The sequence below is a fragment of the Streptococcus halitosis genome (genome assembly GCF_003143695.2).
In the GTDB taxonomy this organism is placed as follows: Bacteria; Bacillota; Bacilli; order Lactobacillales; family Streptococcaceae; genus Streptococcus; species Streptococcus halitosis.
The window spans coordinates 1-54976 of sequence record NZ_QEMY02000005.1 but is presented as its reverse complement, the minus strand read 5'-3'; the positions used below and the strand labels follow the sequence as shown (position 1 = coordinate 54976).

Annotated in this window: 57 protein-coding genes, 6 tRNA genes and 1 pseudogene; 53 read left to right on the top strand and 11 right to left on the bottom strand. The window is 39.2% G+C overall.

Annotated features, from left to right (window positions below):
- Positions 1 to 23 precede the first annotated feature (23 nt).
- The 6 genes from DB729_RS08935 (at position 24) to DB729_RS08910 (ending at position 541) form a co-directional block, all read left to right on the top strand.
- Positions 24 to 96 (top strand) — tRNA-Phe (locus tag DB729_RS08935).
- Positions 97 to 113: 17 nt separating this feature from the next.
- A tRNA-Tyr gene (locus DB729_RS08930) sits at positions 114 to 194 on the top strand.
- An 11-nt stretch (positions 195 to 205) separates the two neighbouring features.
- A tRNA-Trp gene (locus DB729_RS08925) sits at positions 206 to 276 on the top strand.
- Between the two features lie 14 nt (positions 277 to 290).
- A tRNA-His gene (locus tag DB729_RS08920) sits at positions 291 to 363 on the top strand.
- Between the two features lie 13 nt (positions 364 to 376).
- Positions 377 to 448: transfer RNA gene (locus tag DB729_RS08915), tRNA-Gln, on the top strand.
- Between the two features lie 9 nt (positions 449 to 457).
- A tRNA-Leu gene (locus tag DB729_RS08910) sits at positions 458 to 541 on the top strand.
- 74 nt (positions 542 to 615) lie between these two features.
- Here DB729_RS08910 and DB729_RS08905 read toward each other — a convergent pair.
- The 7 genes from DB729_RS08905 to DB729_RS08875 form a co-directional block, all read right to left on the bottom strand.
- A complete protein-coding gene (locus tag DB729_RS08905) occupies positions 616 to 1755 on the bottom strand; it encodes a tyrosine-type recombinase/integrase (protein WP_109289449.1) in 1140 nt (379 codons plus the stop codon).
- A 51-nt stretch (positions 1756 to 1806) separates the two neighbouring features.
- On the bottom strand, positions 1807 to 2148 hold the full coding sequence (locus DB729_RS08900; RefSeq protein WP_425275806.1) for a DUF771 domain-containing protein: 342 nt from the start codon (positions 2146 to 2148) through the stop codon (positions 1807 to 1809).
- Positions 2142 to 2408: a hypothetical protein gene (locus DB729_RS08895; protein ID WP_033583886.1), complete on the bottom strand. Its 267-nt coding sequence runs from the start codon at positions 2406 to 2408 to the stop codon at positions 2142 to 2144. The genes DB729_RS08900 and DB729_RS08895 overlap by 7 nt, the downstream gene beginning before the upstream one ends.
- A 58-nt stretch (positions 2409 to 2466) precedes the next feature.
- Positions 2467 to 3825 carry a Rep family protein gene (locus DB729_RS08890; RefSeq protein WP_033583888.1) on the bottom strand — a complete coding sequence of 453 codons (1359 nt, stop codon included), beginning with the start codon at positions 3823 to 3825 and terminating at the stop codon, positions 2467 to 2469.
- A gap of 171 nt (positions 3826 to 3996) precedes the next feature.
- The gene (locus tag DB729_RS08885) at positions 3997 to 5436 is read right to left on the bottom strand and encodes an FtsK/SpoIIIE domain-containing protein (RefSeq protein ID WP_109289447.1); all 1440 of its coding nucleotides are present in this window, start codon (positions 5434 to 5436) and stop codon (positions 3997 to 3999) included.
- Positions 5433 to 5672, bottom strand: coding sequence for a hypothetical protein (locus tag DB729_RS08880; protein WP_033583892.1), 240 nt, complete (start codon positions 5670 to 5672; stop codon positions 5433 to 5435). Before DB729_RS08880 ends, DB729_RS08885 begins: the two co-directional genes overlap by 4 nt.
- Complete coding sequence (locus tag DB729_RS08875) at positions 5665 to 6075, bottom strand: hypothetical protein (RefSeq protein WP_033583894.1); 411 nt, start codon at positions 6073 to 6075, stop codon at positions 5665 to 5667. Before DB729_RS08875 ends, DB729_RS08880 begins: the two co-directional genes overlap by 8 nt.
- Positions 6076 to 6273: 198 nt before the next feature.
- On the opposite strand from DB729_RS08875, the gene DB729_RS08870 reads away from it, so the two are divergent.
- Positions 6274 to 7407: a hypothetical protein gene (locus tag DB729_RS08870; RefSeq protein ID WP_033583896.1), complete on the top strand. Its 1134-nt coding sequence runs from the start codon at positions 6274 to 6276 to the stop codon at positions 7405 to 7407.
- 62 nt (positions 7408 to 7469) lie between these two features.
- On the opposite strand, the gene DB729_RS08865 is transcribed toward DB729_RS08870, so the two are convergent.
- Complete coding sequence (locus DB729_RS08865; protein ID WP_033583898.1) at positions 7470 to 8375, bottom strand: helix-turn-helix domain-containing protein; 906 nt, start codon at positions 8373 to 8375, stop codon at positions 7470 to 7472.
- 284 nt (positions 8376 to 8659) lie between these two features.
- Here DB729_RS08865 and DB729_RS08860 point away from each other — a divergent pair, with 284 nt between their 5' ends.
- From DB729_RS08860 to DB729_RS08850, 3 genes are read left to right on the top strand one after another with little or no spacing between them, the layout of a single operon-like run.
- Entirely contained in the window at positions 8660 to 11176 is a 2517-nt protein-coding gene (locus DB729_RS08860; protein ID WP_050589081.1) for an SEC10/PgrA surface exclusion domain-containing protein, read from the top strand.
- 58 nt (positions 11177 to 11234) lie between these two features.
- On the top strand, positions 11235 to 11630 hold the full coding sequence (locus tag DB729_RS08855) for a hypothetical protein (protein WP_109289446.1): 396 nt from the start codon (positions 11235 to 11237) through the stop codon (positions 11628 to 11630).
- Between the two features lie 34 nt (positions 11631 to 11664).
- Positions 11665 to 12105: a hypothetical protein gene (locus DB729_RS08850; RefSeq protein ID WP_033583901.1), complete on the top strand. Its 441-nt coding sequence runs from the start codon at positions 11665 to 11667 to the stop codon at positions 12103 to 12105.
- Between the two features lie 393 nt (positions 12106 to 12498).
- Here DB729_RS08850 and DB729_RS08845 read toward each other — a convergent pair.
- A pseudogene (locus DB729_RS08845) lies at positions 12499 to 12893 on the bottom strand (transposase); the annotation flags it as partial.
- A gap of 224 nt (positions 12894 to 13117) precedes the next feature.
- On the opposite strand from DB729_RS08845, the gene DB729_RS08840 reads away from it, so the two are divergent.
- The 8 genes from DB729_RS08840 (at position 13118) to DB729_RS08805 (ending at position 21267) form a co-directional block, all read left to right on the top strand.
- The gene (locus DB729_RS08840; RefSeq protein WP_109289445.1) at positions 13118 to 14395 is read left to right on the top strand and encodes a glutamate-cysteine ligase family protein; all 1278 of its coding nucleotides are present in this window, start codon (positions 13118 to 13120) and stop codon (positions 14393 to 14395) included.
- Positions 14396 to 14470: 75 nt separating this feature from the next.
- Positions 14471 to 15955, top strand: coding sequence for a threonine synthase (thrC, locus tag DB729_RS08835; protein ID WP_033606371.1), 1485 nt, complete (start codon positions 14471 to 14473; stop codon positions 15953 to 15955).
- A 60-nt stretch (positions 15956 to 16015) separates the two neighbouring features.
- Positions 16016 to 17296 carry an MATE family efflux transporter gene (locus DB729_RS08830; protein WP_109289444.1) on the top strand — a complete coding sequence of 427 codons (1281 nt, stop codon included), beginning with the start codon at positions 16016 to 16018 and terminating at the stop codon, positions 17294 to 17296.
- A gap of 3 nt (positions 17297 to 17299) precedes the next feature.
- The gene (locus DB729_RS08825) at positions 17300 to 17920 is read left to right on the top strand and encodes an HAD family hydrolase (RefSeq protein WP_001172845.1); all 621 of its coding nucleotides are present in this window, start codon (positions 17300 to 17302) and stop codon (positions 17918 to 17920) included.
- Between the two features lie 165 nt (positions 17921 to 18085).
- A complete protein-coding gene (locus DB729_RS08820) occupies positions 18086 to 19297 on the top strand; it encodes a LysM peptidoglycan-binding domain-containing protein (RefSeq protein WP_109289443.1) in 1212 nt (403 codons plus the stop codon).
- A 149-nt stretch (positions 19298 to 19446) separates the two neighbouring features.
- The gene (locus tag DB729_RS08815; protein ID WP_000184915.1) at positions 19447 to 20310 is read left to right on the top strand and encodes a DUF2262 domain-containing protein; all 864 of its coding nucleotides are present in this window, start codon (positions 19447 to 19449) and stop codon (positions 20308 to 20310) included.
- A 158-nt stretch (positions 20311 to 20468) separates the two neighbouring features.
- Positions 20469 to 20894, top strand: coding sequence for a MarR family winged helix-turn-helix transcriptional regulator (locus DB729_RS08810; protein WP_000723483.1), 426 nt, complete (start codon positions 20469 to 20471; stop codon positions 20892 to 20894).
- Positions 20895 to 20904: 10 nt separating this feature from the next.
- A complete protein-coding gene (locus DB729_RS08805; RefSeq protein WP_033583911.1) occupies positions 20905 to 21267 on the top strand; it encodes a DUF1304 domain-containing protein in 363 nt (120 codons plus the stop codon).
- Between the two features lie 40 nt (positions 21268 to 21307).
- Here the strand turns inward: DB729_RS08805 and DB729_RS08800 are convergent, their stop codons facing one another.
- A complete protein-coding gene (locus DB729_RS08800; protein ID WP_109289442.1) occupies positions 21308 to 22165 on the bottom strand; it encodes a DUF975 family protein in 858 nt (285 codons plus the stop codon).
- Positions 22166 to 22281: 116 nt separating this feature from the next.
- Between DB729_RS08800 and tgt the strand changes: the two genes are divergently transcribed.
- The 30 genes from tgt (at position 22282) to gap (ending at position 50103) form a co-directional block, all read left to right on the top strand.
- Positions 22282 to 23424 carry a tRNA guanosine(34) transglycosylase Tgt gene (tgt, locus tag DB729_RS08795; RefSeq protein ID WP_007522855.1) on the top strand — a complete coding sequence of 381 codons (1143 nt, stop codon included), beginning with the start codon at positions 22282 to 22284 and terminating at the stop codon, positions 23422 to 23424.
- A 130-nt stretch (positions 23425 to 23554) separates the two neighbouring features.
- Positions 23555 to 25372: an acyltransferase family protein gene (locus DB729_RS08790; protein WP_109289441.1), complete on the top strand. Its 1818-nt coding sequence runs from the start codon at positions 23555 to 23557 to the stop codon at positions 25370 to 25372.
- A gap of 140 nt (positions 25373 to 25512) precedes the next feature.
- Entirely contained in the window at positions 25513 to 26664 is a 1152-nt protein-coding gene (gene nagA / locus DB729_RS08785; protein WP_001134442.1) for an N-acetylglucosamine-6-phosphate deacetylase, read from the top strand.
- A 156-nt stretch (positions 26665 to 26820) separates the two neighbouring features.
- Complete coding sequence (locus tag DB729_RS08780) at positions 26821 to 27186, top strand: DUF1033 family protein (RefSeq protein ID WP_000286396.1); 366 nt, start codon at positions 26821 to 26823, stop codon at positions 27184 to 27186.
- A 61-nt stretch (positions 27187 to 27247) separates the two neighbouring features.
- Positions 27248 to 28189, top strand: a complete 942-nt coding sequence (comGA, locus tag DB729_RS08775) for a competence type IV pilus ATPase ComGA (RefSeq protein ID WP_109289440.1) — start codon at positions 27248 to 27250, stop codon at positions 28187 to 28189.
- Positions 28137 to 29153, top strand: coding sequence for a competence type IV pilus assembly protein ComGB (comGB, locus tag DB729_RS08770; RefSeq protein ID WP_162138308.1), 1017 nt, complete (start codon positions 28137 to 28139; stop codon positions 29151 to 29153). The genes comGA and comGB overlap by 53 nt, the downstream gene beginning before the upstream one ends.
- Before the next feature lies 1 nt (position 29154).
- Complete coding sequence (gene comGC / locus DB729_RS08765) at positions 29155 to 29478, top strand: competence type IV pilus major pilin ComGC (RefSeq protein ID WP_084938498.1); 324 nt, start codon at positions 29155 to 29157, stop codon at positions 29476 to 29478.
- Complete coding sequence (gene comGD / locus DB729_RS08760; protein ID WP_084938497.1) at positions 29441 to 29875, top strand: competence type IV pilus minor pilin ComGD; 435 nt, start codon at positions 29441 to 29443, stop codon at positions 29873 to 29875. The genes comGC and comGD overlap by 38 nt, the downstream gene beginning before the upstream one ends.
- On the top strand, positions 29838 to 30140 hold the full coding sequence (comGE, locus tag DB729_RS08755; protein WP_162278900.1) for a competence type IV pilus minor pilin ComGE: 303 nt from the start codon (positions 29838 to 29840) through the stop codon (positions 30138 to 30140). Before comGD ends, comGE begins: the two co-directional genes overlap by 38 nt.
- Positions 30103 to 30564: a competence type IV pilus minor pilin ComGF gene (gene comGF / locus DB729_RS08750; protein ID WP_084938496.1), complete on the top strand. Its 462-nt coding sequence runs from the start codon at positions 30103 to 30105 to the stop codon at positions 30562 to 30564. Before comGE ends, comGF begins: the two co-directional genes overlap by 38 nt.
- Positions 30542 to 30955 (top strand): competence type IV pilus minor pilin ComGG, encoded by a 414-nt coding sequence (gene comGG / locus DB729_RS08745; RefSeq protein ID WP_084938495.1) that lies wholly within the window; start codon positions 30542 to 30544, stop codon positions 30953 to 30955. Before comGF ends, comGG begins: the two co-directional genes overlap by 23 nt.
- Positions 30956 to 30987: 32 nt before the next feature.
- A complete protein-coding gene (locus tag DB729_RS08740; RefSeq protein ID WP_109289438.1) occupies positions 30988 to 31578 on the top strand; it encodes a class I SAM-dependent methyltransferase in 591 nt (196 codons plus the stop codon).
- Positions 31579 to 31636: 58 nt separating this feature from the next.
- Complete coding sequence (locus DB729_RS08735) at positions 31637 to 32590, top strand: class I SAM-dependent methyltransferase (protein WP_049519113.1); 954 nt, start codon at positions 31637 to 31639, stop codon at positions 32588 to 32590.
- Between the two features lie 51 nt (positions 32591 to 32641).
- The gene (locus DB729_RS08730; RefSeq protein WP_000167797.1) at positions 32642 to 33832 is read left to right on the top strand and encodes an acetate kinase; all 1191 of its coding nucleotides are present in this window, start codon (positions 32642 to 32644) and stop codon (positions 33830 to 33832) included.
- A gap of 149 nt (positions 33833 to 33981) precedes the next feature.
- Positions 33982 to 34353: a ribonuclease P protein component gene (rnpA, locus tag DB729_RS08725; RefSeq protein WP_000748120.1), complete on the top strand. Its 372-nt coding sequence runs from the start codon at positions 33982 to 33984 to the stop codon at positions 34351 to 34353.
- Positions 34328 to 35155 carry a membrane protein insertase YidC gene (locus DB729_RS08720; RefSeq protein ID WP_162838150.1) on the top strand — a complete coding sequence of 276 codons (828 nt, stop codon included), beginning with the start codon at positions 34328 to 34330 and terminating at the stop codon, positions 35153 to 35155. The genes rnpA and DB729_RS08720 overlap by 26 nt, the downstream gene beginning before the upstream one ends.
- A 14-nt stretch (positions 35156 to 35169) precedes the next feature.
- Positions 35170 to 36156 carry an RNA-binding cell elongation regulator Jag/EloR gene (gene jag, locus DB729_RS08715; protein WP_057488754.1) on the top strand — a complete coding sequence of 329 codons (987 nt, stop codon included), beginning with the start codon at positions 35170 to 35172 and terminating at the stop codon, positions 36154 to 36156.
- A 55-nt stretch (positions 36157 to 36211) separates the two neighbouring features.
- Positions 36212 to 36835, top strand: coding sequence for a hypothetical protein (locus tag DB729_RS08710; RefSeq protein ID WP_057488753.1), 624 nt, complete (start codon positions 36212 to 36214; stop codon positions 36833 to 36835).
- A 117-nt stretch (positions 36836 to 36952) separates the two neighbouring features.
- Complete coding sequence (gene tkt / locus DB729_RS08705) at positions 36953 to 38929, top strand: transketolase (RefSeq protein WP_109289437.1); 1977 nt, start codon at positions 36953 to 36955, stop codon at positions 38927 to 38929.
- 117 nt (positions 38930 to 39046) lie between these two features.
- Positions 39047 to 39367: a preprotein translocase subunit YajC gene (gene yajC, locus DB729_RS08700; RefSeq protein WP_001069056.1), complete on the top strand. Its 321-nt coding sequence runs from the start codon at positions 39047 to 39049 to the stop codon at positions 39365 to 39367.
- 47 nt (positions 39368 to 39414) lie between these two features.
- Positions 39415 to 39858, top strand: a complete 444-nt coding sequence (locus tag DB729_RS08695) for a low molecular weight protein-tyrosine-phosphatase (RefSeq protein ID WP_109289436.1) — start codon at positions 39415 to 39417, stop codon at positions 39856 to 39858.
- The gene (locus DB729_RS08690) at positions 39845 to 40255 is read left to right on the top strand and encodes an MORN repeat-containing protein (protein WP_109289435.1); all 411 of its coding nucleotides are present in this window, start codon (positions 39845 to 39847) and stop codon (positions 40253 to 40255) included. Before DB729_RS08695 ends, DB729_RS08690 begins: the two co-directional genes overlap by 14 nt.
- A 297-nt stretch (positions 40256 to 40552) precedes the next feature.
- The gene (gene adhE, locus DB729_RS08685) at positions 40553 to 43204 is read left to right on the top strand and encodes a bifunctional acetaldehyde-CoA/alcohol dehydrogenase (RefSeq protein WP_109289434.1); all 2652 of its coding nucleotides are present in this window, start codon (positions 40553 to 40555) and stop codon (positions 43202 to 43204) included.
- A gap of 124 nt (positions 43205 to 43328) precedes the next feature.
- Positions 43329 to 44249: a helix-turn-helix domain-containing protein gene (locus DB729_RS08680; protein ID WP_033585159.1), complete on the top strand. Its 921-nt coding sequence runs from the start codon at positions 43329 to 43331 to the stop codon at positions 44247 to 44249.
- Positions 44250 to 44402: 153 nt separating this feature from the next.
- The gene (locus DB729_RS08675; protein WP_033585161.1) at positions 44403 to 44693 is read left to right on the top strand and encodes a hypothetical protein; all 291 of its coding nucleotides are present in this window, start codon (positions 44403 to 44405) and stop codon (positions 44691 to 44693) included.
- A 495-nt stretch (positions 44694 to 45188) separates the two neighbouring features.
- Positions 45189 to 45773, top strand: a complete 585-nt coding sequence (locus DB729_RS08670) for an ABC transporter ATP-binding protein (protein ID WP_142357862.1) — start codon at positions 45189 to 45191, stop codon at positions 45771 to 45773.
- A gap of 11 nt (positions 45774 to 45784) precedes the next feature.
- The gene (locus tag DB729_RS08665; protein WP_033585163.1) at positions 45785 to 46993 is read left to right on the top strand and encodes a hypothetical protein; all 1209 of its coding nucleotides are present in this window, start codon (positions 45785 to 45787) and stop codon (positions 46991 to 46993) included.
- Entirely contained in the window at positions 46974 to 47657 is a 684-nt protein-coding gene (locus DB729_RS08660) for an ABC transporter ATP-binding protein (RefSeq protein ID WP_109289433.1), read from the top strand. Before DB729_RS08665 ends, DB729_RS08660 begins: the two co-directional genes overlap by 20 nt.
- Complete coding sequence (locus tag DB729_RS08655; protein ID WP_162281873.1) at positions 47626 to 48927, top strand: ABC transporter permease; 1302 nt, start codon at positions 47626 to 47628, stop codon at positions 48925 to 48927. The genes DB729_RS08660 and DB729_RS08655 overlap by 32 nt, the downstream gene beginning before the upstream one ends.
- 165 nt (positions 48928 to 49092) lie before the next feature.
- A complete protein-coding gene (gene gap, locus DB729_RS08650) occupies positions 49093 to 50103 on the top strand; it encodes a type I glyceraldehyde-3-phosphate dehydrogenase (RefSeq protein ID WP_000260673.1) in 1011 nt (336 codons plus the stop codon).
- 72 nt (positions 50104 to 50175) lie between these two features.
- Here the strand turns inward: gap and DB729_RS08645 are convergent, their stop codons facing one another.
- Complete coding sequence (locus DB729_RS08645; RefSeq protein WP_109289432.1) at positions 50176 to 51051, bottom strand: RluA family pseudouridine synthase; 876 nt, start codon at positions 51049 to 51051, stop codon at positions 50176 to 50178.
- Positions 51052 to 51137: 86 nt separating this feature from the next.
- On the opposite strand from DB729_RS08645, the gene pbp2a reads away from it, so the two are divergent.
- The 5 genes from pbp2a to DB729_RS08620 all read left to right on the top strand — a co-directional run bounded on the left by pbp2a (position 51138) and on the right by DB729_RS08620 (position 54906).
- Positions 51138 to 53333: a penicillin-binding protein PBP2A gene (pbp2a, locus tag DB729_RS08640; RefSeq protein ID WP_109289431.1), complete on the top strand. Its 2196-nt coding sequence runs from the start codon at positions 51138 to 51140 to the stop codon at positions 53331 to 53333.
- A gap of 52 nt (positions 53334 to 53385) precedes the next feature.
- Positions 53386 to 53538, top strand: coding sequence for a 50S ribosomal protein L33 (rpmG, locus tag DB729_RS08635; protein WP_001809375.1), 153 nt, complete (start codon positions 53386 to 53388; stop codon positions 53536 to 53538).
- 9 nt (positions 53539 to 53547) lie between these two features.
- Complete coding sequence (secE, locus tag DB729_RS08630; RefSeq protein WP_000505776.1) at positions 53548 to 53724, top strand: preprotein translocase subunit SecE; 177 nt, start codon at positions 53548 to 53550, stop codon at positions 53722 to 53724.
- Positions 53725 to 53775: 51 nt separating this feature from the next.
- Positions 53776 to 54312, top strand: a complete 537-nt coding sequence (gene nusG, locus DB729_RS08625) for a transcription termination/antitermination protein NusG (protein WP_000376732.1) — start codon at positions 53776 to 53778, stop codon at positions 54310 to 54312.
- 120 nt (positions 54313 to 54432) lie between these two features.
- On the top strand, positions 54433 to 54906 hold the full coding sequence (locus tag DB729_RS08620) for a transcriptional regulator (RefSeq protein WP_001049387.1): 474 nt from the start codon (positions 54433 to 54435) through the stop codon (positions 54904 to 54906).
- The last annotated feature ends 70 nt before the right edge of the window (positions 54907 to 54976 follow it).

The following is a 54976-nucleotide window of genomic DNA, read 5'->3' as shown; positions in this document are numbered from 1 at the left end:
TCAAATCCTGCTCCCGCAATATTGGCTCGGTAGCTCAGTTGGTAGAGCAATGGATTGAAGCTCCATGTGTCGGCGGTTCGATTCCGTCTCGCGCCATATTTTATTTATAACTTGGAAGGGTAGCGAAGAGGCTAAACGCGGCGGACTGTAAATCCGCTCCTTCGGGTTCGGGGGTTCGAATCCCTCCCCTTCCATTGCTTTAGTTACGGGCATAGTTTAAAGGTAGAACTAAGGTCTCCAAAACCTTCAGTGTGGGTTCAATTCCTACTGCCCGTGTTAATATGATTATGGCGGGTGTGGTGAAGTGGTTAACACACCAGATTGTGGCTCTGGCATGCGTGGGTTCGATCCCCATCACTCGCCTATTTTATATTATTGGGGTATAGCCAAGCGGTAAGGCAAGGGACTTTGACTCCCTCATGCGTTGGTTCGAATCCAGCTACCCCAGTTACTATTTGCCGGCGTGGCGGAATTGGCAGACGCGCTGGACTCAAAATCCAGTGTCCGCAAGGACGTGCCGGTTCGACCCCGGCCGCCGGTATAGTTTAAGTTTGAGAAACGTTTATTTAACAGCGTTTCTTTTGCTTTTTGGTCAACTTTTGGTCACCCGAAGTCCTACTTAGATAAACTCTTTAAAACATTGCGTACTTTATTATTCTCTATTTCAGCTTTTTCCTTGATTAGATGACCATATGTTTCAGTGATTTCTGTAATATCTTTATGTCCCATTAGCTTCGATACAGCCCAAATGTCAACGCCCATTGCTAACATGGTTGAACAGTAGGTATGGCGTAACCCTGTACTTGTCATATTATTAGGGAAGATACGTAACATTTTTAAAATTTGTTTTAAGTGCTTATTAATGCCTGCATTGGTTACCATATTATGTTTTATATCAATGAAGATCATATTCTCATCATTTGCAATGGCACCATTCTCAATGAAGACTTCTTGTTCTTGTTTTAATTTCTGAAGAACTGCTAATGTAACCTCATCAATGGGGATGGTTCGGATAGAGTCGTCTGTTTTTGCTTTTGACCAGCGATGACGAACGGTATCATATCGACGATATGTTTTAATTTCTGAAGTATTCCATAAAATACAGTCCCAAGTCAATCCTGCAACTTCTCCTGCACGGAGTCCAGTTTTTAGTTGGATCAATAGTAAGTGTGGGATGATTGATGTAGATAAATCTAAGTTTTCTTCTAAGTAACTGACCAGTTTTTGATAATCCTTAAAACTATGAATATATTTATCTTCTTTACGTTTCTTAGGAGGACGACCAGATAAAATAACACCTTCTGTAAAATCTTCCATATTAAGCTTATCACGTTTAGCAAAGATAATGACATTTCGGATTTCCGCATTCATTCTACTTACGTTATCACGACAATTTGTTTCAGCGTATTTATTGATAAAAGCTTGATATTCACTAGCTTTTATCTGAATCGCTGGCTTATCTTCAAATTGTGCTTTGATGAATTTTCCACGTATCATATGCTTATTTATGGTTGTATCAGCTTTGCCAAGTGGTTTTACAGTCAGTTCTAACCATTTTTCCCATAGACCATAAAAAGTAATATTTTTGTCTATGATCGCCCCTTGCATTAATTTTATTTCAATGCTAAGTGCTTCAATCTCAGCTTCACGCTTGGTTTTAAATCCAGAATTAGATGCGACTACCTTTTTATTCTTATCAAAGATTCGATAATCCCAAGTTTTATTTTTACCTCTTTTTCTATATGAAATTGCCATTGATTACCTCTTTCTAAAAGCGATAACCAAGATATTATCTTGGTTATCATATCACAAATCAAAAATTTCTGCAAAATGTTCTTCAAAATATTTTTTGGCTTTACTTGCTAAAAAATAGTAACGTCCGCCTTGGTTTTGAGGATATTTCACAAATCCATCTTTGTTCTTGTCAATATCAATTTTTGAGCGAATGGTTGGCTTGTATAGAACGTTTTCTAATAACCATGGACGAGACACAGAAAGCATCTCTAAAACCTCATTTAAGGTCAAATAACGTCCTTGTGTGGCTTCCTTTGTTAAATGATCATAATCATCTTTAGAAATGATAATATGGCTTTTAGGCAGCTGTATTGTAATAGGATTGAGTTTTAATTCAAATTGTGTAATCATAATGTATTCCTTTCGTTTGTAGGCTCATACTGATATTGGATGTTGAAATACTCACTGACAAAATCCATTAAGCGGTTCATCAACCACCTTGGATTGTCCTTTTGAGAATTCAAACATTCTAAAACTTGTTCAGAGCTCATCATAAGAATGTCAGTTAAAAAGTAGTCATAGCAGTTGAATCCTGTTTCATATTCAAGTGCTGCTTCGATTTGTTCAATTTCAAATAATAGGTAAATTAGTTCAGTTGTTGTTATTTTTATCATTTTGCTTTACCTCATTGTCATGATATGAGATAATCAAGTAAGAAGTTAGCTTACTTGACTAATCTTCTAGATTTTTTGGGTTGTCGTTTGAATCACTTTGGTCGGTAGATTTTACGGCAACTTTTTTGGTTTGTTTAGAATTAATGTGATTGTTTTGGATTTCTGCTAATAATTCTTGAGCTATCAGAGTCAATTCATCTTCAGAATCTTTTGTGATAGGTTCTAACTTCCAAACCTTAATTTTCTGAAATTGCAACTTTGCTTTTTCTTTTAAATCACGGATTGAATTGTAGTACCATAATTCAATATTGAGCTTGTTGTAGTCGTCATGATACATTTTTAAGATATAGCGAATACGCCGCATCAACTGATGATATTCTCTCTTTTTAGGAAACCAAGCATCAACCCAATCAAAATATGATTCTGAGTTGGTCATAATCGTTAAATCATTGATGATATAGGCATCTTTAAAACGTGAACTGAGCTGATTGGCTGAATTCGGTTCTAAAATTTGAAAGAGCTCACGATATGACATGCCGCATGATGCATCAAATTCATTGATGATCATTGTTTTTTGACCTTTGTAGCCCGAACCTAAATCAAAGCGTTTTTTATTTATTGAAGGTATATGAGCACCTAATCTGTCATGTTGTTCCGCAATAAGTCGTGCTAGAAATGATTTTCCGCTATTACCTGATCCTTGTATATAGATTCCGTTATGGTTACGTTCCCCACGACTCATACGTTCAAACTCTTTCTGAATGTACTCTAAGCGGTTTTCTTCAAATTGCCGTTTATTTTGATTCCATGCCTTTTGTGCGGTTCGTTGAGTGAATTGTTCAAACAAATCTTTTTTTGCTTCTAGTGGTAGTAATCCATCTGATGAAATTTGATAGCTAAGATCTAAGCAATACTCATCAACTTCCGAGCCATCATCAGATTGTTCTTTGTTATGGTTTTTGATTTCCCCCGTAATTGAGTTGATATAATTGCCATTCGGTGATTGAATAACTTCGTCAACATTGTAGGGATATTTCCCCTCAGCCATATTTCGCTCATTTCTATGTGTCAAGTATCTACAAGCTTTGATTACGCTCCGTACAAATTCAAGATTTTCCTCACGTGAAATCTGGAGCGATTTATAAACGGATTGATAGCTGTGAGCATGCTTGAAAATGATAACGAAATGAACGTGCAGGCATTTAGGTGTTCCGTCTTCTTTTTTATCTTTATCATGATAGATATAGTAGTAAACATCTTCATCATGTTTACAGAGTGCTTTGATACGCTTATCAATCGATTTTTTGAAATCACATTCTTTGAGCTTAGGATCAGCGTTTTTCTCATATTCATAAGAAATTTGACCAAAGAATTTACGTTTGCGAGTGTTTGGATCAATCGCTTTCTTTTTAACCATGTTGAGGTCTCCTTTGTATTTTTTTGACACAAAATGATTGTGATGTGTCATTTTGTTAAGATAGATTTGATTGTTTTTTGGACGCCACAGACGGAGAAAAATGTGGCGTCCAAAAATATCAAATAGGGTTCAAAATTTGGCACAACACAGATTCAAATGTTGTTCCAAAAGTTAAGGATTAGACGTGGATTGTCCCTGTGCTTTTCGTTTCTTAATGCCGTACAGATATGCTTTTTCAAATGTGCTAATCTTTTCAAGTCCATGTTTGTGCATATTAATATTCCAAAAGCGTCTCGGCTTAAAGAATTTAATGTCTGATGTCATGATATAAGCACTGAATCGTGGAGCATGATTGTCAATATTATCTGTTTCTCCGAAGACCATGCGAGCTAGTTCATCTGTAATAGCACCATTTGAAAGACAGATGCGAACCCCTAAATTGTCCCTGATAGCAGTAGAAAGCAATTCAGATCTAGGCTGCTGCATGCAGATACAGATATATACTCCACTACTACGTGAACGAGATACGATAGATAAAACTAAATCTTGTACTCTTTTTCGCTTTTTGGTATCAGTGATGCTTGAAAGCATTGCACTGTACTCTTCGATAATGCAGAGCTTCATTCGCATCTCTTTGCCAAAATTGACAAAAGTTGCACCAGTAATATCTTCCCTCGCGGATAATTGAGCAATTTGTTGTTCACGCTTGATGACTAAGTCAAGTAAAGTTTCAAAATAAGCTAGGATTTCTTCACTATTGGATATAATTGTACCTTTAGGTAAAAAGCTCCACGAACTGAACTCTGACTTTACATCAAAGATTGTCAGATCAACATCTTCATTGAACATGAATACCTGTGCAAGCATAGATTTTAAAAACGTTGTTTTGGAGCTATTTGTATTTCCGACCAATAATAAATGAGGAGATTGCAGCAATGAAAAGGTCAAGTCTTTTTCAACTGTAATTTCAAAATCATTAGCTGGTTTTAATTCTGTGATTCGTCTTGGCGTCAGCTGTCTTGCTTTAGCTTCTACGATATCATCAAGCAAATAGACAAATTCTGTATTATCCTCAGATAACCAGTAATCAAGGACGATCAAAGACCGATTTTTACCTATTAAACACGCTGAAAGCATGTCCGCAAATTTTTCTAAATCATCAGTAGTTTGGTCAGCTAATTTATTGATAGTAACTGTAATGCGCCTGCTTTGCTTCGAGAAGCACGCAGTCGCTTTTGAAACATCTATGAATTTGCTGCCGACTTTGCGATTAGCAGTTGCCGAATCTTTCAATGCTTTGTGAGCCTGACGCTCTATCAATCTTAATTGACGATATTGAGAAAATGAATCCGCTGCTTTAACACGATAAAGGAAACGCAAGAGTAATGAACCATTAACGAGAAGCAAGACAGCTGAGCCAAATATCATGAGATAGAATGCCCATCTACTGTGAGCCATAATCAGCTCTAGTTCAACTGCTTTCCTCATCAACCATTCGCCAACAAATCCTGTGATAAGTAAGCCTGCTCCAAAGAATTGAAGCAGGGTTACTAAACTAGGATAAGCTCGCATCATGTAACCCAAGTGAGAGTTTAAACGATATCTAATCATAACTTCTTACAGAGTTCTTCCATTTCAGCCCACATTTTCTGACGCAATAGTTCAAAATACATGTATGTCCGAATGAAATCTGTATAGCGACCGTTTGAATAAGCTAGGCTTAGATTGATAAAATCATTAATGATTTCTTTGTCTTCTGTGCGTAAATAGCTTGCGAACAGGTTTCGAACTTCACGAGGAAGATCATCAGCTGACAAGTCTGCTAGTTCTTCATGAATATTATCCATTTGTTTGACCTCCTGTTGGCCGTGTCACGTTGACTTCTTTGAGTTGTAATAGTGGCTTAGCACTTACCAATTCAGTCAACCAGTATCCGCTATTCTTAAATGAGTATCCATATGCGGTAATTTCATAAACCACTAATGGTTCAATAGAAAGAGGCTGATCAATTGGAGATAACAAAGTTACAGTCTTGCATTCTTGACCAACTGTTGCAAATTGGTATTTAAGCTTTGAAGCTGTATCTTCTTTTTTATCGTAACCACGATTATCTTTAACCTTTTGTCCGTTCTTATCACGAAGGTACTCTTTGTAAGGTGTTGCAACTGAACCTAGATTCACTGCTGTGACATTGATAGTCTCTTCAGAAGACTTATTAGCATTTGATACGATTTGATTAAATGTAGACATGATAATTCTCCGCTTCCAATATAGGAAGGTTTCTAATAAAATTATTTTGTAAATAGTTGAACGTTCTTTATTTACAATACTAGTTTACCACAAAAAAGTTATACGACAATAGTATAAAAAACAGAAAGTTAAACACTTCACATGTATAACTTTTTGTGTTATAATAATCTTGTACTTATAATAAAGGAGTAGCGTATAATGCATAACATAAAAGAAATGATTTATAGATTCACATTAGATTCTATCCCACAAAGAGTATTGGACTATCAGGAAAAGTATCGGAAAGAGCATCCTAAAGAAAAAAAATATTTCCTATATCAATTTTTATATGATAAAACTATAGCCAACAATAATCAGAAGATTATTAAAGAAAATAAAGGAGACTATCAAGATGAACCGTACTATGGTTTATCTAAAGAGTCTGCGAAGCAACGAATGACTTGTATCAAAAAAGGAGAGCGTAAAAAGATGAGCCCCACCCCTATTAGGCTTATAGCTGAGAATATGAAGATTTCGGTATCTGAATTGTTGTGGGGAAAAGAAAAAGACTGGAAGACACTTCTCCCAGCTCTGTTTTATCTTGTAATTTTTGATGCATTGAATCATATTAATAAGGGTACAAAAGAAAAGTTCTCTCTTCAAGAGAGAGCTATTGAAGTCTTAAAGCCATCCGTCGTTTTTGCATCTGAATTGGCTAAAAAAGAAATTGAATCTGATTTCTCATTTGAAAGTATTTCTTTTGATATTCATGATAAAAAGTTAGCTCAAGTAATTTTTCGACTATATCAGCCCGAGATTGAGCAACAATTTTATCAATTATTTAAACAAGTGTTTATTGACAGTGATTATGAGTTAGGCTATTTAGATGCTAAACTTAAAGTATTTGCTCATCAAGTGATTGATGAGATTGAGCAATGGAATGAGAAACAGACTGCAATCATTTCAGATTCCCTTGGTTATCAAATTTATCAAACCTATAATTTATACTATTCACATGAAATGCGAGAATATAGGAGTACTTTTGCAATAAAAAGTGATAGTCGATATTCAAAGTTAAAGCTTTCACACTATTTAGATAAAGAACAACAGATGATTGTACAATCCATTGAACGTTTTGTATCAGATTTAGAGAAGGTTCAGTCGTTGCAAGATAGTCGATTAGGATATCGTAAAACTGATAAAAAATTGTTCAAAATAGGATTTGATTTAACAGGATTTGATAAAGAATATTTTCAGGTAACAGAAGTTCAAATTGAACCGAAGCAGCTTACTCTCGATGAAATAAATGAAGATATTGAAAAGGCATATAAAGACAAAGCTTTACCTATGTAAATAGAATAAAAGAAAACCGCTAGGATTTAGTCTTAGCGGTTTAGTTTATCTTATAATAAATGTTAGAAGAGTTCTTTGCCTGTTTTATTTAATTTATGACAATGATAAGTAAAAGCTTTGATAAAATTGGAGTAGTAGTTTATATCAATAAATTTTGCACTTTCAAGATAGTTGAAAAGGTTTTTTGCTAAAGCGATTGCTTCAGGCTTGTTCCAACGAAATTGATTGTATACATGTTCTACTTCAAGGAACATGAGTGGTGTGGATAAATAACCTCTTTCAAATGTTTGCAATGATTTTATTTTTTTAATAATATCATCCGCCTTAGCGTAGTAACCAAGTTCTGAAAAATGTTTAGCTGTAAAGGTTAGACCGTTCAAAATACGAATATGAGTGTCAGTGTTGGCACTTTGTGCATACATGAGGAGGAGTTGTTTAGACATGTGTTCAACAAGTTCAAGTGGGCAATGATTGATGATACGACAGTAAATCTCCAGTTCAGCACTATTAAATGTTTCAATTTTCATTAAATGATTGATAATATGCTGAATTTTCGCTACAGTTTCATCTGTTTTAGAAATAGTGGGGTAATGTCCTAGTTTAATTGATTTTAATAGTATATCAGCTTGTAGAGGGTTGTCATTTAAATAAGTATCAAATAATTTTTCATATACAGTGGCATAAGTTAAAATATCTTCTTCATTCTTAACATGCTTCGCAAATTCAATAGAAGGAAATTCCATACAGTCGCCACCTTGGTTGGCATAAGCTGTTGCAAAATCATTCCATTCTAATCCTAAAACAATGAGTAATCTACTAAAGTTTTCAAGAGAAATACCTTTTTCCCCTTTTTCAAAGCGACTTAGAAATTGAGGGGATACAATATTGGCGGCTGCTTCCTTCAAGCTAAGTCCTCTACTCTCTCGCAACTGCTTAAATGTCTGTCCAAATGGGTATAAATCTGTCATAGTCATCTCCTTTTGTTTTTCAATATTATTATACCGTAAAATAGGTTGAAATAAGATGTAAAACCTACCTATAGGTTCAAAAAAAGGGAAACTCCCCAATTATTCGGTTTGTTTTGAAAAAAATGAACCTATAGGATAAAATCGAGAAATTACATTAATTATTTCTGTTAAAATACTCCTGAGAGTTAACTGGTAAAACAGCTGACAAATCTCTTGTTATACTACATATAACAAGGTTTGACTTTACAGCCAAACCTACCTTAATAGCAATAAAGGAGAATTTTATGGCAAAGAATACAATCAAAACCATCGCAGCAACTACTGCAATCACCCTTGCAGCCGTTGGTACACCAGCATTTGCTGATGAAGTAACACCAAAAGTTAACGCATCTAATAAATCTATCATTAAGACAGATCCATCAACAGGTGCGACTACTGAACCACATAAAGTGACATCTGATGAGGTCAAAAATAACGTTGATGCTCAGAAAAAAAATGTTGCTACTGCTCAATCTCAAGTGAACAACGCTACTGCTAACGCAACTGCTGCTGACCAAGCACAAGCTAAGGCTCAAAATGAAGCAAATGCAGCAAATCAAGCTGTCAAAAACGCTGAAGCAAACGCAGCAAAAGCAACACCAAAAAATATCGCAGCTAACCAAGCTGACCAAGCAGCAAATCTTGCTGATCAAAAAGCTAATGCTACAGAAACAGCTACTACTGATGCAAAAATTGCAACACAAACTGAAGCTGTAAACAATGCTCAAACAGATGTGTCTAATGCTGAACAAGCTCTTAAAGACGCTAACGCTGATGTTTCTGCTAAAGAAGCCCAAGTTCAATCAGCTAAAAACGCAATTTCAGGAACTGGACTTGCTCAAGTTGAAGATAAACTTGATGAAGCTAAAGCTCAAACAAAATCTACTGAAAAGAATGTCACTAATGCAGAAACTGCTTTGACTGATGCTAAGAAAGCTGACCAAAAACGTCAAGACGCAATCAACACTGCTCAAGCAGACGTTGACGCTAAAACAACTTTAGTTAACGAAACTAAAGACAACCTCACATCAGCCACTCAAAAAGCTAATGATGCTACAGCTACACTTTCTCAAGCTGAAGATAAACTAGCTAAAGCTACTAAAGCTCTAGATAGCGTTGATATTGTCAAAATTCCAGATTTGACTCAATTCAAAGAAGATAAAGCTTCAGGTGACGATGACTTCATGACTGACTCTGGTGCTACAGCTATTGAAAACACAGACGTTTCAATTGGCAAAAATGCAAAAGATGAACCTGTTGATATTGACAATCTAACTCAAGCTCAAAAAGAAGAAATCTCTCACTTATATGTTCAAGCATTGAATCAAATTCGTAGAAAACTTGGTGTGACAAACGATACATCAGTCACAAAAGAAATGATTGACGTTGCATCAAATCGTGCTAAAGCATATAAAGAAAGAGCTCAAAGTCCACTTACACATGGACACATCAGTTTGTTAGCTGGTCAAAATCTTACTGCTAGAACAGAAAATCTTGCTGGTATCGCATCTAAATCAGAACTAAAAACCATGTACGATTTGAAAAAGGCTGTTATTGATGCATTAATGCGTACATCATTTGCTGACGCACCATCAAAATGGGGACATTTGGAAAATAATCTTTCTAGTGCTTCAAATGTTGGTCTTGATATTGCAAACATCAATGGACAATATTGGCTAGTAATGGTTACCGCAGACAAAGGTGAATCAATCACTAACCCAAACAATGCTGAAGCAATTCAAAAAGCTTATGAAGACGCTAAAGCTGAAAAAGCTACAGCTCAAACTGCTTCAGAAAACGCAAATGACGCTCTCAAACAAGCATCTGCTGATTATGCTAACGCTCTAGAACTTAAAACTTCAGCTGAAAAGACATTAACTGACGCTACTGCTACACCTGTTCAAACAGCTGTTGCTGAAAACAACTTGCGTCTTGCAAAACTTGCTCTTGAAAGCGCACAAAAACGTCAAGCTGAAGCTCAAAAAGCAGTTGATAACTTCTCAGCGGACCTTGCTTCTAAGAAACAGGCTCTTGATGATGCTAAATCAGCTCTTAAATCAGCTAAACGTGTTCAAGAACAAAAAGTTCAAGCTCTTGCTGATGCAAAAACTAAACTCACAAAACAAGAATCAAAACTTGAAGCTCTTAAAGCTCAAAAAGCTAAATTAGTTGAAGAAAAAGACCGCTTGGTTGCAGAAGCAAAAGCACTTGCTACTGAATTGAAAGGCTACTTAGAAGCTCCAGCAATTCTTGCCGCTGCACAAACAACCGCTTCAGAAAAGGATACAGCCCTTAAAGATGCAATGACAAAAGCTAAAGCTGCTCATACTAAGCTTAAAGAATTACAAGCAAAACTTGCTGAAGAACAAGCTAAACTAGCTGAACTACAAACAAAATATGACCGTCTAAAAGACTTAGAAGACAAGGCTAAAGATAATAAAATTATTACCTTACCTGACGGAACTATCATTGCAATTCCTAACACAGCACCAACTGCTGAAGAACTTTCAGAATTTGACATTAACAGTTTGAACAAAGGACTTGACGATAATAAGATACTCGCTATTGATGACAAAGGCAATGTTACTGTTAATGGTCAAGCGTACACAAGTCAACAACAAGCATCAAGTAAGCCAATTTATTCACGAGTAGAACGAGCAAAAACACTACCGGAGACAGGTGAACATGAGAGTTGGTTAGCTATATTCGGTGTAACTATTCTATCTGTTGTTTGTGCAGTAGGAAGCAGAAAAAAGAATTAATTAGTGAATAAATTAATCAAAAATTAAAAGATAATTACATAATAAAAAAGAGGTTGAAATGAACGAGATAAAAGAATTTTTTATGAAGGTTGTTAATTGGTTTAAAGAGCTTTTAAAATTAAAGCAGATAATAGTAGTAGGGATAGCAATAATATCTGTGATGTTTGCTGGTAGCTTTTTAATCAAGAGTGACTTGGACGGAAGTTATTCTGGTGAAAAAGGTGGAATTACTATAGTAGTGTCAATACATGGTAACGAAGGCAATCTGGTAATGATTAAAGGTGATGAAAAACATGAAGGAAAAATTGAAAAGATTAATTCAGCTACAAAAACTTTCACATTAAAAGACCCGGATAGGGACTTGACTACAGAAATGACTTTTAGGAAGGAAGGTGACATTTTAAGACTTTCTGATGGTAGCAGTGATGATGAATTGATATTAATCAAAAAATAGAAGACTTAAAAATCAATAAGAGGAAGGAAATATTATGAAATATAAGAATATTTTAATTGGTACAACAATTTTAGGGCTTGTTACTTTTTTACTACCGGTTGTCACTGGTCGAGATATGTCACTTGCTCCGATGAGCAGGGCAGTTGCTAGCTATTTACGGTTACCATCACCCGTGATTTTATTTATTTTATGGTATGGAGCATTTTCGATTGCTTTAATATTATCTTTAGTCAATATTAAATCGATAATCTTTAGTAGAATCAGATTTGTAATTATCATATTGTTAAATATTTATGCTATCGCGGTACATTTAGCGATCACAAGTGAATTGATAGGAAGAACGGGAGCGTTAGGTTTTGGAGGAATAATTTATTATCTTAGCGCTGTAGCAAATATATTTGTATGTATTTTACTTTTTAAAGATGGTGAAATAAATATAAAGAAAGAAATTGATAGTCATAAGTCAGATTCTTAAAAATTTCAATATTTAAAAGAAAACTAGAGTGGTTAGGATTTTGAGAACTATCAAATTAAAATCTTAATAGTTAGTTAAACAACAGTTTTATTAGTTGATATATAATAAAAATCTTCTTACTCGAGAAAGTAAGAAGATTTTTAATGCGTAAAATAGTTGTTGGTCAACTTTTGGTCAACTTCTCAATTTTGAATATTAACTAGCGTGTGATAACATCTTGATTTAATCGCTTTTTGGTTATTTATTTTAACTTATTTTAACGCTAGTTTGTTGGCCACCGGTATAGTAATAATGACAAGGTTTCTAGGCCTTGTCTTTTCTTTTATCTGATTATCTGTATTTGCTTGAGTTACTAAAAATAGCTCTTTGTCAACTGTAGTGGGTTGAAGTCAGCTAAGATCGAGAAAGGACGAATTTTGTCCTTTCTTTTTTGATGTTAAGAGCGATGAAAATCCGTTTTTGAACTTTTCAAAGTTCCTAAAACTAATGGCATTTCGCTTGATAAGTTTGATGAGATTATTAGTCGCTTCTAATTTTGCATTAGAATAGGGTAACTGAAGAGCGTTGAGGATTTTCTCTTTGTCCTTGAGGAAGGTTTTAAAGACAGTCTGAAAAAGAGGATGAACCTGCTTTAGATTCTCCTCGATGAGCCTGAGCCTAGAAATTCGAAAGCGAAGCTGTTTAGCTAAGTCATAGTAAGGACTAAACATATCCATCGTAATGATTTTCACCTGACAGCGAACGATTCTATCGTAGCGAAGAAAGTAATTTCGGATGATAGTTTGTGTGGTTACTTACAGTTTACACCAATGAAACGCTATGAGTTTTTTGTTGCACTATATTTTACAATTTATCACACAAAAATAGGCTCCATAATATCTATAGGGGATTTACCCACTGCAAATATTATAGAGCCTTATTTTTGAGTGCCATTCTAATCTTTTTTGCTTAGATTTTTGGTATAATATTATTTATTCACAATTTATTTTGATTATGAAAGTGTTGGTATTTGATGTCTCGCTCTGTTGAATTACTAAAGAAACGTTACTTAAAGAATATAAAAGAGAACCCAGATTTATTTATTGGGATTGAGTTAGAATTTCCTATTGTAAATTTAGAGGGTAAAGCTACAGATGGTGAAGTTGTTAAGGATCTCTTTCGGTATTTACCATCAGTACTGGGCTTTACTATCGAAAAAGTGGATGATTTTGGGAATCCAATTCAGTTACTTGATCTAGTCAGCCAAGATACGATCTTGTTTGAGGTTGCTTATACGACAATTGAGTTTGCATTCGGAAAAGCTGAATCTATCCAAGAGGTAGAAGAACGCTTTAACTTCTATATGGCTACGATTCAGAATAAGTTAGGTGAAGCTAATCATGCTATTGTTGGCTGTGGCCTTCATCCTAACTGGGATAAAAATGAGAATTGTCCAGTGGCTTTTCCCCGCTATCAGATGTTGATGGATTATTTGAACTTAAGTAGAAGTAAGACTAGTAGAGGTTTACACGATTTTCCTGAGTATGGAGCCTTTATCTGCGGTAGTCAGGTTCAACTGGACGTTTCAAGGTCCAACTACCTGCGTGTTATCAACGCTTTTACTCAGATTGAAGCTGCCAAAGCTTATTTGTTTGCAAATTCTGAGTTTTCGGGGGCAGATTGGGATACCAAAATTTCGAGAGATATTTTTTGGGAAGAGTCCATGCATGGTATCTATCCAGAGAACATTGGTGTCAATGCTAGACTCTTTAAAGATGAGGATGATTTTTTGGATTACCTAAATCATTCTGCGATTTTTACAGCAGAGCGGGATGGTGAAACCTATTATTTTTATCCAATTCGAGCAAAAGATTACTTAGGAACCCCTGAAATTCATGCCTTTGCTCTTGATGGGGAGGAGATTCTTCTTTATCCTCAGGAGAAGGATTTTGAAACTCATCGTAGTTATCAGTATCAAGACTTAACGACTCGAGGAACAGTTGAGTTTCGTAGTGTGTGTACTCAGCCACTTGATAGGACTTTTACTTCAGCAGCTTTTCACTTGGGCTTGTTGGTTCATTTAGACAAGCTTGAGGCTTACTTGCGAACTGCTCCTTTTTTTACCACAGCTGGTCGTGATTATAAGCTTTTAAGACGACAATTTTCTAAAAAACAACTCACAGATGAAGAAGAAGCTGCGGTTCTCGAGTTTTCTAAAGATTTACTCACCCTAGCTGAGGAAGGACTGGAGAAAAGAGATAAGCAAGAAATGGTTTATTTAGAGCCTTTGAAGAAAGAATTGGGATTATAATTTCTCTTATAAAGGGAGAATTTTCTGAAAAATCATGATATAATGGAAGAGACTATAGATAAAGGATAGAGATTCATGACATTAGTTTATCAATCAACGCGTGATGCCAATAATACAGTAACTGCCAGCCAAGCTATTTTGCAAGGTTTGGCGACGGATGGTGGTCTGTTTACACCACTTACTTATCCAAAGGTGGATTTGGACTTTGATACATTAAAAGATGCTTCTTACCAAGAAGTGGCTAAATTAGTTTTATCAGCATTTTTAGATGACTTTACAGCTGAGGAGTTGGACTACTGTATCAACAATGCCTACGATAGCAAGTTTGATACTCCAGCTATTGCGCCATTGGTGAAACTGGATGGGCAATACAACTTGGAATTGTTCCATGGTTCAACGATTGCCTTTAAGGATATGGCCTTGTCTATCTTGCCATACTTTATGACAACGGCCGCTAAAAAGCATGGTTTGGAGAACAAGATTGTCATTTTGACAGCGACATCTGGTGATACTGGGAAAGCTGCTATGGCGGGGTTTGCCGATGTGCCTGGAACTGAGATTATCGTCTTTTATCCAAAGGATGGTGTCAGCAAGGTACAAGAGTTGCAAATGACTACTCAGACTGGCGACAATACTCATGTTATCGCTATTGATGGTAACTTTGACGATGCGCAAACAAATGTGAAGCACATGTTCAACGATGTAGCTCTTCGTGAAAAATTGGCAGCGAACAAGTTGCAATTTTCATCAGCTAACTCTATGAACATTGGTCGTTTGGTACCACAGATTGTTTACTATGTTTATGCCTACGCTCAGCTTGTAAAAACAGGCGAAATTGTGGCGGGTGAAAAAGTCAATTTCACAGTACCAACAGGAAACTTTGGAAATATCTTGGCTGCCTTTTATGCTAAACAAATCGGTCTGCCAGTTGGCAAATTAATCTGTGCTTCAAATGACAACAATGTTTTGACAGACTTCTTCAAGACACGTGTTTACGACAAGAAACGTGAGTTTAAAGTGACAACTAGTCCATCTATGGATATCTTAGTATCTTCAAACTTGGAGCGTTTGATTTTCCATCTTTTGGGGAATAATGCGGTTAAGACAGCTGAACTCATGAATGCCTTGAGTACACAAGGACAATATGAATTGACAGACTTTGATGCAGCGATTTTGGAACTCTTTGCAGCTGAATATGCAACTGAGGAAGAAACTGCGGCAGAAATTAAACGTGTTTATCAAACAGATGCCTATATCGAGGATCCACATACGGCGGTTGCCTCAGCTGTTTATAGAAAATACCAAGCAGCTACTGGCGATGCGACTAAGACAGTGATTGCTTCAACAGCTAGTCCATACAAGTTCCCAGTGGTTGCCGTAGAAGCAGTAACAGGAAAAGCAGGCTTAACTGACTTTGAAGCCTTGGCTCAATTACATGACATTTCAGGAGTGGCAGTGCCACCAGCGGTTGATGGCCTTGAAACAGCTCCAGTTCGTCATAAAACAACAGTGGCAGCTGCTGATATGCAAGCAGCGGTTGAGGCTTATCTAGGACTTTAAGGCAGAGGGAGTAAACTCGGTTGGGAAACCAACTGAGTTTCTTTTCATCAGGAGGAGAGATTGTTTAAGAAAAATAAAGACATTCTTAATATTGCATTGCCGGCTATGGGCGAAAACTTTTTGCAGATGCTCATGGGTATGGTGGACAGTTATTTGGTCGCTCACTTGGGCTTAATCGCTATTTCAGGTGTTTCAGTGGCTAGCAATATTATCACGATTTACCAGGCGATTTTTATCGCTCTGGGAGCTGCTATTTCCAGTGTTATTTCAAAAAGTATGGGGCAGAAAGATCAGTCCAAGTTGGCTTATCACGTGACAGAAGCGCTGAAGATTACCTTGCTACTAAGTTTTCTTTTAGGGGCTTTATCCATCTTTGCTGGGCAAGAAATGATTGGACTTTTGGGAACTGAGCAGGAGGTGGCTGAGAGTGGTGGGCTCTACCTATCTTTGGTGGGTGGATCGATTGTTCTCTTGGGCTTGATGACCAGTCTAGGTGCCTTGATTCGTGCAACGCATAATCCGCGTCTACCCCTCTATGTTAGTCTTTTATCCAATGCCTTGAATATTCTTTTTTCAAGTCTAGCTATTTTTATCCTTGATATGGGCATAGCGGGTGTTGCTTGGGGGACTATCTTGTCTCGTTTGGTTGGTCTTGGGATTTTGTGGTCGCAATTAAAGCTACCTTTTGAGAAACCGACTTTTGGACTGGATAAAGACTTACTGATCTTGGCTTTGCCAGCAGCTGGAGAGCGCCTCATGATGAGGGCTGGAGATGTGGTTATCATTGCCTTGGTCGTTTCTTTTGGGACGGAGGCAGTGGCGGGAAATGCAGTTGGAGAAGTCTTGACCCAGTTTAATTATATGCCTGCCTTTGGCGTCGCTACGGCAACGGTCATGCTGGTGGCTCGAGCGGTTGGAGAGGATAATTGGAAAAGAGTAGATAATTTGAGCAAACAAGCCTTTTGGCTTTCTCTGCTCCTCATGTTGCCCTTAACTCTCAGTATCTATGCCTTGGGGACACCATTGACTCATCTCTATACGACCGACCCTGTAGCAGTCGAAGCGAGCGTTTTGGTGGCACTGTTTTCTCTATTGGGGACTCCCATGGCGACAGGGACAGTTATATATACGGCAGTTTGGCAGGGCTTGGGAAATGCTCGCCTCCCCTTTTATGCGACAAGTATTGGGATGTGGTGTATCCGTATAGGAACAGCCTATCTGATGGGGATTGTTCTTGGTTGGGGCTTGCCTGGTATTTGGGCAGGGACTCTCTTGGATAATGGTTTCCGTTGGTTATTTCTACGTTACCGTTACCAGCGTTATATGAGTTTGAAAGGATAGAAGATGCAAAAAACAGCTTTTATTTGGGATTTAGACGGGACTTTATTGGATTCTTACGAAGCGATTTTGTCAGGGATTGAGGAGACTTTTGGTCAGTTTTCTATTCCTTATGATAAGGAGAAAGTGAGAGAGTTTATCCTCAAGTTTTCTGTGCAGGATTTGCTGGTGCAGGTGGCAGAAGAGAGAAATCTGAATGCGGAAGTGCTCAATCAGGTACGTGCCCAGAGCCTGGCTGAGAAGAATGCTCAGGTAGTTTTGATGCCATGTGCGCGTGAGGTGTTGAATTGGGCAGACCAAGTAGGGATTCGGAACTTTGTTTACACTCATAAAGGGGACAATGCTTTTACTATTCTAAAGGATCTGGGATTGGAATCCTATTTTACAGAGATTTTAACCAGTCAGAGTGGCTTTGAGCGCAAGCCTAGTCCAGAAGCGGCTACCTATTTGTTAGACAAGTATCAGCTGGATCCTGAGAAGACCTATTATATAGGGGACCGGACTTTAGATGTGGAATTCGCCCAGAATAGCGGCATTCAAAGCATCAACTTTTTAGAGTCTTCTTTTGAAGGCAATCACATGATTCGAGCACTAGCAGATATTCCTCATATTTTTGAGAGTAAGTAACGAGAAGATTGTGTCAGTTGTGTGACAGAGACCTAACAAACTATTTCAAGTAATCGAGTTTGTTACAAGGAATAGACAGTTCTATTAAATAGGCCCGAGAGGGCTTTTTTTCTGCTTTTTTTGTGTTATGATAGACGGGTACTCATTTGAAAGGAATATGAACGAATGAAGAAAAGAATGATTTTTGCCTCAACAGTAGCCTTGTCATTTGCCCCAGTATTGGCAACCCAAGCAGAAGAAGTCCTTTGGACTGCACGTAGTGTTGAGCAAATCCAAAACGATTTGACTAAAACGGACAACAAAACAAGCTATACAGTTCAGTATGGTGATACCCTGAGCACGATTGCAGAAGCTTTGGGAGTAGATGTGACGGTTCTTGCTAATTTGAACAAAATCACCAATATGGACTTGATTTTCCCAGATACTGTCCTCACTACAACTGTCAATGAGGCAGAAGAGGTAACGGAAGTTGAAATCCAAACTCCTCAAGCAGATGCTAGTGAAGAAGTGACGACTGCGACAGCTGATTTGACGACAAATCAAGTGACAGTTGATGAACAAACAGTTCAAGTAGAAGACCTTTCTCAACCAATTGAGGAAGCTCCAACTGCAACAGAGACTGAAAAACCAGCAGAAGTAGCGCCAAGTTCAGAAGTTTCTGAGACAGCGACAGTTGCTGAAGAGACACCATCTACAGAAACACCTGTAGCTGAAGAAACAGCTGAAACGACTCCAGCGGAAGCACCAGTAGCAGAAACAACTCGCCCAGTTGAAGAAGCTCCACAAGTGGCGATTCCAGCTACTGAAGAAACGGCAGCAACAACTTCAGCAGAAGCACCAGTATCAGCTGCTCCAGCAACTGAAACACCTGCTGATACAACAGGAGCAAGTGCAGCAGAAGAAACAGCAGCATCAACAGCAACTTCTGACACTGCAACTTCGACTTATCAAGCAGAGCAAAGCCAAACTCCTTCAAGAACGTATTCAGCTCCAGCGGCTCCTGACTATGCAGGACTTGCTGTAGCTAAGTCTGAGAATGCTGGTCTTCAACCGCAAACGGCAGCCTTTAAGGAAGAAATCGCCAACTTGTTTGGCATCACATCCTTTAGTGGTTACCGTCCTGGAGACAGTGGCGACCATGGGAAAGGTTTGGCCATCGACTTTATGGTTCCAGTGAGTTCAGCACTTGGTGATCAAATCGCGGAATATGCAGTCAAAAATATGGCTAGCCGTGGTATCAACTATATCATCTGGAAACAACGTTTCTACGCTCCATATGATAGTAAATATGGACCAGCCTATACGTGGAATCCAATGCCGGATCGTGGTAGTGTGACCGAAAACCACTATGACCACGTTCACGTATCAATGAATTAAGAATAATAAGAAGCTATACATTTAAAAGTGTAGCTTCTTTTTGTGTAAAATAGTGTCGATAAGTGAAATAAAATCTAAAACATGTTAAAATGTAAGCGGATACAAAACTATACTAACGCTTTTAAGCATAGAGAGAAAGGATGAAGTGAATGACAAATCGATTAAAAACTCCATTTGAGAAAACAAGAGATGATTTTGAAGAGGAATTTTGTGGTGAAATTGTCGAATTCTTGATTTTTACCCTCCAAAATGTAACTGGGGCCGCTTCTTTAAAAGATGGTTGTAAAATGCCGTCCGTTCATTTTAAAGCTAGTGTCAATGTTGCAACCCAGGAATTCTCTGAACGTGAGGGACGTTTGGAATGGGTATTGACTCCTGAGGAATTTGAAGAAAAGAGATGGGGCTTTAGTTTTGAACCCTACAAAATTCATCATATCAAATGTCAAAAACGCCCCTTCATGGAGTTAGAGCCATATATGTCAGAAGTAGCTAATAACTGCTACCACTTGCTGGAATACCTAGATGACCAATCCTCAGACTCTAGGTTAGAGACCTTGATTGAAACCTATCAAAAACCGGTCATCATTCAAGACGATATTGGCGAATTCACCTTAAACAGAGCCTATTCTTGGTTTGAAGGATTCATCACTTACGAGGGTGGTAAGATTCATGCTATCTTTGCTGTGAGTGCAGATGAAAGTCTCCCTCCAAGTTCTTTTGATGATCTAAAGAAATTTATGGGAACTTTCCAAGTTCAAGATACTCGGATTAAAGACTATATTGTCAAAGAACTGTGGGAAACAGCCCAAGACTGGATAGATTCAGATGAAAATGATGTGGAGTTAACAGAAGAGTATTTTATCAACTCTCTTTCCTTGAGTGAACTATCGATCAACGAAGACGGGGAATTGACCCTCTACTATGATGATAGCGAGGAAATTTTTGCAGGCCATGCCATCGAAGTTGTCATTGATAAAGAGGGAGAAATCCTTCGAGCAGATTTGGTAGGTTAGTGCTGGATTTTATCTAGAATATAGAAATAATAGCCTTTTGGGATTGAAACCAAGAGGCTATTTTTCGTGAGTAAGCAAAATAGTTGCGTTTTTAATCTTTCTGTAATATACTTGACAAATCAATAGTTGATAAATCAAGTGTACGCAAGGAGGTAGAAATGAAAAAAATTAACGACTTACTGTACCAGCTCCATTTAACAGATCAGATGATCACTCAACTTTTTGAGAAACAATTGGGAATTAGTTTGACCCGCTATCAAATCTTGCAGTTTTTACTGCAGCAGTCACCCTGCAACCAGATTGCCGTTCAGGAGAAGTTGCAAATCGACCAGGCGGCCTTGACCCGTCATTTTAAGATACTAGAGTCAGAGGGCTATGTCAGTCGCAAGCGTAATCCGGCCAATCAGCGAGAAGTCTTAGTTGAATTAACCCAAGAAGCCAAAAATCAACTCTTAGTCAGTCCGCCTAAACATCATTTGCGAGTAAAGGAACAGATGGAGAGCATCTTATCGACAACCGAGCAGAAAGAGCTAACAACTTTACTGACGAAACTAGTGTCAGGTCTAGAAAAAATAGAATTTTAAGGAGAAAACGATGTCAATCATTACTACTATTTTAGCAACTATCGTTGCCTTGGAGCATTTTTACATTTTTTATTTGGAAAGTGTGGCTACGCAATCAGATACTACTAGTCGAGTGTTTAATGTGGATAAAGAAGAACTGGCTCGTCCTTCAGTGAGTTCATTATTTAAAAATCAAGGGATTTATAATGCCTTGATAGGTGTCTTTCTCTTGTACGGGATTTATTTCTCACAAAGTTTGGAAATGGTGACCATCTTTGTTTTATTTGTGCTTGGTGCAGCGACCTACGGTTCTCTGACAGCAGACAAGAAGATTATTCTAAAGCAAGGTGGGCCTGCTATTTTGACTCTGCTGAGTATGTTGCTTTTGAAATAAGAAAACCAGCGTCGTTCAGGACGCTGGTTTTTATATGCTCTTATCCATTTCGACGTTTACGGGCTAGTAGGGCTCTGTAAAAGAAGATGTGATTGTTTTGGATATAGGGAAGGATTGAAAAGCTAGCAATTCCAAAAGTAATCCAGTTGAGGAAGTACCAAGGGAGTAGTTGTAGGTCGAGGACAAAGCGTTGAAACTTGTAACCCTTCATCAAGAAACGGCTGGTTTTCAGGATTTGACGGGGTTTAACCTGTCCTAAATCCAGAGTGTCGCAGAGGAGGAATTCTACCTGCGAGTAAGCATAATGTTGCGGGATATAGAGGCTATTGCCCACAATCATCAAGATGAGACTCGCGAAAAAGTAGAGTCCAAAGGTCATAAGGAATTGCTCGGTTTCAACGGATGAGAGGTCTAATTTTGGAAATTCAGGATGTAGGGCGACAAATCTCCGAGCCAAGAGATTGCTATAAAAGAGAAAATAAACGCCTACTAAGTTTGGAATGCTCCATAAAAAGAGGTAGAAACGTTTGAGGAGCAGAGTTAGGAAGGTTTGCGAGAAGCGCTCTTCAGCAAAGAGGGCTAGACTTGATTTTACTGAGAGTTCTGTATCAGGATCCTTGAGGAGTCGGAGTGTCGCAAAGGCAGCACCTGCTAGAAAAATCGTGCTCAAAAAAGAAACCACTAGTGGGAAGAGATAGGCTTGGAGCACTTGTGCCAGCATGCTGAAAAAGGATTGCTCTAAAACACTTTCTTGGAGACGAGCCAAGGGGTTGAGAAAGCCTGATAAGATGACCAGTATGCTAGGTAAGAGATAGACGAGAAAGAGGCGGGGATTTTCAGCCTGAAACTGCCTCGTCTGCAGACGAATGGTTTTTAAATCAATTTTTTGGTATTTCATTCTTTCATTATACCATAGTTCGTGACAGTTCCTGGTTTTTTTGATAAAATCATACAGTATGCCTTTGGGCACAAAGTATGAACTGGGACTGTCTTTCCCAGCTTCGGAGGTAGAAAATGTCAGATTCACCAATCAAATACCGTTTGATTAAGAAAGAAAAACACACAGGAGCTCGTCTAGGAGAAATCATCACCCCACACGGTACCTTCCCGACACCTATGTTTATGCCAGTTGGGACCCAAGCCACTGTTAAAACCCAGTCGCCAGAGGAATTGAAGGAGATGGGATCAGGAATTATCCTCTCTAATACTTATCATCTCTGGCTTCGTCCTGGAGATGAACTCATCGCACGCGCAGGTGGTCTCCACAAATTTATGAACTGGGACCAACCAATCTTGACGGATAGTGGTGGCTTCCAGGTTTATTCCCTAGCAGATAGCCGAAATATCACAGAAGAAGGCGTAACCTTTAAAAACCATCTCAATGGTTCCAAGATGTTCCTGTCGCCAGAAAAGGCTATTTCTATTCAGAATAATCTGGGCTCAGACATCATGATGTCTTTTGATGAATGTCCTCAGTTTTATCAACCTTACGACTACGTTAAGAAATCCATCGAGCGTACCAGTCGTTGGGCCGAACGTGGCTTAAAGGCTCACCGTCGTCCGGAGGATCAAGGTTTGTTTGGGATTGTACAGGGGGCAGGATTTGAAGACCTTCGCCGTCAGTCAGCTCACGACCTTGTCAGCATGGACTTTCCAGGCTACTCTATCGGTGGTTTGGCAGTGGGAGAAACGCACGAAGAGATGAATGCAGTCTTGGACTTCACAACCCAACTCCTTCCTGAAAACAAACCTCGCTACCTGATGGGTGTGGGAGCGCCAGATAGCTTGATTGATGGAGTTATTCGTGGTGTAGATATGTTTGACTGTGTCTTGCCAACTCGTATCGCTCGTAATGGAACTTGTATGACCAGTCAAGGTCGTTTGGTTGTCAAAAATGCCCAATTCGCTGAAGACTTTACGCCACTGGATCCTGAGTGTGATTGCTATACATGTAAGAACTATACACGCGCCTACCTTCGCCACCTGCTCAAGGCTGACGAAACCTTTGGTATCCGCTTGACTAGCTACCATAATCTTTACTTCTTACTCAACCTGATGAAGCAGGTCCGTCAAGCCATCGTGGATGACAATCTCTTGGAATTCCGTGAATATTTTGTGGAAAAATATGGCTACAACAAGTCAGGACGCAATTTCTAAAGTGTAAAAATAGAATACTGGAATCCTAAGTTTTCTCTTAGGATTTTTCTTCTTTTTTTGATAAAATAAGGTGTATTATGGAATAAAATTAGATGTTTTTACGATCTAATTGAGTGGGGAATAAACTCGTATGCGTATTAAATGGTTTTCCTTGATTAGGATTACAGGTTTACTTTTGGTGCTCTTGTACCACTTCTTTCAAACAATCTTTCCTGGAGGCTTCTTTGGGGTAGATGTCTTTTTCACTTTTTCAGGATTTTTGATCACTGCCCTCCTTTTAGAAGAATTTGGGAAGGCACGCCAGATTGATTTACTGGGCTTTTTTAAGAGACGGTTTTACCGCATCGTGCCACCTGTGGTGCTGATGATTTTGGTGACCATGCCTTTTACTTTCTTGGTTCGTCAAGACTATGTTGCTGGAATTGGTGGCCAGATAGCTGGAGTTCTCGGTTTTATGACCAACTTCTACGAAATGTTAACAGGAGGAAGTTATGAATCCCAGTTCATTCCGCATCTCTTTGTTCACAACTGGAGCCTAGCTGTTGAGGTTCACTACTATATCCTTTGGGGCTTAGCGGTTTGGTTCTTATCGAAACGTTCAAAATCTAGTAGTCAATTGAGAGGGATGGTCTTTCTCCTTTCTGCTGGAGCTTTTATCATTAGCTTTTTCTCCATGTTTATTGGTAGTCTAATGGCGAGTTCCTATTCATCTGTCTACTTTTCAAGTCTGACCCATGTCTATCCTTTCTTTTTAGGAAGTATTTTGGCGACAGTTGTGGGGGTTCGTCAGACGAGCGATTTAGTCAAGCAGTTTGACCGGATGTGGGATATTCGTCAGAATCTACTGGTATTTGCTGCAGGTCTCTTGGTGTTAATGCTCTTGACTTTCTTTGTCAAGTTCACCTACCTGTTTGCGTACTTATTTGGCTTCTTGCTAGCAAGTTTAGCGGCAGTGACCATGATTTTTGCTGCGCGTGTCTTGCATGAGAAAACACCTGAGATACAAGAACCTCGGATCATTATATTTTTAGCGGATACCAGCTACGCGGTTTATCTCTTCCACTGGCCTTTTTATATTATCTTTTCTCAGTTGATGAGTAATCTGCCTGCTGTTATTCTGACAATTATCTTTTCTTATTTCTTTGCTATCCTATCCTTCTATATTATTGAGCCGTTGATTGCCGGTAAGACCAACGCTTTAGTTAGAAAAATCACTAAACTGCGTCATATCAAACCTATTAGTGCTAGTGTTGTGGGCGCCCTTTCCTTACTTACTTTGATTATCATAGCTGCAGCTCCTCAGGTTGGAGCTTTTGAGACAGACTTGATGGTCAATGGTTTCAAGCAAGCTCAGACCAATATAGGACAAACAAAGACTCTGGCTGAACAAGCTGAAGTCAGTCGCCTAGGAATTTCTGAGGGAACGAGTCTGATTGGGGATTCAGTGACTTTACGTGCCAATACAGCCTTAAAAGAGGCACTTCCTGATGCAAATATCAATGCTCAGGTTAGTCGGACGACCAAGCAAGCCAATGACATCATGCTCAATAATAGCCAGAACAAGGCGCTTTTAAAAACAGTTGTCATTGCAACGGGGGTCAACAATCCTGAAGGCTATAAGAATGATTTGGACAGCATCGTGAACAATCTACCGAAAGGACACCATCTGATATTGGTGACACCTTATGAGGGAGATAAGAGTAAGGACACTTACACATCAGTGGAGCAGTATGCGGCTTATGCACGGGAATTAGCTGAAAAGAATCCTTACGTGAGCATCGCTGACTGGAATAAGGTTGCTAAGGAGCACCCTGAAATCTGGGCTGGAACCGACCAAGTCCACTTTGGGAATGATAGCAACATGATTGAAGAAGGTGCTAAACTTTACGCAGAAACGATTGCAGCTGCTGTCAAGGCTGCTCAAGAACTACCTGTAAAATCAAAATAAAATTAAAGAGTTGGAGAAATCCAGCTCTTTTAAAATATCTCTAGAAAATAGGTCTATACCATTTACAAATGAAAAAGAAAGGTTTATAATGTAATTGACATAATAAATTCTAGAATCAATCTATCAAGGAGGTTATCATTATGCCTAATTATATTAAAGCGGATCAGTTTTTCTACCCACACGGAGTTCGTCGTGGCGGTTACTTGGAACTTGTGGATGGCAAGTTTGGCAAGCATGTAGAACAGATTCCTGAAGGAGCTGAGGTGATTGACTATACCGGTTATAGCATTGCCCCAGGACTTGTGGATACCCATATTCATGGATTTGGCGGTGTCGATGTCATGGATAATAATATCGAAGGAACCCTTCATACCATGAGTGAAGGATTGCTTAGCACAGGTGTTACCAGCTTCTTGCCAACGACGTTGACTTCCTCTTACGAGCAGTTGCTTGCGGTAACTGAAAATATCGGTGCTCGTTACCAGGAAGCAAGTGGAGCCAAGATTCGTGGGATCTATTTTGAAGGCCCTTATTTCACAGAGAAATACAAGGGAGCTCAAAACCCTGCTTACATGAAAGATCCTCGTATGGATGAGTTTCGTGCTTGGCAAAAAGCAGCTAATGGCCTGCTCAATAAAATTGCCCTTGCGCCAGAACGTGAAGGTGTAGAAGACTTTGTTCGTACAATTACGGGTGAAGGAGTGACTGTTGCTCTTGGACACTCCAATGCGACTTTTGATGAAGCTAAAAAAGCAGTCGATGCTGGAGCGAGTGTTTGGGTACATGCCTATAATGGAATGCGTGGGTTGACTCACCGTGAGCTCGGTATGGTGGGAGCCATGTATGAGTTGCCACATACTTACGCTGAATTGATTTGTGATGGTCACCACGTAGATCCAAAGGCCTGTGATATTTTGCTCAAGCAAAAAGGAACTGAAAATATCGCCCTTATCACAGACTGTATGACAGCTGGTGGCTTGGAAGATGGAGATTACATGTTGGGAGAATTCCCAGTAGTTGTTGCTAATGGAACTGCTCGCCTCAAATCGACAGGTAATTTGGCAGGTTCTATCCTTAAACTCAAAGATGGTTTGAAGAATGTGGTCGAATGGGGAATTGCGAATCCGCATGAAGCAGTCATGATGGCCAGCCTCAACCCAGCAAAATCTGTTCACATCGATGATGTCTGTGGTCAAATCCGTGAAGGTTACGATGCCGACTTTATCGTACTAGATAAAGATTTGGAATTGGTAGCAACCTACCTAGATGGTGTGAAACGTTATCAAGCCTAAGAAGATAAAAATAGGGGTCAATAAAGGACTCCTATTTTTATTATCAGATGAAAATAACAGGCTTCTTAAAGAAGTTTCTAATGGGGGAAATAAGCAAAATCCTTTTCTTGTATTAAAAAATTAGATATAATATACGGTACAAAGGAAGTAGTAAGAATGTATCGTGTTATAGAAATGTATGGGGATTTTGAACCGTGGTGGTTCATAGAAGGTTGGGAAGAAGATGTCATCATGAGTCAATCTTTTGATAAGTATTATGATGCTCTAAAATATTATAAATCATGCTGGTTTGAGCTGGAAAAGAAGAATCCTCTTTATAAGAGTCGGAGTGATTTGATGACTATTTTTTGGGATCCTGCTGATAAACGCTGGTGTGATGAGTGCGATGAGTATTTGCAGCAGTACCATTCTTTGGCACTTTTACAGGATGAGCAAGTCATCCCCGATGAAAAGCTACGTCCAGGCTACGAAAAACAAACAGGCCAAGAAAAACACCGTTCTTGCCGTATGAAATGGAGATAAAAAGTAACTTTTTAAGTTGCTTTTTTTATTTTTTTGCGAATAGTTAGATAAGGAGGGCGGTATGGTACAAGAAATTGCACAGAAAATTATTGCGACTGCGAAAGAAAAGAAGGCTCAGGATATCTATTTTATCCCCAAGGAAAAGTGCTATGAGCTTCACATGCGGATTGGAGACGAGCGGTGTCTAGTTGACTCCTATGAGTTTGATGTTTTAGCTGCTGTGATTAGTCATTTTAAGTTTGTAGCGGGTATGAATGTAGGAGAGAAGAGGCGTAGTCAGCTGGGCTCTTGCGATTATCAGCATGGGGAGAAGGTGTCTTCTCTGCGTTTGTCTACCGTGGGAGATTATCGGGGGCATGAGAGTTTGGTCATTCGTTTGTTACACGATGAGGAGCAGGATTTGCATTTCTGGTTTCAGGATATGAACGAACTGGGCAAGCAGTACAGGCAACGGGGTCTCTATCTATTTGCAGGTCCCGTCGGAAGTGGCAAGACGACGCTGATGCACGAATTGGCTAAGTCTCTGTTTAAGGGGCAGCAGGTTATGTCTATCGAAGACCCTGTCGAGATCAAGCAGGAAGAGATGTTGCAGTTGCAGTTGAATGAGGCGATTGGACTGACCTATGAAAATCTGATCAAACTGTCTCTCCGTCATCGTCCAGATCTCTTGATTATCGGTGAAATTCGTGATAGCGAGACGGCGCGTGCAGTGGTTAGAGCCAGTTTGACAGGGGCGACAGTCTTTTCAACCATTCATGCCAAGAGTATCCGAGGAGTTTATGAACGCCTTCTGGAGTTGGGTGTGACGGAGGAGGAACTAGCAGTTGTCCTGCAAGGTGTCTGCTATCAGAGATTAATCGGGGGAGGAGGAATCGTTGACTTTGCAAACAAAGACTATCAGGAACATCAGCCAACCAGGTGGAATGCGCAGATTGACCAGCTTCTTAAAGATGGACATATCACAAGTCTTCAGGCTGAAACGGAAAAAATTAGCTACAGCTAAGCAGAAGAAAATCATCACCTTGTTTAACAACCTCTTCTCCAGTGGTTTTCATTTGGTGGAAATTATTTCTTTCTTGGGTAGAAGTGCTTTGTTAGAAAAAGACTATGTGACACAGATGCACCAAGGACTGTCTCAGGGAAAATCTTTCTCAGAAATGATGGAGAGTTTAGGGTTTTCAAGTGCCATTGTGACCCAGCTATCCCTAGCTGAAGTTCATGGCAATCTTCACCTGAGTTTGGGAAAGATAGAAGAATATCTGGACAATCTGGCCAAGGTCAAGAAAAAGTTAATCGAAGTAGCAACCTATCCTTTGATTTTGCTGGGATTTCTCCTGCTAATCATGTTGGGGCTCAGGAATTATTTGCTCCCCCAACTGGACAGTAGCAATATCGCCACTCAAATCATCGGCAATCTGCCACAAATCTTTCTGGGACTAGTGTTGGTTTGCTCTCTGTCTCTACTTTTAGCTCTCACTTTTTACAAAAGAAGTTCCAAGATGCGGGTCTTCTCGATGTTAGCGCGGATTCCCTTTCTAGGAATCTTTGTCCAGACTTATCTGACAGCTTATTATGCGCGTGAATGGGGCAATATGATTTCACAGGGAATGGAGCTGACGCAGATTTTTCAAATCATGAAGGAACAAGGTTCCCAACTCTTTAAAGAAATCGGTCAAGATTTGTCTCAAGCCCTGCAAAATGGCCGTGAATTTTCTCAAACCATAGCGACCTATCCTTTCTTTAAAAAGGAGTTGAGTCTCATCATCGAGTATGGAGAAGTCAAGTCCAAGCTGGGGAGTGAGTTGGAAATCTATGCTGAAAAAACTTGGGAAGCCTTTTTTACCCGAGTCAACCGCACCATGAACTTAGTACAGCCACTGGTTTTTATCTTTGTGGCCCTGATTATCGTTTTACTTTATGCGGCAATGCTTATGCCCATGTATCAAAATATGGAGGTAAATTTTTAAAATGAAAAAACTCATGACAAATTTAAAAAAAGCCAAGGTTAAAGCTTTCACTTTGGTAGAAATGTTAGTCGTCTTGCTTATCATCAGCGTACTCCTCTTGCTCTTTGTGCCCAATTTGACCAAGCAAAAGGATGCTGTTGATGACAAAGGAAAAGCTGCAGTTGTCAAGGTGGTGGAAAGTCAGGCAGAACTCTATAGTCTGGACAAAAATGAAGATGCTAGCTTAAGTAAATTACAGGCGGACGGACGTATCACAGCAGAGCAAGTCAAGGCTTATAAAGACTACCATGCAAAACAAAAAACAAGTCAAACTGTTGCAGATTAAGGCCTTTACTATGCTGGAAAGTCTCTTAGTTTTGGGACTTGTGAGTATCATTGCTTTGGCTTTATCTGGCTCAGTCCAGTCTAGTTTTGCAGCAGTGGAAGAGCAAATATTTTTCATGGAATTTGAAGAACTATACCGTGAAACTCAAAAACGCAGTCTAGCCAGTCAGCAAAAGACCAGCTTGAACTTAGATGGGCAGACAATCAACAATGGTAGTCAGAAGTTGACTGTTCCCAAAGGGATTCAGGCACCATCTGGACAAACGATTCATTTTGACCGAGCTGGGGGCAATTCGTCCCTGGCTAAGGTTGAATTTCAGACCAGCAAAGGAGCGATTCGCTATCAATTATATCTAGGAAATGGGAAAATTAAACGCATTAAGGAAACAAAAAATTAAGGCAGTGATTTTACTGGAAGCGTTGGTCGCTCTAGCTATCTTTGCCAGCATTGCGACCCTTCTTTTGGGACAAATCCAACAAAATCGACGGTTAGAGGCAGAAATCTTGCAAAAGGAGGAAGTCTTACGTGTGGCCAAGATGGCTCTGCAAACAGGTCAAAATCAGGTAAACATAAACGGAGTGGAGATTCAGGTGTTTTCTAGTGAAAAGGGATTGGAGGTCTACCATGGTTCAGAGAAATTGCTCGATCTTAAAGAGGAGTAAGGTAAGAGCTTTTACTCTTTTAGAATCTCTGATTGCCCTTATCGTCATTAGCGGAGGTTTGCTCCTTTTTCAAGCTATGAGTCAGCTCCTCATTTCAGAAGTTCGTTACCAGCAGCAAAGCGAGCAAAAGGAGTGGCTCTTGTTTGTGGACCAGCTAGAGGCTGAGTTAGAGCGTTCGCGGTTTGAAAAGGTGGAAGGCAATCGCCTCTACATGAAACAGGATGGTAAGGATATCTCTATAGGGAAGTCTAAATCAGATGATTTTCGAAAAGCGGATACCAGTGGACGAGGCTACCAACCCATGGTTTATGGACTCAAATCAGCTCAAATTACAGAGGAAAATCAATTGGTTCGCTTTCGTTTTCAATTTCAAAAGGGCTTAGAAAGAGAGTTCATCTATCGTGTGGAAAAAACAAAAAGTTAAGGCAGGCGTTCTTTTATATGCAGTCACCATGGCAGCCATTTTTAGCCTTTTGTTGCAGTTTTATTTAAATCGGCAAGTAGCCCATCACAAAGACTTTGCCCTAAACAAAGAAAAGTTGGCAGCTTTTGCCATGGCCAAGCGAAGTAAAGATAAGGCTGAACAAGAAAGTGGGGAACGAGTCTTTAACTTAGGAAAAGTCACGTATCAAAATACGAAAACAGGTTTTGCAACAAGTGTTCATATGAATAAGGGTAACTATGAATTTCTCTTTCCTCCGATGAAAACCCAAGAAAAGAAAACAGTTAAAAAGGAAGAGGTAGCGACTGATTCAAGCAATCAAGCAGGGAAGAAAAAATCAGAAGAAAAGCTTGAAAAGAAAGCCGATTCCTAGGCAATTCAACTACTTTGTGTTACACTAAAAGCATGAAATACGATTTTAATCACAAAGCAGAAACCTTTGATTCGCCCAAAAATATCTTTCTTGCAAACTTGGTTTGTCAAGCAATTGAAAAACAGATTGCTCTTCTATCAGACAAGGAAATACTGGACTTTGGTGGTGGGACGGGTCTGTTAGCCTTGCCCCTAGCCAAGCAGGCTAAGTCTGTCACTCTTGTAGACATTTCTGAGAAAATGCTGGAGCAAGCTCGTTTGAAAGCGGAGCAGCAAGACATCAAGAATATCCAGTTTTTGGAGCAGGATTTACTGGCAAATCCCTTGGAGCAGCAATTTGACATAATTGTTGTCAGTCGGGTTCTTCATCATATGCCTGATCTAGATGCGACTCTTGCCATGTTTCACCATCACCTTAGGGAGAATGGACAGGTTCTCATTGCTGATTTTGTCAAGACAGATACCAACCACCATGGTTTTGATTTAGCTGAACTGGAAACCAAACTCGACCAGTTTAGTTTTTCGAGCATTGACAGTCAGATTCTGTACAGTGCTGAAGGTCTTTTCCTAGAAAATTACGCAGAGCTCTTTTTAACTGTAGCCCAAAAATCACTCGCTGACTAAAGCAGTGATTTTTTCTCTTCAGATGGAAAAAAGGAGGGAAATTTGATAAGATAGGAATATGGATTTTGAAAAAATAGAACAAGCTTATACGTATTTACTAGAGAATGTCCAAGTCATCCAAAGTGATTTGGCGACCAACTTTTATGATGCCTTGGTAGAGCAAAATAGTATCTACCTAGATGGCGAGACCGAACTAGAGCAGGTCAAAGAGAACAATCAAGCCCTTAAACGCTTAGCGCTTCGCAAGGAAGAGTGGCTCAAGACCTACCAGTTTCTCTTGATGAAGGCAGGACAAACGGAGCCTTTACAGGCCAATCACCAGTTTACTCCAGATGCCATTGCCCTCCTCTTGGTACTTGTTGTGGAAGAATTGTTTGAACAAGAGGAAATTAGCATCCTCGAAATAGGTTCTGGTATGGGCATTTTGGGGGCTACTTTCTTGACTTCTCTCTCTAAAAAAGTAGATTACTTGGGAATCGAAGTGGATGACTTGCTGATTGATTTGGCAGCCAGTATGGCAGATGTGATTGGTTTACAGGCTGGTTTTGTTCAAGGCGACGCGGTTCGTCCGCAAATGCTTAAGGAAAGCGACGTGGTCATTAGCGACTTGCCTGTTGGCTATTACCCAGACGATGCCATCGCTTCGCGCTATCAAGTGGCTTCTAGTCAAGAGCATACCTATGCCCATCATTTGCTGATGGAGCAAGGGCTCAAGTACCTTAAGTCAGATGGCTATGCTATTTTTCTAGCTCCGAGTGATTTATTGACCAGTCCTCAAAGTGACTTATTAAAAGGGTGGCTCAAAGACGAAGTGAGTCTGGCTGCCATCATCGCTCTGCCAGAGGATATTTTCTCAACTGCAAGCCAAGCTAAAAGTATTTTTGTCTTACAGAAGAAAAGAGATAAAGAAATAGAACCCTTTGTTTACCCTCTTACTAGCTTGCAAGATCCGTCAGTTTTGTTGACCTTTAAAGAAAATTTTCAAAATTGGAGCAAAGGTACTGAAATATAAAAGAGATTTTGTTATAATAGATGAAAACGCTTAAAAAAGAGGTATCATCTTATGACAAAAACAATTGCAATCAATGCAGGAAGCTCAAGCTTGAAATGGCAACTTTATCAAATGCCTGAGGAAAAAGTTTTGGCTAAAGGCTTGATTGAACGTATTGGATTGAAAGACTCAATTTCAACAGTAAAATTTAACGGTCGTTCGGAGCAACAAATTCTTGATATTGAAGATCACACACAAGCCGTTAAAATTTTATTGGATGATTTGATTCGTTTTGACATCATCAAAGGGTACGATGAGATTACAGGTGTCGGACACCGCGTCGTTGCAGGTGGTGAATATTTCAAGGAATCAACAGTTGTTGAGGGAGATGTGATAGAAAAAGTTGAGGAGTTGGGACTCTTGGCTCCTCTTCACAATCCAGCTAACGCAGCTGGAATCCGCGCATTTAAGGAATTGCTTCCAGATATTACCAGTGTTGTCGTATTTGATACCTCATTCCACACAACCATGCCAGAGAAGGCTTATCGCTATCCTCTACCAACTAAATACTACACGGAAAACAAGGTTCGTAAATACGGTGCTCATGGTACAAGCCACCAGTTTGTCGCAGGAGAAGCAGCGAAACTTTTGGGTCGTCCTCTAGAAGATTTGAAATTGATTACCTGCCATATTGGTAACGGGGCTTCTATCACAGCTGTTAAGGGTGGGAAGTCTGTGGATACTTCTATGGGATTCACACCACTCGGCGGTGTGATGATGGGAACTCGTACAGGGGATATTGACCCTGCTATCATCCCTTATCTCATGCAATATACAGAGGATTTCAATACCCCAGAAGATATTAGTCGCGTTCTCAATCGTGAATCAGGGCTCATGGGAGTTTCTGGTCAGTCAAGCGATATGCGTGATGTGATTGCTGCCATGGAAGCAGGAGACCATGATGCAACTTTGGCTTATGAAATGTATGTCGATCGTATCCAAAAACATATCGGCCAATATCTTGCAGTCCTAAATGGAGCAGATGCGATTATCTTCACAGCAGGTATCGGTGAAAATGCTGCAAACGTACGTGAAGATGTCATCTCAGGTATCTCTTGGTTTGGTTGTGATGTGGATCCAGAAAAGAACGTCTTTGGTGTAACGGGAGATATCTCAACGGACGCAGCGAAAATTCGTGTCTTGGTTATTCCAACAGATGAAGAATTGGTGATTGCACGCGATGTTGAACGCTTGAAAAAATAAGTAAATGCACATAAAATTTGATTGTAGAAAGAAGTTGGGGAAGAGATTTTCCAGCTTTTTTTATGCAGAAAATGTCTAAAACCTTGCTGTTATTGGCTTTTTCAAAAAATATGGTATAATAGTAGTAATTTAATAGATGGAGTTGAGTTTTGAAGAAAAGCTTTCGTGTAAAAAGAGAGAAAGATTTTAAGGCGATTTTCAAGGACGGAACAAGTTTTGCCAATCGAAAATTTGTTGTCTACCAATTGGAAAACCAGCAAAACCATTTTCGAGTAGGACTGTCCGTCAGCAAAAAGCTGGGGAATGCAGTTACCAGAAATCAAATTAAGAGACGAATCCGACACATTCTACAAAGTGTAAAAGGGAGTTTAGTAGAGCATGTTGATTTTGTCGTGATTGCCCGAAAAGGGGTGGAAACCTTGGAATATGCAGAGATGGAGAAAAATCTACTCCACGTATTAAAGTTATCAAAGATTTACCAGGAAGGAAATGGGAGTGAAAAAGAAACTACAGTTGACTAGTTTGTTGGGCTTGTCCTTGGTTATCATGACGGCCTGTGCAACAAATAGTACAGCTAGCGATATAACAGCAGACTCGACAGATTTTTGGAGTAAATTCGTCTATTTTTTTGCTGAAATTATCCGCTTTTTGTCCTTTGACATTAGTATCGGAGTGGGGATTATCCTCTTTACGATCTTGATCCGGACGATTCTATTACCAGTCTTTCAGACACAGATGGTTGCCTCTAGAAAAATGCAAGAGGCTCAGCCACGCATCAAGGCTTTGCGAGAGCAATACCCGGGTCGTGATATGGAAAGTAGAACCAAGCTAGACCAGGAGATGCGTAAGGTTTATAAAGAGTTAGGAATCAAACATTCCTCCTCTCTCTGGCCGATTTTAATACAAATGCCGGTTCTCTTGGCGCTCTTTCAAGCCTTGAGTCGAGTAGACTTTTTGAAAACAGGTCACTTTTTATGGATTAATTTGGGAGGAGTAGATACAAGTTTTGTCCTTCCGATTTTGGCGGCAGTCTTTACCTTCTTGAGTAGCTGGTTATCGAATAAAGCTTTATCCGAAAAAAGTGGAGCTACGACAGGGATGATGTATGGTATGCCGGTACTGATCTTTATCTTTGCCATCTCTGCACCTAGTGGAGTTGCCTTGTACTGGGCTGTATCCAATGCTTACCAAGTTTTGCAAACCTATTTCTTGAACAATCCTTTCAAGATTATTGCTGAAAGAGAAGCAGTGGCGCAAGCAGAAAAAGATTTAGAAGGTAAGAAGAGAAAAGCCTTGAAAAAAGCACAGAAAAAGAAAAAATAAGGAGGAATCTTGTAATGGTACTATTTACAGGTTCAACGGTTGAAGAGGCAATCCAAAAAGGATTGAAAGAATTAGACATTCCAAGAATGAAGGCCCACATCAAGGTTGTTTCGAAAGAGAAAAAAGGGTTCTTAGGCTTGTTTGGTAAGAAGCCAGCTCAAGTTGATATCGAAGCGATTAGTGAAACGACAGTGATCAAAGCCAATCAGCAGGCTATTAAAGGGGTTCCAAAAGAAGTCAATGAAAAGAATGAACCAGTAAAGAGCGTCAGCGAAGCAACAGTTGATTTGGGGCATGTAGTGGAAGCCATCAAGAAGATTGAAGAAGAAGGTCAAGGTGTTTCTGAAGAGGTCAAGGCTGAAATCTTGAAAAATGAAAAACATGCCAGCACGATTTTGGAAGAAACAGGTCATATTTCAATTTTAAATGAACTGCAAGCAGAAGATGTTGCTGAGGAAGTTAAGTCTGCCCCAGAACAAGAAGCTGAAACGCAAGAAGTAGCGAGCCAATCGTTGGAAGATTTGGGCTTAAAAGTAGAGCCAAGTTATGATATCGAACAAGTGGCAACAGAAGTAGCGAGCTACGTTCAAACCATTGTGGATGATATGGATGTTGAAGGTACGATTTCAAGCGACTACAATCGTCGTACCATCAATCTTCAAATTGACACCAACGAACCAGGCCGTATTATCGGCTATCATGGAAAAGTCTTGAAGGCTCTTCAACTGTTAGCGCAAAATTACCTTTATAATCGCTATTCAAGAACCTTCTACATCACAATCAATGTCAATGATTACGTTGAACACCGTGCAGAAGTCTTGCAAACCTACGCTCAAAAATTGGCGACTCGCGTTTTAGAAGAAGGGCGTAGCCAACAAACAGATCCAATGTCAAATAGCGAACGCAAGATTATCCATCGCATTATTTCACGCATGGATGGCGTGACGAGTTACTCTGAGGGTGATGAGCCAAATCGCTATGTTGTCGTAGATGCAGAATAAGCAAAGTAAAATCAGGGTCATCCTGATTTTTTGCTAGGAAAGGAAAGATTCAGATATGCTGAAAGCAGTTAGAGAATACCTATCATTTGCAGGGGTCCAGTACTGTAATCCTGATAAAGCTGGTGATGAAAGAGAAAAGATGTTGACCTTGCGAAGAAAAGGTCAAGAGGCCCGAAAGGCTTTCACAGAATTGGTCAAAACCTTTCAAGCAAGTCATCCAGAATGGCAACTGCAACAGACTAGTCAGTGGATGAACCAAGCACAACGCTTGCGGCCGCATTTCTGGGCCTATCTACAGAGAGACGGACAAGTGACAGAACCTATGATGGCTCTTCGTTTGTATGGAACACCTGCTGATTATGGGATTTCTTTAGAGGTCAGTTTCATCGAGCGTAAGAAAGACGAACAGACCTTAGGCAAGCAAGCCAAGGTTTTAGAAATTCCAGTGGTAGAAGGAATTTATTATCTAGTCTACTCAAATGGGGAAAGTCATAAGATGGAGGCTACTGAGGAGAACCGTCGTACTTTATGCGAGAAGGTGAGAAGTCAGGAAGTCCGTAAAGTTTTGGTCAAGTCAGATGTTTCCCTTATTGAAAATCAGTCAGTAGAAGGGATATTGGAGAAGCTAGAAGACGTTTATACTCGCTTGCTTCCGTACTATGAAGTGACGAGGAAATAGAAAATCAAATGTGTTAGATGAACGCAAATTGTTTTATTGCTATTCTATACATTTTTTCATATAATAGTAAAATAGGATGTGTGATTCATTAATCACCTCAAAGAGAAAGGAAATTCTATGTCAAATCTATCTGTTAATGCAATTCGTTTTCTAGGTATTGACGCCATCAACAAAGCAAACTCAGGTCACCCAGGGGTGGTTATGGGGGCTGCTCCAATGGCTTATAGCCTCTTTACAAAACAACTTCGTATCAATCCAGCCCAACCAAACTGGATTAACCGCGACCGCTTTATTCTTTCAGCAGGACACGGATCTATGCTTCTCTATGCCCTTCTTCACCTTTCTGGTTTTGAAGATGTCAGCATGGATGAAATCAAGAGCTTCCGCCAATGGGGTTCCAAAACACCTGGTCACCCAGAATTTGGGCATACTGCAGGAGTTGACGCTACAACTGGTCCTCTAGGACAAGGGATTTCTACTGCTACTGGTTTTGCCCAAGCAGAACGTTTCCTAGCAGCAAAATACAATCGCGAAGGCTACAATATCTTTGATCACTATACTTACGTTATCTGTGGAGATGGAGATTTGATGGAAGGTGTCTCAAGTGAGGCGGCTTCATACGCAGGTTTGCAAAAACTAGACAAGTTGGTTGTCCTTTATGATTCAAACGACATCAACTTGGATGGTGAAACAAAGGATTCCTTTACAGAAAGTGTTCGTGACCGTTACAATGCCTACGGTTGGCATACAGCCTTGGTTGAAGATGGAACAGACTTGGAAGCAATCCATGTTGCTATCGAAACAGCCAAAGCTTCAGGCAAACCATCTTTGATTGAAGTGAAGACTGTGATTGGATATGGCTCTCCAAACAAACAAGGAACCAATGCTGTACACGGTGCTCCTCTTGGTGCAGACGAAACTGCAGCAACTCGTCAAGCCCTCGGTTGGGACTATGAACCATTTGAAATCCCAGCTGAAGTTTATGCTGATTTCAAGGAAAATGTTGCAGACCGTGGCGCATCAGCTTATCAAGCTTGGACTAAATTAGTTGCTGATTATAAAGAGGCTCATCCAGAACTGGCTGCAGAAGTAGAAGCTATTATCGACGGCCGTGATCCAGTTGAGGTGACTCCAGCAGACTTCCCAGCCTTAGAAAATGGCTTCTCTCAAGCAACTCGTAATTCAAGTCAAGATGCTTTGAACGTTGTCGCTGCCAAGTTGCCAACTTTCCTAGGTGGATCAGCTGACCTCGCTCACTCAAACATGACTTACATCAAAACGGATGGCCTTCAAGACGATGCTAATCGCTTGAACCGTAACATTCAGTTTGGTGTTCGTGAATTTGCAATGGGAACAATCTTGAACGGGATGGCCCTTCATGGTGGACTTCGTGTATACGGTGGTACTTTCTTCGTCTTTTCTGACTATGTGAAAGCAGCTGTTCGCTTGTCAGCCTTGCAAGGACTTCCTGTGACTTATGTCTTTACTCACGATTCAATCGCAGTTGGTGAAGATGGTCCAACTCACGAACCAGTTGAACACCTAGCAGGTCTCCGTGCTATGCCAAATCTGAATGTTTTCCGCCCAGCAGATGCGCGTGAAACTCAAGCGGCTTGGTACCTTGCAGTGACAAGCGAGAAAACACCAACTGCCCTTGTCTTGACACGCCAAAACTTGACTGTCGAAGAAGGAACAGACTTCGACAAGGTTGCGAAAGGTGCCTATGTTGTCTATGAAAATGCAGCAGACTTTGATACAATCTTGATTGCGACAGGTTCAGAGGTCAATCTAGCTGTCGCAGCTGCCAAAGAATTAGCTAGTCAAGGCGAAAAAGTCCGTGTAGTCAGCATGCCATCTACAGATGTCTTTGATAAACAAGATGCAGCATACAAGGAAGAAATCCTTCCAAATGCAGTTCGCCGTCGTGTTGCAGTCGAAATGGGTGCAACTCAAAACTGGTACAAATATGTTGGTCTAGATGGTGCAGTTCTCGGTATTGATACCTTCGGAGCATCTGCTCCAGCACCAAAAGTATTGGCAGAGTACGGATTTACAGTTGAAAATCTAGTCAAAGTCGTTCAAAACTTGAAATAATCACAAAAATCAGAGTGAAAACTCTGATTTTTTATAACCATAAAAACAAGGCACAATCTTGTAAAAGTAGCTGAAATTTGATATAGTAGTCCTATGTAAAATACAAAGGAGAAAACAATGAATCCAAATATTACTTTTTTAATCATGCTTGTAGGTATGATGGCCTTGATGTTCTTTATGCAACGTTCTCAAAAGAAACAAGCTCAAAAGCGTATGGAAAGCTTAAATAAACTTCAAAAAGGCTATGAAGTTATTACAATTGGCGGCCTTTACGGAACAGTGGATGAAGTAGATACTGAGAAGAGAACAATCGTACTTGATGTAGATGGCGTTTATTTGACTTTTGAATTGGCTGCTATCAAGACAGTGTTGCCACTCAAAGAAGCTGTGACACCAGAAGGAACAGTTGTTGATGAAAGCGGAGCAATCGAAGAATAAAACGGGACCTGTCACTCCCGTTTTTCTATGAAGTAAGAGGAAAAGGGATGAGAAAAATAGTATTTGTGTGCTTAGGAAACATCTGCCGTAGCCCCATGGCAGAGTTTGTGATGAAATCCATGACGAGCGATTACCAAGTCGAGAGCCGTGCAACGTCATCATGGGAACATGGTAATCCGATTCATAAGGGAACGCAGGGGATTTTCCGGCAGTATCAGATTCCTTATGACAAAGACAAAACATCACTCCAGATTTGTAGAGAAGATTTTGAATCGTTTGATTACATTATCGGTATGGATGCTTCAAACGTTTCAGATCTGCGTCAAATGTGTCCTCAGGAATTGCAACATAAGATCTACCCTTTTGCATCTGAAAGTGTTCCAGATCCTTGGTATACAGGAGATTTTGAGGAAACCTATGCTCGCATCACAAGTGGATGTCGAAGCTGGCTAGATCGATTAGAAAATGAGAGTGACAATGGAAAAGCTTAAACAAATCTATGAAAAGTATAGAGTTTACCTAACTCGCCCTAGGCTAGAGTTCATTGCAGTAGTCGTAATTGCACTCTGTTCCCTTTCAGTATTTCTACTAAATACACCTAAAAAGGGTGCCCTGACACTTGATGGCGGTACCCTTGTTTATGATGGCACCTTGGTACGAGGGAAAATGAATGGTCAGGGGACCTTGACCTTTGAAAATGGGGACCAATATACAGGTGATTTCAATAATGGAGCCTTTAATGGAAAAGGGACTTTCCAATCAAAAGATGGCTGGAAATACGAAGGTGATTTTGTAAATGGCCAGGCTGAAGGCCAAGGAAAGTTGACAACAGAGCAAGAAGTTGTTTATGAAGGGACCTTTAAACAAGGCGTTTTCCAACAAAAATAGTAGTCTCCAGATGAGGAGGCTATTTTTTAAAACCATCAAGAAAGCGCTTTCTTTGTTTGGACTCGATAACTATCTATCAACTAGAAAAACTTTGTGAAATAAAAAAATTTTCTCCATAATTTCACAATCATCCAAGCAAAACTCTATTGCATAGCTATATTGAGAAAAAATCACAAACTTAGAAAAATTCTTTGTGAAATACTTATGAAACTGTTTACAAAGCATAAAAAAAGAGTTATAATAAACTTGTGAAAAAATTAACAAAGGATAACATCCTTAAAGGCTATGGAGGATAATATGGCTGATAAAAAAACAATAACACCAGAGGAAAAACAACTTGCTGCTGAAAAGCATGTCGACGGTCTCGTGAAAAAAGCCTTGGTTGCGCTTGATGAAATGCGCAAGTTGAACCAAGAGCAGGTTGACTACATCGTAGCAAAAGCGTCTGTTGCAGCACTTGACGCGCACGGTATCCTTGCACAACATGCAGTTGAAGAAACTGGTCGTGGCGTATTTGAAGATAAGGCGACAAAAAATCTATTTGCCTGTGAACACGTAGTGAACAATATGCGTGGAGTTAAAACAGCTGGAGTTATCGAAGATGATCCAATTACAGGTTTGACGAAGATTGCGGAGCCAGTCGGAGTTATTTGTGGTATCACTCCAACAACAAACCCAACTTCAACAGCGATTTTCAAATCATTGATTGCCTTGAAGACACGTAACCCAATCGTTTTCGCCTTCCACCCATCAGCTCAAGAATCTTCTGCTCATGCTGCACAAATCGTTCGTGATGCAGCCATCGCAGCCGGTGCACCTGAAAACTGTGTGCAATGGATTACAGAGCCATCTATGGAAGCAACTGGAGCGCTTATGAACCACGAAGGTGTTGCGACTATCCTCGCAACTGGTGGGAATGCCATGGTTAAAGCTGCATACTCATGTGGAAAACCAGCTCTTGGGGTAGGTGCCGGAAACGTTCCTGCCTATGTAGAAAAATCTGCTGACCTTCGTCAAGCTGCTCATGACATCGTTATGTCTAAATCATTTGATAATGGGATGGTCTGTGCATCAGAACAAGCGGTTATCATTGATAAAGAAGTGTATGACGAATTTGTAGAAGAATTCAAATCATATCACACTTACTTTGTAAACAAGAAAGAAAAAGCGCTTTTGGAAGAATTCTGTTTTGGTGCAAAAGCTAACAGCAAGAACTGCGCTGGTGCAAAATTGAACCCAAATATTGTTGGTAAACCAGCTACATGGATTGCTGAGCAAGCAGGATTCAAAGTACCAGAAGGTACAAATATCTTGGCTGCTGAATGTGCAGAAGTTGGAATTAAAGAACCATTGACTCGTGAAAAATTATCACCTGTTATTGCAGTTTTGAAAGCTGAAGATACTGAAGATGGACTTAAAAAAGCTCGTCAAATGGTTGAATTTAATGGTCTAGGACACTCAGCTGCTATCCATACAAAAGACGAAGCTCTTGCAAAACGTTTCGGTACGGAAATAAAGGCAATGCGTATTATCTGGAACTCTCCATCTACCTTTGGTGGTATCGGTGATGTATACAACGCCTTCATTCCATCATTAACACTTGGATGTGGTTCATATGGACACAACTCAGTTGGTGATAACGTATCCGCTATCAACCTTCTTAACATCAAGAAAGTAGGAAAACGTAGAAATAATATGCAATGGTTTAAAGTTCCTTCAAAAATCTACTTCGAACGCAATTCTATCCAATACCTTCAAACTTGCGAAGGTATCGAACGTGTCATGATTGTTACCGATAAATCAATTGAAAAACTCGGTTTTGTACAACGTGTGATTGACCAATTGAATCTTCGTAAAAACAAAGTCACGATTCAAGTCTTCTCAGATGTTGAACCAGATCCAGATATCACAACAGTTCGTCGTGGTGTTGAAGTAATGCGTTCGTTTGAACCAGACACTATCATTGCCCTTGGTGGTGGTTCACCAATGGATGCAGCTAAAGGTATGTGGATGTTCTATGAACAGCCAGACGTTGACTTCGGTGACCTCGTTCAAAAATTCATGGATATCCGCAAACGTGCCTTCAAATTCCCATCACTTGGTAAGAAAGCACAATATATCGGTATTCCAACAACATCTGGTACAGGTTCAGAAGTAACACCGTTTGCAGTTATCTCTGACAAGGCAAACAACCGGAAATACCCAATCACTGACTACGCTTTGACACCAACCATTGCAATTGTTGACCCTGCTTTGGTAGAATCTGTTCCAGCATTTATTGCTGCTGACACAGGTATGGATGTCTTGACACACGCAACTGAAGCTTATACTTCTAACTTTGCCAATGACTATACAGATGGTATTGCTCTTCAAACCATCAAGTTAGTCTTCAAATACTTGGAAAAATCTGTAAAAACAGCTGACCCAGAAGCCCGTGAAAAGATGCATAATGCCTCTACAATGGCTGGTATGGCCTTTGCAAATGCCTTCCTTGGAATGAGTCACTCAATGGCGCATAAGATTGGTGCTGTTCACCACACCATTCACGGACGTACAAATGCTATTTTACTTCCTTATGTTATCCGTTATAATGGAACTCGTCCATCTAAAACTACAACATGGCCTAAGTACAATTACTGGAAAGCTGATGAAAAATTCCAAGATATCGCTCGTATGCTAGGTCTTCCTTGCTCAACACCAGAAGAAGCGGTTGAAGCTTATGCCAAAGCAGTTTACGATCTTGGTGAAGCAGTTGGAATCACAATGAACTTCAAAGGCTTTGGAATTGATGAAAAAGCTTGGAAAGACAGCTTGCATGAAATTGCCTTACTTGCTTACGAAGACCAATGTTCACCTGCAAACCCACGCTTGCCAATGGTAGCTGACATGGAAGAAATCATGGCAGATGCTTACTATGGTTATGCAGAACGACCAGGACGTCGCAAATAATTGTTTATCAGCCTAGAGGCAGGAGTTATCCTGTCTCTTTTTTTGTACATTTTCTTGAAAAATGTTATAATAAGCGCATATAGTTATTTGAATATCAAAGTTTTTGAAAAGATTCGAGAGGTAAATGAGAGAAGTGAATGATTTAGGGGAAAAGGTAAGACTCCTTAGAGAGGAGAAGGGTCTTAGTCGTCCAGTTTTTTGTGGGGATGAGTCAGAGTTGTCCGTTCGTCAGTTGGTGCGCATTGAAAAGGGAGAGTTTCGTCCTACGATAAAAACACTGGAATATATTGCGGATAGGCTAGGTATTCCATCGTATGTCTTGATGCCAGACTACAAGGAATTGCCCAAACGTTACCAAGAATTAAAATACTTTCTTCTTCATCATCCTGACTATGGAGACAAAGAGTTGCAGGAACGAAAGGAAAAATATTTTGATGAGATTTTTGAATGTTTTTATGATGATTTGCCACGTGATGAGAAAGTGATAGTGGATTGTCTTCAAGCTATAGATGAGGTGAGGGCGACTAGTAATTCCTTATACGGAAGTAGTGTGATTGAGGACAGTCTTCAAGACTTACTATCCAGAGATGTATACAGGGCTGAGGAATTGTTGAAATTGAGACTGTATTTCAACTGTCAGTTAATGGATGGTTTAAACGAGGGTGAGATAAAAAAGTCTGAGCATGAAACCATTCTTTGTTTTCATGACAAATTAAGTTCTCAGGTTGATAAGATAGAGTTCGATTGTTTGGACTTGCTTAGAGATTCCTTGTTAGCTTCTTTAGCTTGTATAGAAATTATGGGGCTGTTTCATTATTTTAAGAGAGCAGTTGAGACCTTAAATAAAATAGGACAGAAAACACGAGATTTTCAAAAACAACCAATTGTCTTGATGGTGGAGTGGAAATATTATATTCAGATGGATTATGAAACAGCCAAACAAAAGTATGAAGAAGCAAAAATGATGGCGAGAATGTTTGGAAATGAGAAGTTAATCGTTAGTTTAGACAATGAATGGACGGAGGATCTAGAAAGATATCGTTAAAGAGTTTATAGGAGTGACATTTCTGTCATTGGAGGAATGTCGCTTTTTTGTTAAAATGGATTCATAATAAAGAGAAAGGAATTTACTATGATTAAAATACTGATTTTTCTATTTATCACGGGTGGGTGGTGGACTTGAGTTTAGAGGAATGATATGCTAGAATTTGAACGAATAAACAATGTTTTATTGACTGGCATGTCAGAAGTAGGAGATGTACTGCTCATTCGACAAACACTATCAAATCTTATTCAAGTAGAAATAAGAGTTAATGGCTACTTACTGGATTTGATTACAATAAAACCCAAAAAGTTAAAAATTTATCCTTTAGTAGGTATTAAAAAAAATGCACTTATTCTCGTTCAAGAAGTAAGTGTAGGACTTGATATGACGTTAGAGAATAACAGGACATTTAGGAATTTTAATTTTTTTAGAAGATTAAAATAAGAATCAAAGAAAAGGAGAAAAATATATGTGGCGTTGGGTATGGAGAATTGTAAGATGGATTTTAATTAATTTACTATGGGAAGCTCTCTGGGGCTGGGTTAAACAGTGGTTTAGTAAATAGGAGGAATTGTTATGTGGCGTTGGGTATGGAAAATTGTAAAATGGATTTTAATTAATTTAATGTGGACAGCTATTTGGGCTTGGGTTGCACAGTGGTTTAGTAAATAGGAGGAATTATTATGTGGCGTTGGGTAAAAAAAATTATCAAATGGATTATTATTGACTGGATTTTAACAGCAATTTGGGGCTGGATTAAACAATGGTTTAGTTAATAACAGATAAATAAATAAATAATTTCTATTAGAAATTACTAGAATGATTATAATTGAATAAAAAAATAATTGATAGTTATGTCTCGGTTTGAAAATGGGCATTCTCAAAAAGATTATAGACATAACTATCAACTATTTTAATTATAATATAAAAGGAGAAAAAATGAAAGTAGAAAATATTTCATATAGGGTAAATAGTCGCATACTGTTTGATCATATTTCTTTTGATACTTCGAATTCAGGTCTCACACTGATTACTGGGAAAAATGGTGCAGGGAAGTCAACATTATTAAAAGTATTACTAGGAATTGTTCAACCATATTCTGGCTCATTGATTTCTGACGAAAAGGTCAGTTATGTTCCAGATTCTTCGGACAACTATTTCATCGGTTTATCTCCTAATTTATTATTCGAATTTTTACAGAAACAATTTTTTATTGAAACAAATTTGTTTGAAGAACGGTTAAGAGAATTACGAGAACAATTTTATTTGAATGAGAAATTGATGACGCAAACAATTCAATCATTGTCATTAGGAGAAAAGAAAAAAGTAATGCTTATAGCAGCATTTTTATTGGATTCTGATTTGTATGTTATGGACGAGCCTTTATCGGGATTAGATCAAGTTTCGGTTGAAAATCTGATTCATTTGATTGAGCAAAAGATAAATTTAGGTAAACACTTCATTATTGTAAGCCACGAGAGACAGGAAATTTTACCGACAGTTGATCAGATTATTTCTTTGTAGAGGGAAATTGTATGGAAAAGTTTTATTATTCTATTACTCTGTTGTTCCTATCACGACAAGGATACTGGAACGATTCGAATAATGTCAAGGAATTATCGCTAATTCAATTGACTTACAAATATTTCTTATCTTCTATTGCTTTGGTTTTTATTTTTTTGATTGCTAAATCAGAAATTTATAATATATTAAAAGAAAATCAAATTTGGGGAATCCTATCATACTTTGAATTAGCAACAATATTGGTTCCTGCAATTCTGTTATTAGGAATACTTTATGAAAATATTTATGTTTTAAAAACTAAAACAGAAAGTACAATGAGGATATTTTTCAATATAACAGGGAGAGAATTTTGGAATATAGTATTTTTTAAGAATTTAATTCTAGTTTTGCCCATCTTAGTAGTTATTTTTTTCTATAATATTTTTTTAGGACTATTTTCATGTTTACTTATTTTTTTACTTAATAGCATATTTTATATACCAAAGATTAGATATGTGAGGTCAAGATCTAAACAATTATTCAACGTGTCATATTTACTGTCTGTCGTTGATAGCTTAACAGTGTTTAAAGCTATTACCGTACCTATCTTTTCAACATTTATTTTTATGTTTATGTGGTTGGTTTTACCAGATTTTTTAGGAATTGATACCTCAAATAAAGTGATGATATTGAATACAGCTTTATTCTCAGGGACAATATTTTTTAGCAATAAAGGAATAAATTTCTATTTTCTTACCTTAAACAAAGATTTTCCTTATCTGAAGGCTGTAGGAATCGATCTAAATAAATTTATAAAAAAAAGAATTTGGTCTTTAAATGTTATTAGTATTTTATTTCCTGCTACTTCTTTATATTTCTTTCTAAATTATTTGGGGTATGGTTTGATAGATATCTTCTTATTTCTTTTCGGAATTTCTCTAGCATATTTTTTATGTCAAAGCATACAAATGTTAGAGGTATTGCTATTTAGAGAATATCGTTTTCGAGATGCGAAAGAGCTAGAAGCTTTTTCGATTCCTGTGAATATGAGGATTAAGTTATATATTATGCGCCTCATACCAATCATAGTTTGCTTATTATTCAATCAGATTAAATTATTTGGTTTATGGAGTTTAATACTGTTAAATATAATTTATATTGGTATTGTTTATTTTAGTTTGTATCGGTACACGATATCACAAGTGATTAAAGGAGATTGTAATGTCCATTTTATCCATTAAAAATATTTCAAAATTTTACGCCTTGGATGGGAATAATAAAGAGCAGGCTCTAAGGAATATTAACCTGCAAATTGCTGAAGGGAAAATCACTGCGATTTATGGCCCGTCAGGATGTGGCAAAACCAGTCTATTAAATATTATCAGCGGTTTAGATAGGGAGTACGAGGGAATTTTAGACTTTAAAGGAGAGTCTCTCAAGGAATTGTCAGAGGTTGAATTGACGCAATTTCGCAAAGACAACATTGGGTTTGTCTTTCAAAACTTCAATCTCATCCCCCATCAATCTGTTTTGGATAATGTTAAGTTGCCTCTCTATGTCAAAGATTTATCGGATAAAGAAATGACAAGAATAGCCCAAGAACAACTTCATAATTTAGGGATGGAGCCTTTTATGGCTAAGAATATTAAACAGCTCTCTGGTGGACAAAAACAACGTGTAGCCATTGCGCGTGCTCTGGTAAACCAACCAGATATGATTGTAGCTGATGAACCAACTGGATCGCTCGATTCTCAATCTCAAGAGATGGTTTTAGAAGTGTTCAAAAATTTGGCCCAAGCTGGGAAAACAGTACTGATTGTTACTCATAACCCAGAGGTTACTGAATATGCAGATGTGATTATCAAAATGAAGGATGGTGAAGTCGTTGAAGAAGTCAAAAAATAAAGGATTGTCCTTTAAAAACAAATTCAAACTTTCTTTAAGTAACTTTTTGGAAAGAAAGTGGCGTAACTTGCTGATTGCAGTAGCGACCTCGATTGGTTTTGTAGGTGTATTGGTTTCGTTTGGGCTAGGAAATGCCTTGATTTCGATGATTGATGAGAATACCAACGGGGGGAAGCTCCCTTCCCAAGTTCAGATTGCGCTGAATTCTAGTGTTGCTGGCAGAGGTTTTTTGAACCAAGATGATAAGAACTATATCGTGGATACGATTGGGAAAGAAAATATTAAATATCTAGAAAGTCCTTTTGGCATGACCATGTCAAAGATTAGCATAGACGGACACGAAGTAGAATTTAGCCAATCTATGCCTTCTTATGCTCAAGTCGTGAGTTTGTATGAAGATACAAGTATTTCTGTTAGTAGCAATGAAAAAGAAAAAGTGTTAGCAGGCACTCTTTATACGGATGTTAACGAGCAGGGATTGACGATTCCGATGAGTTTGCTCAAAAATTGGAATGAACAAACAGGGGAAAATCTGACAGCTAGTGATGTTATTGGCAAGCCAGTTTCAGCAACCATTGTAGAAAATGCTGCTGAAGGTAGCAAGTTGGCAGGTTTTCAAACTCATATTGTGCGTGTCATCAATGACGAAGATGATGCAGAGGATAGCAATAGTTTCATGGCTTCCAACCAGATGGAAACTATTTTAAAAGAAGCTGAATTTACAAAGGCTGTATCCTATTTTATTCTGGAACTTAAAGATCCTTCTCGTACGAAAACAGTAATAGAAGAATTGCAGAAAAATAAGAAGTATACAGTTCTTTCTCAACAGGCCGTTCTTGATATTGTGATTACCTTTATTCGTGTCATTCAGGGATTACTGATTGTGCTTTCTTCACAAGCGATTGTGGTGGCAGCAGTTATGATAGGGATCATTATTTACATCAATATCATGCAACGTTCTAAGGAAATTGGTGTCATGAAGGCGGTTGGCTATCAAAATAGAGATGTGAAAGGAATCTTTATCTACGAAGCTCTTTGGATTGTAGGGATCGCCTTGCTAATAGCCTTTATCATTGCACAAGGACTAGGAAGCCTAGCGAATATTATTGTCCACCATTTCTATCCGTCTATCTCTAAAGTTTTTGAATTAAATCTTCTCTCCGTTTCAGGAACTCTTATTTTTGCTTTGTTTCTTGGCTATATTTCAGCCTACTTCCCAGCACGTAAGATTAGTAAAATGGATCCAGTGGAATCCTTACGCTATGAGTAGGGAAAGAAGTTTATCAAAAAGAAACTGACAGAGAAAATCAACGCCCGTACTTGCAATTAAACTCAAATAGTTATATAATAGGTGTGTTGAAAGGTGATTTGTAGTGATTCAAGTTACTCTTTTCACAATAAAATTTTCAGGATTTTCATAAGGAGGAAATCACTAATGGTAGTTAAAGTTGGTATTAACGGTTTCGGACGTATCGGTCGTCTTGCTTTCCGCCGTATCCAAAACGTAGAAGGTGTTGAAGTTACTCGCATCAACGACCTTACAGATCCAGTGATGCTTGCACACTTGTTGAAATACGATACAACTCAAGGTCGTTTCGACGGTACTGTAGAAGTTAAAGAAGGCGGATTTGAAGTTAACGGTAAATTCGTTAAAGTTTCTGCTGAACGTGATCCAGAACAAATCGACTGGGCTAACGACGGTGTAGAAATCGTTCTTGAAGCAACTGGTTTCTTTGCTACTAAAGCAGCTGCTGAAAAACACTTGCACGCTGGTGGTGCTAAGAAAGTTGTTATCACTGCTCCTGGTGGATCAGATGTTAAAACAGTTGTATTTAACACTAACCATGATATTCTTGATGGTACTGAAACAGTTATCTCAGGTGCTTCATGTACTACAAACTGTTTGGCTCCAATGGCTAAAGCTCTTCATGACAACTTCGGTATCGTTGAAGGTTTGATGACTACTATCCACGGTTACACTGGTGACCAAATGGTTCTTGATGGACCACACCGTAAAGGTGACCTTCGCCGTGCTCGTGCTGCTGCAGCTAACATCGTTCCTAACTCAACTGGTGCTGCTAAAGCAATCGGTTTGGTTATCCCTGAATTGAACGGTAAATTGGACGGAGCTGCTCAACGTGTTCCTGTTCCAACAGGTTCTGTAACTGAATTGGTAGCAGTTCTTGATAAGAACGTTACTGTTGATGAAGTAAACGCAGCTATGAAAGCAGCTTCTAACGAATCATATGGTTACACTGAAGATCCAATCGTATCTTCTGATATCGTAGGTATGTCATTCGGTTCATTGTTTGACGCAACTCAAACTAAAGTTCTTGACGTTGACGGTAAACAATTGGTTAAAGTTGTTTCATGGTATGACAACGAAATGTCTTACACTTCACAACTTGTTCGTACTCTTGAATACTTTGCAAAAATCGCTAAATAATTCTTGAGTCGATAAAAAAGCAAGGCTTTCTGGCCTTGCTTTTTTGTATAGATAAAAGAATAGATGATAATGTCATCCATTCTTTTTTAATTCTTTTTCAAAAGTATCCGATAGAACAGTGAAACTCAATTTTTCTAAGGTGAGTGGATGGGTAAAAGAAAGGCGAAAGGCGTGAAGCATAAGCCGGCTTGCTTTTGATTTACTATTATAGAGAGGGTCGCCCAAGATAGGATGCTTGTGATGAGAGAGGTGAACACGAATCTGATGCGTTCGACCGGTCTTTAGCTTGCAACGAACAAGAGCTGTTTTGTTTGGGAATTGCTTTAATCGACTGATATGCGTTTCAGCATATTGCCCATTTTTGGGATCTACTACTCGTTTTCTGCGATCATGTCGATCACGGCCAATTTTATCTTGAAAGACAATTTCTTTACTCTCTACTCGTCCTTCTACGAGTGCCCAGTACTCGCGAGCGATGTCTTTTTTCTCCAACAAGCGATTGAGGATGGGCAGGATAAAAGGATTTTTAGCAAAAAGCACTAGTCCACTGGTTTCCATATCTAGACGATGAACGACATAGCAAGTTTGCCCAACGTAGGCAGAGACATGGTTGAGAAGGGCGATTTCGTTTGGTTGGTTACCGTGAGTTTTCATACCCTCAGGTTTGTTGACGACAATAAGATGTTGGTCTTGATAAACTTCTTGAACGAGGTCTGGATTTCCCCAAAGGATTTCTTTTGGGGGATAATCTTCCTCGTCAAAAGTCAATTGGCAAATATCCCCTGCTTTGACTATCTCGTTCCAGTGAACTTCTTCGTGGTTAATTAAGATGTTCTTCTTGGTTCTCAAAAAATGACGGATTTTTCTAGGGATGAGGAGTTGTTCCTCTAGAAATTGTTTGACCGTCATTTGAGGCAGGGATTCGGGTAATGTAAATGTGAATTGCATACAGATATTGTAACAAAAAAAGCCCTATTTGGATAGGGAGTAGCTAAATTCTTGAGTTCCCATGGTGAAGATGATAAAATAAACGCATGAAATTAGATAAATTATTTGAGAAGTTTCTTTCTCTCTTTAAAAAAGAAACGAATGAATCGGCGGGATCTGATTCGACTAGCATGCGTCGTTCTCGGAGCGATAGAAAAAAATTGTCCCAAGTTGGCCCAATTCGGAAATTTTGGCGTCGTTATCATCTGACAAAGATCGTCATCATTTTAGGGTTAAGTGCAGGTTTGCTAGTAGGAACCTACCTATTTGCGATAGCCAAGTCTACCAATGTCAATGACTTGCAAAATGCCTTGAAAACGCGAACTCTGATTTTTGACCGCGAAGAAAAAGAGGCAGGAGCCCTATCAGGTCAAAAGGGAACCTATGTTGAACTGACAGATATCAGTAAAGACTTGCAAAATGCTGTCGTCGCGACAGAGGACCGTTCCTTTTATAAAAATGATGGGGTTAACTACGGTCGTTTCTTTCTAGCCATCCTTACAGCGGGTCGTTCTGGAGGGGGGTCCACCATCACTCAACAGTTGGCAAAAAATGCCTATCTTTCTCAGGACCAGACCGTTGAACGGAAGGCCAAGGAGTTTTTCCTTGCCTTAGAGTTGACCAAGAAATACAGTAAGGAGCAAATCCTTACTATGTACCTCAATAACGCCTACTTCGGAAATGGGGTGTGGGGTGTTGAAGATGCAAGTAAGAAATATTTCGGTGTATCGGCTTCACAACTAACGCTTGATCAGGCGGCAACTCTAGCAGGGATGCTCAAGGGGCCAGAATTGTATAATCCATTAAATTCTGTTGAGACTTCAACCAACCGTAGGGATACTGTTTTGCAAAATATGGTTGTAGCGGGTTATATTGATAAAAATCAAGAGACCGAAGCAGCTGGAGCAGATATGGCTTCTCAACTGCAAGATAAGTATGAAGGGAAGATTTCGGATTATCGTTACCCGTCCTATTTTGATGCAGTTGTCAACGAAGCAGTTTCCAAGTACAATCTCACAGAAGAGGAAATTGTCAACAACGGCTATCGAATCTATACAGAACTTGACCAAAACTACCAAGCCAACATGCAGGTTGTTTACGAAAATACCTCACTATTTCCAAAGGCAGAAGACGGAACACATGCTGAATCAGGTAGTGTTGCTTTAGAGCCTAAAACAGGTGGGGTGCGTAGCGTTGTTGGTAGCGTAGCTGGCGATGACAAACCAGGCTTCCGCAATTTCAACTATGCCACTCAGTCTAAGCGTAGCCCAGGCTCAACTATCAAACCTTTAGTGGTTTATACGCCTGCGGTAGAAGCAGGATGGGCCTTAAACAAGCAACTGGATAATCATACGATGCAGTACGATAGTTATCAAGTAGACAATTATGCAGGGATTAAGACTTCTCCTGAAGTACCTATGTATCAGGCTTTGGCGGAATCACTCAATTTACCGGCAGTTGCGACTGTAAATGCATTAGGTATTGACAAAGCTTTTGACGCTGGGGAGAGATTTGGCCTGAATATGGAAAATGTTGATCGAGTTCTTGGAGTCGCTCTCGGTGGAGGTGTAGAGACGAATCCCCTCCAGATGGCACAGGCCTATGCAACCTTTGCTAATGAAGGTCTGATGCCTGAAGCGCATTTTATCACTCGTATTGAAAATGCCAGTGGTCAGGTCATCAAGAGTTATAAAAATTCCCAAAAACGAGTGATTGATAAGTCAGTAGCCGATAAAATGACCAGCATGATGCTAGGGACATTTACCAATGGTACAGGAATTAGTTCATCGCCAACAGATTATGTTATGGCTGGAAAGACAGGTACTACTGAGGCTGCTTTTAATTCAGTATATACTAGTGACCAGTGGGTGATTGGTTATACTCCAGATGTGGTAATCACCCACTGGCTCGGCTTCCCGACGACGGATGAGAACCATTATCTAGCAGGTTCGACCTCAAATGGAGCAGCCCATGTCTTTAGAAGTATGGCTAATACCATTTTGCCATACACTCCAGGTAGCACCTTTACAGTTGAGAATGCTTATAAACAAAATGGTATTGAACCAGAAAATACGAAAAAGCAGGTTGTTGAAAATGAGACAAACCAGTCTGAGGATCCGATAGGAGATATTCGTAGTCGTGCACAAAATCTTGTAGATGAAGCAGGACGTGCGATTTCAGAAGCTAAAATAAAAGAAAAAGCCCAGACAATATGGGACTCAATCCTTAATCTATTTCGTTAAGAGGCTTGTCAAAGCCTAGGTTTCTTGTTATAATAGATAAGATGGAGGCGTTATGGCACTAAAAAAAGCAAGCCTAGCTTGTGCAGTTTGTGGTTCAAGAAATTATTCAATCAAAATTAGTGGGAACCCCAAGCCAACACGACTAGAAGTAAATAAATTTTGTAAACATTGTGGGAAATATACGACACATAGAGAAACGAGATAGGAGAGAACGATGGGTTTTATTAAGGATATTTTTAAACTTCTTAAAGAAACAACGTGGCCAACTCGCAAGGAAAGCTGGAGAGATTTTCGCTCTATTATGGAATACACAGCCTTCTTTGTGGTCATCATTTACATTTTTGACCAGTTGATTGTTTCAGGTTTGATTCGATTTATTAACATTTTTTAGAAGAAAGGCAGAGAGCTTCTGCTAATTTCTTCTATTATGAAAGGAAATATCATGGATAGTTTTGACAAAGGATGGTTTGTTCTACAAACTTATTCTGGCTATGAAAATAAGGTAAAAGAAAATCTATTGCAACGTGCGCAAACGTATAACATGTTGGATAATATTCTACGCGTTGAGATTCCAACACAAACCGTGCAAGTTGAGAAAAATGGAAAGAAAAAGGAAGTTGAAGAGAATCGCTTTCCAGGTTATGTCCTTGTAGAAATGGTCATGACAGATGAAGCATGGTTCGTCGTTCGAAACACACCGAACGTAACAGGATTCGTCGGCTCACACGGGAACAGATCAAAACCAACTCCACTATTGGAACAAGAAATCCGTGATATCTTGGTTTCAATGGGACAAACTGTTCAAGAGTTCGATATTGATGTTGAAGTTGGCCAGACAGTCCGCATCATTGATGGCGCTTTTGCAGACTACACAGGTAAAATTACCGAAATTGATAACAATAAAGTGAAGATGATTATCTCTATGTTTGGTAATGATACTATTGCAGAAGTAAACCTAAACCAAATTGCAGAATTATAACCCCAGAGAGGCCTTGCCTCTCTTTTTATGTGCCGTTGAGAGAGGAAGAAGTATAGAATAGAGGAAATAGACCCATGGGTTCGTGCATTTTGCTAAACTAAATGCAGAAAGGAGAGGTCTATGAATCTGAAGGAACTATACGAAGAAACGAAGGGCATCGTCCATAAGTGCCGCAAAGATTATCATTTGCATCTGTGGGAGAAAGAGGACTGGGACCAGGAAGGCATGTTATGTCTGTATGAGCTGGTGAGTCGCAACCCAGAGTTACTAGAGGGCGAGCGCCATCAACTATATGTTTGCTTTAAAACAAAATTTAGAAATCGTATTCTAGATTACATCCGTAAACAGGAAAGCCACAAGCGACGTTTTGACAAAGAACCCTATGAAGAGGTGAGTGAGATTAGTCATCGCCTAGGAGAAAAAGGACTCAGGCTAGACGATTATTATCTCTTTCACGAACTTCTAAAGAATTACAAATCAAAGCAGAGTATGGAAAAACAAGAGTTAATAGACCGTCTCATGGGAGGAGAAGTCTTTAGAGGACGTAAAGCTCTCCTGAGAGAACTTTCCCTTATATTTTCAGAATTTCGGTAAAGAGGAAAAAAGATCTTGACAAAGTAGGAAAAGTAGGTATAATAGAAAGAGTTGAAAAGCTCAAGGTCCG

What these genes read in the sequence shown, in the direction of transcription:
- DB729_RS08885 (WP_109289447.1), bottom strand. Translation starts at nt 5,436, where the DNA reads ATGATTAGATATCGTTTAAACTCTCACTTGGGTTACATGATGCGAGCT.
- DB729_RS08865 (WP_033583898.1), bottom strand. Translation starts at nt 8,375, where the DNA reads ATGACAGATTTATACCCATTTGGACAGACATTTAAGCAGTTGCGAGAG.
- DB729_RS08665 (WP_033585163.1), top strand. Translation starts at nt 45,785, where the DNA reads ATGGAAAAGTTTTATTATTCTATTACTCTGTTGTTCCTATCACGACAA.
- DB729_RS08890 (WP_033583888.1), bottom strand. Translation starts at nt 3,825, where the DNA reads ATGGTTAAAAAGAAAGCGATTGATCCAAACACTCGCAAACGTAAATTC.
- DB729_RS08860 (WP_050589081.1), top strand. Translation starts at nt 8,660, where the DNA reads ATGGCAAAGAATACAATCAAAACCATCGCAGCAACTACTGCAATCACC.
- DB729_RS08680 (WP_033585159.1), top strand. Translation starts at nt 43,329, where the DNA reads ATGAGAGAAGTGAATGATTTAGGGGAAAAGGTAAGACTCCTTAGAGAG.
- rpmG (WP_001809375.1), top strand. Translation starts at nt 53,386, where the DNA reads ATGGCACTAAAAAAAGCAAGCCTAGCTTGTGCAGTTTGTGGTTCAAGA.
- comGC (WP_084938498.1), top strand. Translation starts at nt 29,155, where the DNA reads ATGAAAAAACTCATGACAAATTTAAAAAAAGCCAAGGTTAAAGCTTTC.
- gap (WP_000260673.1), top strand. Translation starts at nt 49,093, where the DNA reads ATGGTAGTTAAAGTTGGTATTAACGGTTTCGGACGTATCGGTCGTCTT.
- DB729_RS08780 (WP_000286396.1), top strand. Translation starts at nt 26,821, where the DNA reads ATGTATCGTGTTATAGAAATGTATGGGGATTTTGAACCGTGGTGGTTC.
- adhE (WP_109289434.1), top strand. Translation starts at nt 40,553, where the DNA reads ATGGCTGATAAAAAAACAATAACACCAGAGGAAAAACAACTTGCTGCT.
- DB729_RS08840 (WP_109289445.1), top strand. Translation starts at nt 13,118, where the DNA reads ATGTCTCGCTCTGTTGAATTACTAAAGAAACGTTACTTAAAGAATATA.
- comGE (WP_162278900.1), top strand. Translation starts at nt 29,838, where the DNA reads ATGGGAAAATTAAACGCATTAAGGAAACAAAAAATTAAGGCAGTGATT.
- tgt (WP_007522855.1), top strand. Translation starts at nt 22,282, where the DNA reads ATGTCAGATTCACCAATCAAATACCGTTTGATTAAGAAAGAAAAACAC.
- DB729_RS08695 (WP_109289436.1), top strand. Translation starts at nt 39,415, where the DNA reads ATGAGAAAAATAGTATTTGTGTGCTTAGGAAACATCTGCCGTAGCCCC.
- DB729_RS08870 (WP_033583896.1), top strand. Translation starts at nt 6,274, where the DNA reads ATGCATAACATAAAAGAAATGATTTATAGATTCACATTAGATTCTATC.
- DB729_RS08905 (WP_109289449.1), bottom strand. Translation starts at nt 1,755, where the DNA reads ATGGCAATTTCATATAGAAAAAGAGGTAAAAATAAAACTTGGGATTAT.
- jag (WP_057488754.1), top strand. Translation starts at nt 35,170, where the DNA reads ATGGTACTATTTACAGGTTCAACGGTTGAAGAGGCAATCCAAAAAGGA.
- DB729_RS08895 (WP_033583886.1), bottom strand. Translation starts at nt 2,408, where the DNA reads ATGATAAAAATAACAACAACTGAACTAATTTACCTATTATTTGAAATT.
- DB729_RS08800 (WP_109289442.1), bottom strand. Translation starts at nt 22,165, where the DNA reads ATGAAATACCAAAAAATTGATTTAAAAACCATTCGTCTGCAGACGAGG.
- comGF (WP_084938496.1), top strand. Translation starts at nt 30,103, where the DNA reads ATGGTTCAGAGAAATTGCTCGATCTTAAAGAGGAGTAAGGTAAGAGCT.
- comGA (WP_109289440.1), top strand. Translation starts at nt 27,248, where the DNA reads ATGGTACAAGAAATTGCACAGAAAATTATTGCGACTGCGAAAGAAAAG.
- DB729_RS08735 (WP_049519113.1), top strand. Translation starts at nt 31,637, where the DNA reads ATGGATTTTGAAAAAATAGAACAAGCTTATACGTATTTACTAGAGAAT.
- DB729_RS08850 (WP_033583901.1), top strand. Translation starts at nt 11,665, where the DNA reads ATGAAATATAAGAATATTTTAATTGGTACAACAATTTTAGGGCTTGTT.
- DB729_RS08710 (WP_057488753.1), top strand. Translation starts at nt 36,212, where the DNA reads ATGCTGAAAGCAGTTAGAGAATACCTATCATTTGCAGGGGTCCAGTAC.
- DB729_RS08810 (WP_000723483.1), top strand. Translation starts at nt 20,469, where the DNA reads ATGAAAAAAATTAACGACTTACTGTACCAGCTCCATTTAACAGATCAG.
- DB729_RS08880 (WP_033583892.1), bottom strand. Translation starts at nt 5,672, where the DNA reads ATGGATAATATTCATGAAGAACTAGCAGACTTGTCAGCTGATGATCTT.
- tkt (WP_109289437.1), top strand. Translation starts at nt 36,953, where the DNA reads ATGTCAAATCTATCTGTTAATGCAATTCGTTTTCTAGGTATTGACGCC.
- DB729_RS08805 (WP_033583911.1), top strand. Translation starts at nt 20,905, where the DNA reads ATGTCAATCATTACTACTATTTTAGCAACTATCGTTGCCTTGGAGCAT.
- DB729_RS08675 (WP_033585161.1), top strand. Translation starts at nt 44,403, where the DNA reads ATGCTAGAATTTGAACGAATAAACAATGTTTTATTGACTGGCATGTCA.
- DB729_RS08660 (WP_109289433.1), top strand. Translation starts at nt 46,974, where the DNA reads ATGTCCATTTTATCCATTAAAAATATTTCAAAATTTTACGCCTTGGAT.
- nusG (WP_000376732.1), top strand. Translation starts at nt 53,776, where the DNA reads ATGGATAGTTTTGACAAAGGATGGTTTGTTCTACAAACTTATTCTGGC.
- comGD (WP_084938497.1), top strand. Translation starts at nt 29,441, where the DNA reads ATGCAAAACAAAAAACAAGTCAAACTGTTGCAGATTAAGGCCTTTACT.
- DB729_RS08825 (WP_001172845.1), top strand. Translation starts at nt 17,300, where the DNA reads ATGCAAAAAACAGCTTTTATTTGGGATTTAGACGGGACTTTATTGGAT.
- DB729_RS08790 (WP_109289441.1), top strand. Translation starts at nt 23,555, where the DNA reads ATGCGTATTAAATGGTTTTCCTTGATTAGGATTACAGGTTTACTTTTG.
- nagA (WP_001134442.1), top strand. Translation starts at nt 25,513, where the DNA reads ATGCCTAATTATATTAAAGCGGATCAGTTTTTCTACCCACACGGAGTT.
- DB729_RS08730 (WP_000167797.1), top strand. Translation starts at nt 32,642, where the DNA reads ATGACAAAAACAATTGCAATCAATGCAGGAAGCTCAAGCTTGAAATGG.
- yajC (WP_001069056.1), top strand. Translation starts at nt 39,047, where the DNA reads ATGAATCCAAATATTACTTTTTTAATCATGCTTGTAGGTATGATGGCC.
- DB729_RS08645 (WP_109289432.1), bottom strand. Translation starts at nt 51,051, where the DNA reads ATGCAATTCACATTTACATTACCCGAATCCCTGCCTCAAATGACGGTC.
- DB729_RS08855 (WP_109289446.1), top strand. Translation starts at nt 11,235, where the DNA reads ATGAACGAGATAAAAGAATTTTTTATGAAGGTTGTTAATTGGTTTAAA.
- DB729_RS08670 (WP_142357862.1), top strand. Translation starts at nt 45,189, where the DNA reads ATGAAAGTAGAAAATATTTCATATAGGGTAAATAGTCGCATACTGTTT.
- DB729_RS08815 (WP_000184915.1), top strand. Translation starts at nt 19,447, where the DNA reads ATGACAAATCGATTAAAAACTCCATTTGAGAAAACAAGAGATGATTTT.
- DB729_RS08620 (WP_001049387.1), top strand. Translation starts at nt 54,433, where the DNA reads ATGAATCTGAAGGAACTATACGAAGAAACGAAGGGCATCGTCCATAAG.
- DB729_RS08655 (WP_162281873.1), top strand. Translation starts at nt 47,626, where the DNA reads ATGGTGAAGTCGTTGAAGAAGTCAAAAAATAAAGGATTGTCCTTTAAA.
- DB729_RS08690 (WP_109289435.1), top strand. Translation starts at nt 39,845, where the DNA reads ATGGAAAAGCTTAAACAAATCTATGAAAAGTATAGAGTTTACCTAACT.
- DB729_RS08875 (WP_033583894.1), bottom strand. Translation starts at nt 6,075, where the DNA reads ATGTCTACATTTAATCAAATCGTATCAAATGCTAATAAGTCTTCTGAA.
- pbp2a (WP_109289431.1), top strand. Translation starts at nt 51,138, where the DNA reads ATGAAATTAGATAAATTATTTGAGAAGTTTCTTTCTCTCTTTAAAAAA.
- thrC (WP_033606371.1), top strand. Translation starts at nt 14,471, where the DNA reads ATGACATTAGTTTATCAATCAACGCGTGATGCCAATAATACAGTAACT.
- DB729_RS08740 (WP_109289438.1), top strand. Translation starts at nt 30,988, where the DNA reads ATGAAATACGATTTTAATCACAAAGCAGAAACCTTTGATTCGCCCAAA.
- comGB (WP_162138308.1), top strand. Translation starts at nt 28,137, where the DNA reads ATGGACATATCACAAGTCTTCAGGCTGAAACGGAAAAAATTAGCTACA.
- DB729_RS08820 (WP_109289443.1), top strand. Translation starts at nt 18,086, where the DNA reads ATGAAGAAAAGAATGATTTTTGCCTCAACAGTAGCCTTGTCATTTGCC.
- secE (WP_000505776.1), top strand. Translation starts at nt 53,548, where the DNA reads ATGGGTTTTATTAAGGATATTTTTAAACTTCTTAAAGAAACAACGTGG.